Source organism: Acidobacteriota bacterium, from assembly GCA_012517875.1.
Lineage (GTDB): Bacteria > Acidobacteriota > JAAYUB01 > JAAYUB01 > JAAYUB01 > JAAYUB01.
Window position 1 is genome coordinate 1 of the sequence record JAAYUB010000101.1, and the last position, 46,504, is coordinate 46,504.

The window sequence follows — 46,504 nt, forward strand, 5'->3', positions numbered from 1 at the left end:
GAGCGACCGACGATCTGACGACTTTTGTGGACCGCATCCCGGCCGAGGCGCCGCCGCTGGCGCTGGTGGATCACCTGGAGTGGGCTGACGCACCGCTCCTGGGTGGCTCCGGATTCGAAATCGTAGCCAGCTCGAAAGAAGGCGCCGCGACCACTCTCGTCAGCCCGGATGTGGCGACCTGCGCCGACTGCCTGCGGGAACTGATGGACCCCGGCGATCGGCGACACCGCTTCCCCTTCATCAACTGTACGAACTGCGGTCCCCGCTACACGATCATCCACCGGCTGCCGTATGACCGGCCGGCCACCACCATGGACCGTTTCACCATGTGTCCGGCGTGCGAGGCCGAGTACCGGGACCCGACCAACCGGCGGTTTCACGCCCAGCCCAACGCCTGCTGGAGCTGCGGACCGCGCGTCGAGCTCTGGGACAACCAGGGGCTGTTCATCCCCTGCCACGACCCCATCGAGTTGGCCGGTCGGCAGCTCAGCGACGGCCGCATCGTCGCCGTCAAGGGAATCGGCGGCTTTCACCTGGCCGTGGATGCACGCAACGAAGAGGCGGTGCAGACGCTCCGGCGGCGCAAGCGGCGCGACGAAAAGCCGTTTGCCCTGATGGGTGCCTCGCTGGCGGCGCTGCGCGAGATCGTGGAGCTGACACCGGATGCGGAGGTGCTGCTCCGCTCCCCGCAGCGCCCCGTCCTGCTGTTGCCCAAGCGTCCCGGCGGCCCGCTGGCGACTGCGATCGCACCCGGCAACCGCGATCTCGGGGTGATGCTACCCTATACGCCCATCCACCACCTGTTGTTCGCCGATAGCGACGCGCCCTGGCTGGTCATGACCAGCGGGAACTTTTCCGAGGAACCGATCATCATCGAAAATCGTCACGCGGCTGAGATCCTGGCGCCGATCGCCGATTATTTCCTGGTGCACAACCGGGACATCCTCGTTCGCAACGACGACTCGGTCTGCCGCAGCTTTCGGAACCGGATCTATTTCATCCGACGCTCCCGTGGCTATGCGCCGGCACCGATCAAGCTGCTCACCAGTTATCCCAGCGTGCTGGCGGTGGGCGCCGAGCTCAAAAACACCATCGCCGTCAATCGCGGGGAACACGTGTTCCTGAGCCAGCACATCGGCGACCTGGAGAATGCGGAGGTCAGCGCCAGTTTCGAGCAGGCCATCCAGCGGATGCAGGAGCTGTTCGATATCACCCCCGCGCTCATGGCCTATGACCTGCATCCCGAGTACCTGTCCACCAAGTATGCCAAGAACCGGCGGGGTGAACTGCCGCTCTACGGCATCCAGCATCATCACGCCCACATCGCCGCCTGCCTGGCGGAGAACGGCGAGCGCGGACCGGTAATCGGCCTGGCACTCGACGGCACCGGCTACGGTCCCGACGGTCGAATCTGGGGCGGTGAGGTGCTGGTGGCCGACCTGCGCGATTACGAACGTGTCGGTCATTTCCGCGAAGTCGCCATGCCCGGCGGAAGCCGGGCCATCCGGGAACCGTGGCGGATGGCCGTCAGCTACTTGCATCATGCGCTGGGCCCCGGTTTCAGCGAGCTTCCGCTCCCCTTCCTTTCCGATATCGCGCCGGACAATCTGCGGCTGGTGGTCCAGATGCTCGAACGGCGGATGAATTCCCCGGAGACATCGAGCTGTGGACGTCTCTTCGACGGATTCGCCGCGCTGTCCGGTGCCCGACAGCGCGTGACTTTCGAAGGCCAGGCGGCCATGGAGTTCGAGATGCTCTGCGACGAAGCGGATGACGGGCCGCCGTACCCGTTCCCGTGCGCCGACGGCGTCATTGAAATCGCGCCGGCGGTGCGCGCCGCCACGGACGACGTGTGCGCCGGGGTCTCCGCCGGCAGAATCAGTGCGCGTTTCCACCACGGCCTCGTCCGGCTGTTCACCGACCTGTGCCGCCGGTTGTCCGCCGAACGCGGGATCGCCACGGTTGCTCTCTCCGGGGGTGTCTTCCAGAATCTGTGGCTCCTCAGCCGGCTCAGCACCGAATTGCAGGACGCCGGACTCCGTGTCCTCCTGCACCACCTCGTGCCCTGCAATGACGGCGGCATCGCCCTGGGGCAGCTGGCGGTTGCCGCGGAGCGCCATGTGACCGGGTGGGAGGAACCATGTGTGTAGCAGTCCCGATGCAGATCGTCTCGATCCCGGCAGCCGACCGCTGCATCGCCGAGATCGGCGGGATCAGCCGGGAAGTCAGCCTGATGCTGCTGCCCGACGCCGCCGTGGGCGATTACGTGATCGTCCATGCCGGCTTCGCCATCGAACGGCTGGACGAGGAGGAAGCCATGCGCACCCTCGAATTGTTCCGGCAACTGGGTGACATCCTCGCGGATGAGCCGACCGGCCATGAATGACCAGTCACCCACCGACATCGTGCTGCTGGCACACGGCAGCGGCGGCCAGATGTCGCACCGCCTGGTGACGGAGTATTTCCTGCCGGCTTTCGCCAATCCCGCCCTAAATCTGCTGGAGGACAGCGCACCCGTTGACGCGGACGGTGCCCGACTGGCGCTGACTACCGATTCGTACGTCGTGGACCCGCTGTTCTTTCCCGGCGGGGATATCGGCCGGCTCGCGGTGTGTGGCACCGTCAACGACCTCGCGGTGAGCGGCGCGCGGCCTCTGGCCCTGACCGCCGGCTTCATCCTCGAAGAAGGCCTGCCGCTCGCCGATCTGCGCCGCATTCTGGAATCCATGCGGGCGGCGGCGCTCGAGGCCGGCGTCCCCGTCGTGGCGGGGGACACCAAAGTGGTGCCACGGGGCAAGGGCGACAAAGTGTTCATCAACACCGCCGGTGTTGGTCTCCTGCCGCCGGGGCGAGAGGTCGGCGCCCGGCGCGCCCGCCCCGGCGACGCCGTGTTGATCAATGGGCCTGTGGGCGACCACGGCATCGCCGTCATGCTGGCTCGCGAAGGTTTCCAGGTATCGGAGGAAGTCCGGTCGGACTGCGCACCGTTGTTCACCCTGATCGATCCGCTGTTCCAGGCCGGTCTGCCCGTGCATGCGATGCGCGATCCCACCCGCGGCGGTCTGGCCACGGTCTTGAACGAAATCGCGTCGGCAGCGTCCGTCCGCATCGAGGTCGACGAAGAGTCGGTGCCCGTTCGACCGGCGGTGTTCGGAGCGGCGGAGATCTTCGGCTTCGATCCGCTCTATCTCGCCAACGAAGGCAAGGTGGTATTCTGCCTGCCCGAGGAATGTGCCGGACCGGCGCTTGCACTGCTCCGAAGCCACCCGCTGGGGACCGCCGCCGCCATGATCGGCCGCGTGCTCGACTGCCCGGACCGACCCACCGTCACTCTTCGGACAGCGATCGGCGGCGGGCGGGTGCTTGACATGCTCGTCGGTGAGCAGCTGCCCCGCATCTGCTGAATTGCGAAACGCGGTAGTTCTGGTAGAATATAGAAAACTCGGCCCGATGAGGTTCAAGGTGCGCAAACTGGAAGACAAGTTCTATCCCGTCGAGCCGTTCAAAGATTTCCGGGAAATGCTCCTCAACAGCCGCCAAAAGTGGGGCACGCATCCCGCTTTCATGGAGAAGGTGGACAACGAATGGCGGCCCACGACGTTCAACAAACTTTTCTATTCCGTGATGTCACTGGGCTGCGGCCTGCGAAGCCTGGGCATGAATCGGCAGATGAATGTGGCATTCGCTTCGGAGAACCGCATCAATTGGTGCATCACTTATCTTGCGGTCGCATGCGGCAACGCCGTCTGCGTCCCCATCGACAAGGAGTTGAAGAGTCAGGAATTTTTCCACATCCTCTACACCACCCAGACGGAGATTTTCGTCGGCTCCCAGAAGTACGTGGACATGGTGCTGGAGATGACCGGCTCTCTGCCCCACCTGCGCCATATCATCAACATGGACGACCGGGCGGAAAACTCCATGGTGCTGAAATTCACGGACATTCTTCATGACGGCAGTCGCCTGTTCGACAAGGATGCCTCCGATTATCCCTACACCGTGATCGAACCCGACCTGCCCACCTGCATCCTCTTCACATCCGGCACCACCGGCACGTCCAAGGGTGTGATGCTCAGCCAGAGCAACATCATCGCCGACCTCCGCGCCATGCTCCAGGTCATTCCCATCCGCCATCCCGAAGTCTTCCTCAGCGTCCTGCCCCTGCACCACACCTATGAATGCACTTGCGGATTTCTGGGCCCGGTTTCCCACGGCATGACCGTGGCGTTCGCTGAAAACCTCAAGCGCATTCCGGATAACCTGCAGGAGGTCCACGCCACCATCCTGCTGGGCGTGCCCCTGCTCTACGACGCCATCTACCGCAGGATCATGGAGCGGATCGCCGAGAAGGGCATGACCAAGTTCCGCATCGGCAAGGGCATCGCTTCATTCACCGAGCGGCTGTTCCACAAGAACATCCGCCGCCAGGTGTTCAAGGCGCTGCACGAGCGGTTCGGCGGCCGCCTGAAACTGCTCATCAGCGGCGGCGCCGCGATCTCCCCCGAGATCACCCGGGGGTTGCGGGAGCTCGGCCTCACCGTCATCCAGGGTTACGGCCTGACGGAGACGTCACCCGTCATCACCCTCAATCGTGTCCATAACTTCAAGGATGATTCCGCCGGCCTGCCTTTGCCGGGCGCAGAATTCAAGATCGACAACGGCGAGATCTGTGTTCGCGGCCCCATGGTGATGCTCGGTTACTACAACAATCCTGAAGCCACGGCCGAGGTGATCGTCGACGGGTGGTTCCATACCGGTGACCTCGGATTCATCGACGCGGACGGATTCCTGTTCATTCAAGGGCGCAAGAAGGCGGTCATCGTCACCGCCAACGGCAAGAATGTCTATCCGGAGGAGATCGAGTACCAGCTCAACCGCAGTCCGTTCATCCTGGAATCACTGGTCTGGGAGGGACCTGACGCTCATAAGTACTGTGAGGAGGTCCACGCCATCATCGTGCCGGACATCGCCTACTTCGACCAGTACCTGACGAAGCAGGGCAAGAAAATCAGCGAGCACGAGGTTGAGGAGATCCTCAAGCAGGAAGTCCAAAAACAGTGCAGCCGCCTGGCCAACTACAAGCGGGTTCAGCGCTTCACCGTCCAGTGGGAGGAGTTCGAGAAGACGACCACCCGCAAGATCAAGCGCTACCTGTACACCAGCAAGATCCGACCGGTCAGCGGCAAGCACGAATAGTCAGCGCCGCTTGTACCACTCCACGTAAACCACAACGCGGGACGGATGATCCGTCCCGCGTTGTGGTGTGGAAACCGCTCGAGGCGATGATGGTTCAGTAGTCGTCGCAGGTCTCGGCGTTGGCGGCCGTGTCGTAGGTCCAGCCGGTCAGGGACACGGTGTTCACGCAGAAACCGAAACCGCCGATTCCGGTTTTCGACGCGCTCGAGATGACGGCGACTCCGGAGGAGTTGGTCACGGCGCTGGCGCTGGTGGTGAACCAGTCGGAGAAGGCTCCGGCGACTGTGGCGCCGGCAACCGGGCTGCCGCTGGCGTCGACGATGGTCACCGTGGCCACGCCCGTGTACTTGGAGCCCTTCTTCTTGGTTGTCAGGACGATGGACTGGACATGCATCTTGGAACCGTTGCCCGATGATGCATTGAGCCACTGAGACACGCTGTTGAAATAGGAGGCGAAAGCACCGTCCACGGTGGCGTTGTTGATCTCGTCGCAGACATCGTTCAGGTTGGTGCCGCACGCGCCGGAGAGTTGCCCCACCACCTGGCCGCTGGCATTGAGCACCGGCGAGCCGCTGCTGCCGCCTTCGGTGGCGCCGATCACGTCGCGGCTGTAGATCCAGCTCCCACGGGGCCAGCTGCGGCAGGTGCCGGCGCTGGTGTTCACCGTGTGGGTGGAAAACGCCTGAGGCGCTCCCTGCGGATGAGAGATCCGGTACAGGGCCGCACCGTTGGTATTCGCTATCGGCGTGCTGTTCCAGCCGAGGAACACGCTGCCGGCCGGAGGATTCTGGCTCAACTGCATCAGGGTGTAATCGCCGGTTTTGTTTGTGCTGAGGATGGACGCACCCAGGGTGCGAGGCACTTCACCCACCGGATCGTAGCAGGCGCTCCGGCAGGTAGACGTCCGGAACTGCCAATAGCATTCCAGGCTGGCGGCTTCACTGGAACGGCTGATGCAGTGGTTGGCGGTGAGGAAATAGGGAATCTGGGTGGAGGGGTCGGTGTCAGCCAGCAAACCGCCGGAGCACATATACATGTATGCCCCGGACACAAACAGCATATGAGCCACGGCATCGCGGGCTTCCTCGATGTGCGCATAGTCGCTTGAGCTGTAGCACGTCGCATCCTGCACGCAGGCGGCATTGAACGAGCAGAAGCTCTTGTCCGGGAACGTGTCCAGCCGCTGCAGGAACGGGAGGAGGAATTTATGGCCCAGGTGGGCGACGTCGGCAACGGTGAAATTGACGGCCTGGATATCCTCCATCGAGATGCGGCCGTACAGGCGGAGTTGCAGGAAGGCGGCGGAGCCGCTCACCGAATTGGTCCAGAAATCGCCGGTGTCGGAGGGACCGCGTCCGGTGTACGGTCCGAAGGCTTCGCCATCCATATTATAGATGTACAGCTCGGCGCCCTCGGGCAGTGAGAAGTCGGACAGATGAATGCGCAGGGCGACCGCGCCATCTGACACGACCTGGGCGGTCCAGACGAATCCGCCGTCCGTCATCCAGCGGACGGCACCGTTGGCGCCGATGCCGCCGTTGCGGGAGACGGCCCGCGGGGAGAAGCGGGAAAAGTCCGCTCGAACGCCCGTCGGTTTCACGACGCCCACCCGCTCCTTGCGGGACGCGTTGGTGTCGTCGCCTGCGCATGTCTCACAGATGTAATTGTCAACGGCCTGAAGTTCCTCGTCGGTCACCAGCACCCGGATGATGGCGCCCAGGCGGATGGCGGCCTGTTCAGCCACCAGACGGTCGTAGCGCTCGGCCTGTTCGAGAAAGTACTTGTCCACATCCAGGTGTCCCGGAGACCGCTCGCTGAATGTTTCAACGTGGACCGGCTGCTCCGCCTGTCTCGTCATCGGCTCCCGGTGGATGACGGTCCCGGCGAAGACAGCCATCGTGAAGGCCACCAGTGCCACACAGAGGCAAACGGAACGAAGCGAATGGTTCATGGGCTAACCTCGACAAAATAGAATGTGACAAAGATCACAACGCATCTGTGCATGGAGTATGGTATTAATCCAGCCGTACGAAATTTTATTATTTCAATTCTGTTACATGTGTAGTGATTTCATCACGGAACCGAATGCGACGTGACTCTTCATTTCGGACCCGTCCGAATATTGTTGCAATTACAGATACTTGGACGTAGATTGGCTCCAACACTCCGGCGCAATGGGATGATCCGGCCGGCAGAATTTGGAAACTTAATTAATGCGCGTCATCACCGGGATCAAGCAGCCTTTCGTAGGCGAGGTGTTCGCACCACCCGACAAATCGGTCACGCACCGCGCGCTGCTGCTGGCCGCCGAAGCCGATGGGACGTCCCTCATCCGATCTCCTTCGCGAAGCGCCGATTGCCAGGCGACCATAGAGTGTCTGCGTGCGCTGGGAGTCGGGATCCAGCTGCGTCATGGTCACCTGAGGATTGATGGACTCGGCCTGGGGGCTCTCCGGGCGCCGGCCCGGAGCCTTTATGCCGCCAACTCCGGAACCACCATGCGCCTGTTGGCGGGTATCCTGGCCCGACAGCCGTTCGATTCGATTCTCGACGGCGACGCCTCACTGCGACGCCGTCCCATGGAGCGGGTGGCGGAACCGTTGAACGCCTTGGGGGCCTGCGTGAGCACCACGCGAGGTTTCCCGCCCGTCCACATCGCCGGGCGTTCGCTCCGCGGCGGCCGCGTGGTGCTTCAGACGCCCAGCGCCCAGGTCAAATCAGCGGTGCTCCTGGCCGGGCTGGGTGCGGCGGGGGTCACGCGCTGCCGCGTGCCCGTCCTCTCCCGTGACCATACCGAAAGGCTGTTCTTCCGGCTGGGCCTGCCGCTAAAGAGCAACAACCTAGAGCTGCACGTGCGTCCCGTTGACCGAATCCCAGCGTTCGAGATGCGGATCCCCGGCGACCCGTCCGGGGCGGCGTTCCTGGCGGGAGCCGCCGCTGTGATCCCCGGTGCGACGGTGCGGATCCACCGGGTGGGGCTCAACCCCACGCGTACCCTCTTCTTCCGCTACCTGGAACGAATGGGAGCCGAGATCGCCTGGTCGCCGGATGCACCGGACCCCTGGGAGCCCGGCGGCACGCTGACCGTACGCGGCGCGGATCTTCGGGCTGTCCGGGTCGACCCGGCGGACGTTCCTCTGCTCATCGACGAATTGCCGCTCCTGGCTGCGTTGGCCGCCGTGGCCCAGGGAGAGACATCGGTTCGCGGCGCCGCTGAGCTGCGGGTCAAGGAGTCCGACCGGATCGCCGCCATGGCAACCGGGTTGCGGCGCCTCGGAGCCGGTGTCGAGGAGCATCCGGACGGTTTTTCCATCGAGGGCGGCTCTCCGCTTCACGGCGCCGACGTGGACGCGGCCGGCGATCACCGCGTGGCCATGGCGTTCGCCGTGGCGGCGCTGGCCGCCGTCGGCATCACCCGCATCCGCGGCGCCGAGTCAGCCGCCGTGTCGTATCCAGGTTTTTTTGATGTCCTGGACCGGCTCACGGCCGGATTTTCCCCCCACCGAGGTGAGATCACATGAGCAGCTCGTTCGGCCGGATTTTCCGGGTCACCACGTTCGGCGAATCACACGGCCCGGCCATGGGCTGCGTCGTGGACGGCTGCCCGTCTCGTCTGCCCATCACGGCCGAGGAGATACAGGTGGAGCTTTCACGCCGCCGTCCCGGCCTGCCCCACACGTCTCCCCGCCCGGAACCAGACGCGGTGGAGATCCTGTCCGGCGTCCACGACGGCTTGACCCTGGGTACGCCGATCCTGCTGCTGGTGCGCAACCGGGCGGCCCGAAGCGAGGACTATGCTGAGCTCCAGCACATCCTGCGCCCGTCCCACGCGGATTACACCTACCTGGCCCGCTACGGTATCCGCGATCCGCGCGGAAGCGGCCGCGCCTCGGGCCGTGAAACGGTGGGTCGGGTCGCCGCCGGCGCCGTGGCCGGCAAGCTGCTGCGCCGGGCGGGCGGGATTGAAGTGGTGGCCAGTGTCCGGTCGGTGGAAACGATCGAAGCGGCGATTGATCCGAACACCGTCTCCGAGACCGACGTGTATGCGAGCCCCGTCTTCTGCGCCGATCCCCGGGCGTCGGCGGCCATCGCCGAGCGGATCGAGGCGGTGCGCGCCGAGGGGGACTCCGTGGGCGGCCGGATCGTCGTGGCGGTCCGCGGCGTCCCGGCCGGACTGGGCGACCCGGTATTCGACAAGCTGACCGCCGATCTGGCCAAGGCGATGCTCAGCATCCCCGCCTGCCGCGGGGTCGAGTTCGGGACAGGCTTCGCCGCATCCCGCATGCGCGGCTCGGAGCACAACGACCCATTCATCATGCGGGACGGCCGGGTGCGCACGACGACCAACCATTCGGGCGGCATCCAGGGCGGCATTTCCAACGGCGAGACGATCGTGTTCCAGGTGGCCTTCAAACCCACCAGCAGCATCGCCCGTCCGCAGGCGAGCATCACCGTCACCGGCGAGCCGGCCACCGTGACGGTGAAGGGCCGCCACGATCCCTGCATTGCGCTCCGGGTAGTCCCGGTTGTGGCGGCGATGACGCGGCTGGTCCTGGCCGACCACTGGCTGGAGCGGCGCGCCTTCCACGTTGATCTTTAAGTGGCGTCTTGATACACTTGACATTCATCTCAGGCGAAGCTGTCGAGGGTTGGCCATGAAACGGATGGCGGCAGGTTTGGTTCTGATGATCGCGCTGGCGGTGACGGTGGCCGCGGCGGATTCGTTCCGTATCACCGCAGTGGATCTGCTGGACACGCTGAAGCTGGACATCAACGGCGCCGGGCCGCTCCTGCTGTGCGCCGATCCGCCGCGTAACCGGATCGTGCTGGCCAATACGCTCACCGCGTCGGTGTCCGTCATCGACGGTGCGACCCACGCCGTCCGCAACCTGCCCATCGGCAACCGCGTGCCCCAGTGGCTGAAGAGCGAGGCGCTCGCCGTCAATCCCCGCGACGGAGCCATCTATGTGATCGGCGAGCGGTCGCTGCATGTGCTGCCGCCGGGACGGGCATCCGCTGTCACCCTGAACACCGGCGAGCAATATGAGTCGCTGGCCGTCGACGCGACCTCCGGTCGCGCCTTGCTGGCCAGCCGGGCCAGCGAGGACCTGGTGCTGGCCGATCCAGCCGACGGCAGCGTCCGCCGGATCCGCTGGGCTTCGGGCATCGAGCCGTTCGGCAACCTGAACATGACCCCGCCCCCGCCCGTCCGCAAGGTTGTGGCCGATCCGCAGCTCGGCCGCTTCGTCGCCGTGGACGGCGCCGCCGCGGCGATGTACCTGGTGGACCCGCAGAGCGGTCAGTTGGGTCCTCGGCGCGACCTGCCGCTGACCGCCGGCGGACGCTGGCACCTGGGCGGATACGATCCTGCGGCTCACACCCTCTACCTGGTGACGGAAACTGCCCAGCGCAAGGTCATGCAGGCCGCTCGGATCCGGACCGATGCCGCCGGCGAGCAGGTCGTGCCCCTCCCGGGTCTGGCCGAAGGAGTAGGCATCACCTGCAGTCCCGGCCGCGACGAATTGTACATCGCCTACGACAATGACCCGGTACTGCACGTGATCGACTTCAAGGCGGCCGGCACGGTCACGGAAGTGCCTCTGCCCGCTTTCGGCAACGACGCCGTCGCCCTGGACGCCGAGGGCGGCAAGCTGTACGTGGCCAGCTGGGCCTACGGCGAGGTGGACCGGATCGACCTTGTGGAACGCCGGTTGGAACGCCGGTACAAGGACATGGGCGTCATCCCCCACATGTTTGGCCTGGCTTGGAATCCGGTGAGCCGGCGCCTCTATATCCCCATCGGGGCGACCGCGGTGAACGGCTCATTCGGAGCGGCGCTCACCGTCCTGGATCCCGACACCGGCACCGTCGCCAAGGTGCGGACAGGCTGGGCACCGGTGGATCTGACCTGGTCCGAAGCGCGCGGCGCCATGCTGGTGGTGAACTCCGAGGATGAGCTTGCCGAGGTCTTCCCCGACGGCAGCTACTGCCTGCACGCTCTGCCCTGCACCTACCCCACCAGCGCCGGTCCGGCTCCCGGCGGCGACGTCTACGTGGCCTACGGTCCCCACCAGTCATACTGGCCGGTGGTGTACATCTGGGGCGCTAAAAACGGCCTGCTGCGCATCCGCACCGAAGACATGACGTTCGACGACCGCCGCCTGCCCCGTCAGGTCCATGAGATGGCGCTGGACCGGAACGGGGCCGTCCACCTGCTGCAGAACTGCTGGGGCAAGGAGAAGCAGTTCATCACCGTCCTGCCCGATACGGTACGCGAGTTTTCTCCCCAGTTCCGGGTGGAACTGGAGGGCGAATACGAACGAGAAAACACGCCCCGGTTCCTGCGCCACGACCCGGCGCGGGACTGGCTGTATGTGGCTCGCGATGCGGAAACCGACGACGGACACGGCTCGTTCTACATCGTGGAGGCCCGGTCCGGCAAGACGCTCCATCGCCTGCACACCGGTCCGACTCCCGCCGACTGCGCCTTCGACGACCGCCGCATCTACGTGGCCGATTTCGGCGACCGGGCGGTCCACGTCATCGACAAGGACGGATTCGCCGGCCGTCGCATCGCCGCCGGCGAACAGCCGCTCCGGCTGGCCATCACCGGCGACTGGCTCCTGGTCCTGAATCACGCCGGTCGGTCGTTGAGCCTCGTGAACCGGCACACCCTGGCCGCCACGGAGATCGCGGTGCCCGTCGACGGGCGACCCGACAACCTGGCCGGCTTCGGCGACACCGCCATCCTGACCGCGCACGGGCCGGACGCGCTGGATATCCTCGCGTTCGATCCGGCGACCCGTTCGTTCCAAACGATTTACCGTTTCCAGTACCCGTTCGGTGACGCCCGCATGGATTCACGCAACGTGGCGTTCTACCTGGACGGCCGTTTCGGCGACGCCATCTTCGATATCAGCCGGATCCGGACCGACCCCCGCGGTCGAGTCTGGGTCAGCGATTTCCTGTCCGGCCACGTGTTCATCCTGGAGCGGGCTCCCGTTGCCGGCGCCCGCTGACGGCATGCACAAGGCCTGGGCAGAGGATTTCACAAATCTTCACACAACGGGTTTGATCGTATGAAAGCACGCATTGTGGACTACCTGATCGCCGAGTTCGACCAGCTGAAGCCCTTCCAGATTGAAAACACCATCCAGCTCCTCAACGAAGGGTGCACTATTCCGTTCATCGCCCGGTATCGCAAGGAAAAAACCGGCGAGATGGACGAGGTTCAGATTCAGTCGGTGCGCGACCGCCACCAGTATCTGACCGAACTCGAAGAGCGGAAAAAAACGATTCTCGAAACCATTGACAAGGCCGGCAAACTCACCCCGGAGCTTCAGGACAAGATCCTCAAGTGCATGAAGAAGCAGGAGCTCGAGGACCTTTACCTCCCCTACCGGCCCAAGCGGCGCACCCGCGCCACTATCGCCCGGGAGAAAGGGCTGGAGCCCCTGGCGGCGTTCATCCGGGTCTACCGCGATCCGGAGGCCGACATCGCCACCATTTGCGCGCCCTACCTGTGCGAGGCGCGCGGCGTGACCAATATTCAGGACGCGTTGCAGGGCGCCCAGGACATCCTGGCTGAAGACATCTCGGAAAACGCCGACTACCGCAAGTTCATCCGCCGGATCTACGCCGCCGAGGGTCTGATCGCCTCCCGGCTCAAGAAGGACGCCCCCGAGGAGCGCACCAAGTTCGAGATGTATTACGACCACAGTGAACCGCTTCGCACGGTGCCATCGCATCGCTTTCTGGCCATGCGACGAGGCGAGAAGGAGGGCGTGCTCAGCATCGAACTGTCAGGTCCCGATGAACGCATCCTCGAAGTGCTGGGGAAATTTTGGATCACCGACCCGCAATCCTACTTCGCGCCCCTGCTGACCGAGGCGCTGGTGGACGCCTACAGCCGGCTGATGCTCCCGTCCATCGCCCTCGAACTGCTGCTCGAGATCAAGGGCAAGGCGGATGACGAGGCCATCCTCGTGTTCGAAAAGAACCTGCGCAACTTGCTGATGCTGCCGCCCGGCGGCGACAAGGTGGTGATGGGCATGGATCCAGGCTTCCGCACGGGCTGCAAGGTCGCGGTCGTGGACCGGACCGGCAAGTTCCTGGAGGAAACGACCGTCCACCCGGTGGAACCCCATCATCGGGTTCAGGAAGCGGAAGCGGCGCTTCTGCCCCTCATCAAGACCCACGCGGTCGAGGTCATCGCCATCGGTAACGGGACCGCGTCACGCGAGACGTTCCTGTTCGTGCGGGAGATGCTTAAAAAATACGAGTTGGAAGGGACTGTCAAGATCGTCGTGGTCAACGAATCCGGGGCATCCGTCTACTCGGCTTCCGAAGCGGCCCGAACGGAATTCCCCGACCTCGACGTGACGGTCCGCGGCGCGATCTCCATCGCCCGGCGCTTCCAGGACCCCTTGGCCGAGCTGGTCAAGGTGGATCCCAAGTCCATCGGTGTCGGCCAGTACCAACACGACGTGAACCAGCGCAAACTACGGAACAAGCTGGCCGAAGTGATCCAGTTCGTGGTCAACCAGGTGGGCGTGGAGCTCAACAGCGCCTCCACGTCGCTGCTGGCGTACGTCTCGGGCGTCACGCCGGCCCTGGCTAAGGCCATTGTGGAACGCCGCTTTCAGGAAGGCCCGTTCACGTCGCGGGACGAGCTGCGGCAGATCCCCCGCCTCGGCGAGAAGACGTTCCAGCAGGCGGCAGGTTTCCTGCGCATCCGCGGCGCCGCCAACCCTCTCGACGCCTCCGCGGTCCACCCCGAAAGCTACGCCATCGTGGAGCGGATGGCCGCGGATTTGGGCGTTTCCGTCAGCGCGCTCATTGGCAGCGACGAGCTCGTCCAGCGGATCGATTTGGAGCGCTACTGTTCCGACGAGGTCGGACTGCCCACCCTGCGGGACATCGTCGCCGAACTTCGCAAACCGGGGCGCGATCCCCGGTGCGAGGCCGCCAGCTTCGAGTTCGAGACCGACTACCGGGACATCACCGATCTCAAGGAAGGTCTCGTTCTGTCCGGCATCGTTACCAACGTCACCGATTTCGGGGCGTTCGTGGACATTGGCGTTCATCACGACGGTCTCGTCCATGTTTCGCGGATGGGCCGCAAGGTCAAGAACCCGTACGACGTGTGTGCAGTGGGTCAACGGATCACGGTGAAGGTGGTCGGAGTGGACACCGAGCGGAAGCGGATCAGCCTGAGCTTGGCACAGTAGCCGGCGCCGCCGCCACAACCGCCCATGCCTTGAGCCGACCGCGGCTCAGCACCTTGTCACCGGTGGGCACTGCGTGGTTCCCGCCGCCCACGAGGCAAAGGTAGAACACCAACTGGCTGTCCTGACGCAGGTGATCCAACAGGTCACGGCGTTTGAGATACCGGGGGATCCCCACGGCGGCATAGAACGAGTCCATCTTACTGGTGCGCTCCACCCCGGCCGGATCCGTGACGTACTGGGTCGGGGTGACGAAGAACACCGGATGGCCTGCGGATTGCTCCTCCAGCACGCTCCAGATCCGGAACCGGGTGCGCTGCAGGTGGTAGACACAGCGGGCCAAGGCCACCGCCTCGCCCACTTGGATGTCGAAGGGGTGGGTTTCGAGCGTCAGCTCCTCGGCGTCGTCAGGCAGGGGCTCCGCCGGATTTGGGTTGCCGACGTAACCTTTCTTATAGGCGTAGACGGCGCCGCCCACGGCCAGACCCCCGACACCGGACCAGATCGCCAGCGACTTCCAGTTTTTTTTCAGGAACTGCTTGATCATGGATCACCTCGTGGTCCGGTGGTTCACTGGACTTCGCCCGGCAGGTGGAACGATCCGGGCAGCAACTCGGCAACGGCATTACCCAGCCTGGCCATCAGGGCGTCGCGGATGGATGCGACACTACGGGTGCCTTCGTCCAGAGCGATTTTCTCCACCCGGTGCATCGGGAAGAAGGTGGTGGTCAGGAGCGGCAGGGGGTCATCCGCCGGCCCGCCCCGATCCAGCCAGTCCTGCACAGTGCTCAAGTCGGTTCCGGTCAGCCAGATTCCCACGGATGTGTTCCGGTAGAGAATGCCCCAGTATTTCTCCCGAGGACCGTTCAAATAGACGACGGCGAACACCAGGTTGGGATCATCGAACAGATTCATGGGGCGCATTGTACCACAAAAATGGCAGTGCGCCTTGTCTTCCCTACTTGCGCCGGAGGCCGGGTTTCGTTAAACTCTGGACGGTTTTCGGCATCCCAACCGGGTAGAAGGTGCGGCGATGACGGTCCAAGTTAGAATATTCGCGTTGCTGATGTTTGCCGCCGGACTTTGTCTCCCGCTGCCGGCCGATCCGCAGGCCGGCCAGGACGACAAGTCGCGCAAACCCGCACCCGTGCTTATTCGAGACGATCAGACGCAGCAGCCGGATATGGAAATCCCCGCGGATGAGACGGTCGAACCCGATCCCATCAAGGCGGAACGGGCGTTTGAGGTGGCCTGCTACTACGTCAAGCGGAAGCAGTACGACGCCGCGATCATGCGCTTTCGCGAAGCGGTCAAATACAAGCCTGATTTTGCCGAGGCCAAGTGGCGCTTCGTGGACACTCTGATCCGGAAGAAAGACTGGCGCAATGCCGTCGAGTTCGCCAAGGGTTACCTCGCGGATCCGAACATGAAAGACTTCGTCCAACGGCTGTCCGCCCTGAAGACCGAGGCGGAGAAACATCTGGCCGCCACCCCAGCCCCTAAGGAGAACGAATGATCGCCCGCTGTCTCATCACCGGTGCCATGCTCCTCGTCGCGTCCGGCCTGTACAGCCCGGCGCAAGCCGAAAACTATTTTCATTTCAAACTCATTCCGGAAATACTATCGCTGAGCCGGGGCGCCGACGCCCAGCTGGTTCTCGAGATCCGGACTGATGACGGTTATTATCTTTACAAAGACATGTTGGCGATCAAGGCCGCCGGGCCGGCCGGCGTGGAACTGGGCGCGGCGGTCTTTCCACCGCCCCACATCAAATTCGACCCGGCGAGCGACATGGAACGGGAGATTTACGAGGGCACCAATCGGTTCCCCATCTCCCTGACCGCCGGCGACAGATCGCCGGCGCGCGGCCTGATCACGGTCACCGTGGACTACCAGGGCTGTTCCAAGCTGATCTGCTATCTGCCCGCCACGACCAAGCTGGAAGCCGAAATCGTGGTTACAGTCGGCCCGGCGTCAAACCGGGCGCAAGCACCCCCGGCAACCCAGCCGGTGCCGTCCCGTGAACCCGACCCTTCGGTTGCGGTGGCGTCGCCGGCCAGCCCCGCCATTCAGGAGACGGATCTGCCGAAGCCGGCTCCCGCGCCGACCTCGCCATCCCCTGAGACCACCGCGCCGTCCGAGGCCGACACCATCCGGGACATGATCGGCCAGAGCCATCTGCTGGCGTTCCTGTTCATCTTCGTCTACGGGATCGGCCTGAGCTTCACCCCGTGCGTCTACCCCGTCATTCCAATCACGGTAAGCGTGTTCGGCGCCCGCGGCGCCGAGACCAAGTTGAAGGGCTTCCTGCTGTCGCTGGTGTACGTGCAGGGGATTGCCATGATCTACTCGGTGCTCGGCGTCGCCGCGGCCTTGTCAGGTGCCGTGTTCGGCCAGCACATGAGCAATCCGTGGATCGTGGGCGCCATCGTGGCCCTGTTCTTCGTCCTGGGCCTGTTCATGGCGGGCGTGTTCCAGTTCAACCTCCCCTCGTCGGTACAGACGAGGGCCGCGCAGGTGGGCGGCAAGGGTTTCGTGGGTGCCTTCACCATGGGGCTCGTGTCCGGCGTGATCGCGGCGCCCTGCACAGGACCGGCGCTGGCGGGCGTGCTGGCCTACGTGGCCACCACGCGCGACGCGCTGCTTGGCTTCCTGCTCTTGTACACGTACTCCATCGGATTCGGTTTGATCTTCATGGTGCTGGGCACCTTCTCCACCCTCATCCAGAAGATCCCCAAATCCGGCGCCTGGATGGAGATCGTCAAGGGTATCTTCGGGGCGGCGATGTTCACCGTGGGCCTCTATTTCCTCAAAGACATCGTGCCGTCTCTGCAGCTCAATTTCCTCAGCCGCGACGCCCTCCTGCTGGCCGGCCCGCTGCTCGTAGTCATCGGGTTCCTGTCACGCGGGCTGCGGCATGACCTGCACGGGGCCAGTTGGCGCCAGATTCTGCACAAGAGCTTCGCCATCGCCGCCCTGACGGTGGGCGCGTTCGCCTTCGTTATGGGCGCCATCCGCCCGGCTGAACCGCCCCGCACGGGCGGTGTCGGCAACGAAGCCGGCGTGGCCTGGCTGCACGACCTCGACACGGCCCTGGCGGCCGCCCAAGAGTCGGGGAAACCGGTGATGGTTGACTTTTACGCCGACTGGTGCGCCGCCTGCAAGGAACTGGATCTGTACACCTGGTCCGATCCGAAGGTTCAGGCCGAGCTCCGTCGGTTCGTCGTGGTAAAAGTGGACATGACCCGGCCCTCCCCCCACGATGCCCACTACAAATCCACCTATGGAATTGTCGGATTGCCGGTGGTGGCGTTCCATGATTCACAGGGCCGGCTCCTCGCCGCGCCCCGTGTCACCGGCTTCGTGGCGGCGGAACCTTTCCTGAAACTCATTCAGGATGTCCGCTGAGCGGAACCAATGCCTGCAGCGATCCCGGACAGCCGTTCGGAGGTCGGCAGCCGTTCCGAAATATTCGCCCGTGGAAGCGGAGTCGCGCCCGCCTCAAGCCTTGGACGCAGCAGGGCGCTCAGCCTTGCGGCGCCCCTGCTTCGCCTGCTTGGGTACCAGCTGGTAGCGCAGTTCCATTTCACTGGAGATCTTGTAGATGTGGGGGAAGCGTTCCCCTTTCTCCGCCCGCTGCAGGATTTCGGCCTTCTTGATCATGACCGGCTTGCCGGCCGTGTCGATCACCAGATACACGTCTTCTTTCACCACGCGTAACACCTCCAGATAGAATTGTCGCTCGTACCGCCCCGGATGCCGGATCAGGTAGGCGTCGAGCCGCGCCGTGAATGCGTCGGCGTTGGCGCGCAGAAAATCCTGGAACACGCGGCAGCGGCGAGCCGACGGACAGTTCAGCCGGCAGACCAGCGTGTCCTTGAAATGCTTGAACTTGGGACAGTAAACGGTCTTGTGGTCCATGTGCCGGTCAGGACTCGTCGGGGAATATTTTGCCGGGATTGAGGATGCCGGCGGGATCGAAGGCCTGCTTGATCCGCCGGGTCAGCGCCAGAACGTCCGGCGCCAGATTGTAGCGGATGTACCGTTTTTTTGCCAGTCCGATGCCGTGCTCGCCGCTGATGGCGCCGCCCAGCGCCACGCTGGCTTTGAAAATTTCCTCGACGGCTTCCAGCGCCCGTTTCACCTCGTCGCGGTCCTGCCGCTCGGCCAGCAGGTTCACGTGGAGATTGCCGTCGCCGGCGTGCCCGTAGCAAACGATGGTCACCTGGAACCGCGCGGCAATCTCCTCAATCCGGCGCAGGATGCGTGGCATCTCGCTTCGCGGGACGACGATGTCCTCGTTGATCTTGAGGCTCTTGAGGCGGGTGATAGCGGGCGAGATGGTGCGACGGAATTCCCAGATGCGCTCCCGCTGGGCGGCGTCGGTCGCCTCCAGCGCAATTTGCCCGCCGTGCGCCTTGACCTGGTCCAGCAGCCGGATGAAATCCGCCTCGACGTCACCAGGTTTGCCGTCGATCTCCACGAGGAGCAGCGCCTCGGCGTCGGTGGGTATGCCGTAGTGCAGGACGGCCTCCACCGCCCGGATGGATGGCCGGTCCATCAGCTCCAGCGCCGTGGGGATGATCCGCGCGCGGATGATGCCGGCCACGGCGGCGCCCGCGTCCTCCACCGATGCGAAGGCGATGAGAAGGGTCCGGCGCACCTCGGGGAGCGGCAGCAGTTTGAGGGTGAGCTGGGTGATGACCGCCAGCGTTCCCTCCGAACCCACCAACAGCCCCAGGAGGTCGTACCCCACCACGTTCTTGACCATCTTGCCGCCGGCGGAACAGACAGTCCCGTCCGGGAGGACGAAGCGCGCACCGAGCACGTAGTGTTTGGTGACACCGTATTTCACCGCGCTCAGACCGCCTGCGCATTCGGCCACATTGCCGCCCAGCGTCGAGGTGTTGGCGCTGGCCGGATCGGGTGGATAGAACAGACCGAAAGGCTTGACGGCGTCCTGAAGGTGCTGAGTGACGACGCCCGGTTCGACGACGGCCACCAGATTGTCGGTGTCGATTTCCAGGATCCGGTTCAGCCGGGTCATGGCCATCACGATGCCGCCGCAGGCGGGAACGCAGCCGCCGGTCATCCCGACACCGGCGCCGCGCGGCGTCACCGGTATCCGATGGTGCTGACACAGCGCCATGACGCCGGCCACTGCCGATTCGTCCGGCGGGAACACCACCAGCTCCGGTCCTTCGGGCGCCGGCTCGTTCATGGCGTCCAGCGAGTAACAGATCAGCGTCTCGGGGGCGTCGGCCACGTGCTCGGAACCCAGCAGGTGGCGCAACGCGTGAGTGAACGGTCTGGGCAGGGTCATGCGCGCGCTCCGGCGGCGAAAAACGTCAGGGCGCCTTCGGGCACCACCAGTCCACGATACCCCTCGGGCAGTCCGTGCAGCGCGGTTTTCAAGGCTGCCGCCAGCGAAGCCGCCGGTACGAGACCCGTCGCCGACACCTGCTCTGTCGGCAGCTCCGAGATCAGGTGGATGTGATACCGCCTGGCCTTTTCGAACAGGGCCAGAGCGGTCTGGCCGTTGATGACGTAGTTGCGGATGAGTTCCTCGCGGAATTCCCGCTCGCTCCGAAATCGGAACCAGGGGAAGAAGGTGGGGTGCCCCATCCCTTCCGGACAGGCGGCAAGGACCACCATGGTTCCGCCCGGTCGGAGCGCATGCCGTGCCATCTCAATGGCCTTGTGAGACTGGATGAGGTTGATATCGCGCGGGTGGCCGCCGGCGCTCACGATGACCACGTCCGCCGGTTCGTCCAGCGGGATAGTGTGCCGCGCCAGGTAGCGTCGGCACGCTTCTTCGTGCGAGGCGATGGCGTGGCCGCAAACGCACTGGGCCACGGCGCCGGCGGCGGTGGTCAGGGCGTTGATCGCAAACACGCGCTCCAAGCCCACCAGCCGCAGCGCCGCCACCATGTCCTCGTGGACCGGGTTGCCGTTCAGGACGGCGGTGCCGACGCCGGGGTGACGTCCGGAGCCGTCGGGTTTGAAAACCAGGTTGTGGTTGAATGTGATGGTGGTCTTGGCGGCCAGGCCGGGCAGCAGGCTTTTTCTTCCCCCGGTGAAACCGGCAAAGTAGTGAAAACCGATTCCGCCGATCACCACGATCGCGTCGGCCTCCGCCACCGCCCGGTTCAACCGGATGGTGTTGCCGGAGGGAGTGCGTCCGAAATCCGCCAGTTGTTCGTCGTCCTCGGCGTCGTGCACGAGGATATTCGCCCCTGGGAATGCCGTGGTCGGCACCAGCCGCCGGATCTCCCCCGGCGTCGGTGGACGATGGATGCCAGTCGCGATGATTATCCTTATTTCTTCGTATTTTATATTGTAGTATTTAAAGTATTTTGACAGAGCATCCAGGATGATTTCCGAGCCTGTCCTACGGGTAGCGTCGGAGACCACGAGCAGTGGGCGGCGGCGGCCGGCGAGAAACGCGGCGAGGGACGGACTATCCATCGGACGGTCGCAGGCCTCGACGAAGTGTCCCGCCAGATTGGGTGCCGTTTCCATGGGGGGAAGCGCCGCCACTTGGAAGCGCCGGTCCGGCAGCTTGCCGGTGACCGTGTGGCGGTGATATTTTAACGTGACGATCATCGGCTGAACACTCCCGGCAGGCGCGTCTGGCACGAGGGGCAGCGCCCGTCCTTCAATGCGTTCTGGACGATCTCGAAGCCCACCCGCTGGATGAGCATCCGGTTGCAGGAGGGGCAGCGCGTGCTCTCCTCGGGATGGCCGTAGACATTGCCCACGTAAACGAACTTCAGGCCGACCTGACGTGCTTCGGCACTGAGCTTTTCCAGCGTGGCCACCGGCGTGGGCGGCAGATTCTGGAGCTTGTACATGGGGTGAAAACGCGTCAAATGCAGCGGGACCTGGTCGCCGAGATTCTGGCGGATCCAGCGGAACATCTTGCGGTTTTCCTCCAAGTTGTCATTGAGCGTCGGGATCACCAGCGTCACCAGTTCCAGCCAGATGCCGGCTGCGGCGATCGCCGCCAGGGCGTCGAGGACCGGCTTGAGATGTCCGCGGCACACCTTGGCGTAGAAGTTCTCGGAGAAGCCCTTGAAATCCACCTTGATGGCCGAGAGCACCGGGATGAGCTTGCGCAGCGGCTCGATCTGGATGTATCCGTTGGAGATCATGACACTGCCGATCCCGAGCTTGCGGGCTTCCGCGGCCACGTCGTACATATACTCATAGAACACCACCGGTTCGGAGTACGTGTAGGCGACGGTGGGACTGGCGTACTGGCGCGCCAGCGCCGCCACGCGCGTCGGCGGCAGATCCACGCTAGGCACCTGCTCCGGCCGGAACTGGGAGATCTGCCAGTTCTGGCAGTACTGGCATTCCATATTGCAGCCGGAGGTGGCAATGGACAGCGCCGAGGTGCCCGGCAGGTAGTGGAACAGGGGCTTCTTCTCAATGGGATCGATGTGGGTGGAGCAGACCTGGCCATAAGCCAGCGTGTAGTACTTCCCGCCCCGGTTCTCACGCACGCCGCAGGTGCCGCGCTCCTGGTCGGCCACCACGCACTCGTGGGGACAGAGCTTGCAGCGCACTTTCCGGTCGCCCAGCGGCTCCCAGAAGCGGGCCTCCCGCACCTGCGGCACCGCCCCGCTCCTGAACTTCAATCCGTCCAGGTTCACGGCCGGATGCCCTTCACCGGCCCGGTCCTGGCCCATGGCGCAGCCGCAGGCGGCGAGCGTGAACAGCTTGGCCATGTCCCGTCGGCTCCAGCGCGTCATGACCATCTCCTCGATCCGGGCGACGCGGGCGGCGCCGCTCGATTCAGATCTCCAGCCAGCGGATGGCATCCAGGCATGCCTCTCCGAGGCCCAATCGCCCGGCCTCCGCAAGGTAAGCCGGCTCACGATGCTCGGCGGCCAGCGTGGACATCCCCGCCTCCCGGCGCCGGCGCTCGATGATCTCCTGTGCCACCCGGTCGGCGGCCACCCCGTCCGTGGCGACAATGAGCCCGTGAAAGGGCCAGGTGTACGCCGAATGGAAGGCCGGCCCACCGTGATACTGGGCCAGGTGGGCATCGGCGATGTGCAGGCGGACTTTGCGGCGGATGCTGTCGTGGGTCCAGAGGTGGGCGACGGACGGGGAGCAGTTGTCGTTGTGGTACTTGTTCGGGTTGTGGATGACACCGTAGAAATTCTTCAACATCACCGCCACGCCGGCCAGGTCGTGGTCCTTGAGCACGCCCAGGTTGATCGCCGCGGTGCAGTGCCGCGTGAGGATGCGGGCGAAGCAGGAACCCACCGTCATGGCATGGCTGAGCTGAGGCTCGTAACCGTCCACCAGCGCGTCGGTGCCGAAGATCTTCAGTCCACGACCTGTGGTATTCAGGGTGTAGCCGGCCCGTTGGAGTTCCCGGTCGGAGCGGTCCCAGACGATGATTCGCTCGTCCGGGATTCCGGCCCCGTTGAGCCGCATGGCGATCGCCCGGACCAGTTCGTACCGTGGGACCAGCGGCCGGCCGGCCATGGCGTTCACCTTGATGGCCACCACGTCATCGGGCCGGAACAGACGCTTCCAGGCGGCTGTGGCGGTCTCTTCCTCCATCAACCGGGCCATGGCGCGATCGAGCAGCGCGCCCGGCGTCGCCGGAGTGGTGCTCCCCTTGGCTGCTCGGGCAACAACCACCCGGCCCCGCCACCGGTCCGTCGGAACGATTTCGCCGAATGCATTGTGGAACCATTGGGTCGATGCGCCGATAAGCAGGGGGCCGGCTGCGACGGTCTTGAGGCTGTCGGTCAGAAACTCGCGCCTACTCCTTCTCATTAAAGACCACCGCCGTGAAGGTCATCAGGACGGCGTCCGGCTCGCGGTAGGCGCCGGCGGGCAAGCCGGCCTTGCGGCAGACCTGCTCCAGGAACTGCCGTCGGTCCCAGCCCCACTCCACGGGCACCTGGGGCAGGAGCAGCCCGGACCGGCCGCTCTTCTGGATGACAAGGCCGTGCTTCCCCACCTGCACGGTCTGCGGATCAGGACACGGCGCCAGGGGGGAGAGAACGGAGATTTCAATCCGGAGTTTCCGGAGCTCGTCCCGGGTCACCGGCGGGAATCGTGGGTCTCGCACCGCTGCGTTGACGGCCATGTCGGCGACCGCCTGGTACAGCGGCACCTGCGGAGTGACGTACCCGATGCAGCCCCGCAGCTCGCCGCCACGGGTGAGTGTGACGAACGCACCGCGGAGCTCCTTGAGCCGAGGGGTGAGCGTATACGCGCCGACGTCCACCGCCGGCTGCCTGCCATCGCGCATGTAGGCATCCAGCGTCCGTCTGGCAATGCTCAGCAGGGTGTTTTTTTCCGCCGGGCTCAGTGTGTATTCGGACGCAGCCGGGGTCTCCTGCGCGCCGCCGGCGACCTGCGGATCGGCAAACAGAATGGAAACATAGCTGACGGATTTCGTGAAGTCACGGGTGATCTCCCCGGAGGTGGTGTATTCCAGCACCCGGCCCTTGATCACTTTTTTCTTCGCCAGCTGCTGCAACGCGCGGATGGCGATGCTGATGCCGTTGCGGCCGCAAATCGTGTCGCGGGTGGTCCGAATGTGTTCCATGAATCCGTCGTAATCCAGGGCCGCGATCTGGCCCGCCGCCTTCAGGTTCCATTTTTTGAGATTGCCCGCCGGATCATCGCGGAACGGCACGAAGCCGTAGTTGGGGCCGTAATGCGTGAAGTCGGAGGAGACCACGAGCAACGTCTGCTCGTCGAGGAGCGGTTCGAGAAGTCCGGCCAGCGTCCGCACATCCTCCGATTTCAGGTCGCCCACCAGGATGGGGATGATCCGGACCTTGGGCAGGGTCACCTGGAGGAACGGCAACTGGCATTCCAAGGCGTGCTCCCGGACGTGTGCGTCGGGCGCGTCCACGAACAGGGCATGGGTTTGCAGCCGCCGGCAGGTTTCCAGATCGAGATACACCGGCCCCAGCGGCGTGTCGTAGGCGGCGGCAGGCGTGATGGATGCGCCCCGGAAGGCACCGTAATGGGCCGGGGCCAGCAGCACCACGCGCTCCCACTTGCCGCCGCGCAGGTGCACGTAGCCGGCGGCGGCGGTGGAGCCGGAATACACGTAGCCGGCGTGGGGCACCACCAGCGCCACCGGCGGCTCGTCCGGTTTGCGCACCGCGTTACGGGCCGCCCGGTCAAGGAGGGACTGCACCTGGGTGCGAAGGCCGTCGGCCGACGCCTCATACCACAAGCCGGCCACCGCCGCCTCGCGGTGGGGTAGATCGCCTGCCGCCGCCGGCATGACCATCACCGCCATCAACAGAACCGCCAGGAGACAATATTGGGCTCTCATTGCGTCCTCATTTATCGTGTGTGGCGGAACGCGCCGGGTCGCATGGCCCGGTCATTTCTCCACCGCTTTGTAGCTTTCCTTGTGGCTCACCTTCAGCTTGTCGGGCTTGCCGTCACGATTGATGTCCGCTTCCGCTTCGACACGAATCTTCCGATTCTTGTTGTCCAGCTTCTGGTTCGTGGGCGTGTAGGCCATGGTGTACTGGTAACGCAGGTACATATTCAGATTGCGAAAGACGCTGGGATATTCCGAACTGAACCGCGGGAAGAAGGCTGTGCCACCGGTCTTTTTGGTGATGGACTTGAGACGCAGATCGGCCATCAGCAGGTCGGATCGGGTAGCCGACGAGTAGAGCGGCTCGTTGATCGTCCGCTCGAGCTGGCCCATGCTGACGGCGTAGATCACCGTATCCGAGGTCGCCGCGGCCTTAAGGGCGTCGTCATAGGTCTTCTTGCTGAAGGTGTCCAGACCCGTGCTCAGCAAGATGACGGCTTTCTTTCCCTGGACATCCTTCATCCGGTCGATGGTGAAAATGACCACATCGGCCAGCGCGCTCTCATTGAATCCCTTGTAGTACAGGCTGATGTTCGCCTCGCGGATGATCTTCTGTTTGTCGAGGGTGAAATCCACGGCGATATGGGGCTTGATATCGTAAGTGATCAACGCGCAGTAATCGTCCGGGCGCAGGTTTTTGACGAAATCCAGAACGGCATACCAGAAGTCGTATTCCAGACCGGAGATGACCCCGCTGGATTCAAGAACCAGCACCACGTTGATGGGCGAGAGATCCGGAAAGAAATTGGTCAGCTCCTGCAACTGACCGTCCTCATATACCTTGAAGTAGCTCTTGTCCAGTCCCGTGATGAGGTTACCGTCCTTGTCGGTGACCACCACGTTGAGGGTGACCGCCGGGATGTTGACGCTGACGGACGTGTAGCCTTCGATCTTCTCGTCCTTGCCCTTCTGCCCCTTGCGGGTCTGGCCCGCGTCGTCCTGGGCGACACCGAACCCGACGACGGCACCGAGCAGCGCGACGGCCGCAAGCAACGTCAGAGATCGTCTCCGAATCATGAGATCTCACCTCCGGACCATTATACACAAACCATGGCCGCACGCAACGGGCATGTGCCGCTACATCAACAGATTCCCAAAGCAGCGGGTGGTTTCGGACGGCTCAGACGCGGGTCTGGATCTGTAGCCGCCGGTGGAAGAGTTGCTGCAGCTCCGTCTCGTACGCGGAGTCGGTTTTCAGAAGCAGGAAATCGGCCCCCGCCTTCTGGAAAATGGCCGCGACTTCCTCCAGGCGGCGCCTGACTCCGGCGGTGTAGCGCTCACGGGTCCGCCGGTTGACCGCGACCACGCGGTTGCGGGACGCGACGCCGTCGAAGACGAACACCCCACCGGGCGGCCCGTCCACCTCGGTGGGATCCAGAATCCCCAATGCGATCACGTCATGGCGGCGGCACGCCATCTCCAACTGCTCGGGGATCCATCGGGAGTAGATGAAATCCCCCACCAGGAAGACGACGCTCCTTTTTTTTAGCCCGTGGGTGAGGAACTTGAGGAGTTCGTCCAGGTCGCCGCGGTGGCCGACGAGGCGTGCGGCCAGAATCCGTTTCAGGAGCAGGAAGCCCTGCTGGTTGCCCTTCTGCGGGGGGACGAACTCCATGGGGGCGTCGCCGCCGTACACGATCAGACCAGGACGGTCACCGGTGTGCAGCGCCGAGAAGATCAGCAGCGCGGCGATCTCAGCCGCCGCGTGGAATTTCGTCCGGGTGGTGGTTCCGTAATCCATGGTGCGGGAGCCCTGCAGGGCGGTGATGATGTTGAGTTCCCGCTCCTCCATGAGCTGCTTGACGTATAGGTTGCGGTGGCGCGCCGACACGTTCCAGTCGATGAGCCGGATATCGTCTCCCTCCACGTACTCGCGCACCTCGGAAAATTCGAGCCCCTGCCCCCGGAAGACATTCCGGTAGGACGAGGCCAACCCGCCCTGCATCTTCTTGCGGGTGCGGATCTGGATCAGGTGCAGGTTGCGAAGCAGGTCCTTGAGTTCCAGCACGACTCTATCCCATGCCTCCCGGCGGGTCGGATCCCGCCGGTCCGGTTACGGAACGTTGACCGTGTTCAGGATCGTCTTGATGATTTCGTCCGCCGTGATGCCCTGGGCCTCGGCCTCGAACGACAGCAGGATGCGGTGGCGCAGCACGTCGGCGCAGACTTCCTTGATGTCCTCGGGCACGACGAAATTGCGGCCCATCAGGAACGCATGGGCCCGGGCGCCCACCTTCAGGGCGATGGTGCCGCGCGGCGACGAGCCGAATCGGATGAACCGCGCCACGTCGAGTCCGTAGTCCGCGGGGCAGCGCGTGGCGAACACGATGTCGAGGATGTAGTCCACCACCCGGTCGTCGATGTACACCTTATTGGCCATGATCCGCAGCTTCTGAATGCGTTCCGGCACGATCACCTTCTGGAGCTGGATCTGCCGGCCCCGCGCCAGGTCCATGGCCACGCCTTCCCCTTCGGTCATCCGCTGCAGGATCTTCTTCTCGGCATTCTTGTCCGGATATGAGATGAGGATTTTCATCAGGAAGCGGTCCACCTGCGCTTCGGGCAGCGGGTAGGTGCCCTCCTGCTCGATGGGGTTCTGCGTGGCCAGCACGAGGAACGGATCGGTGAGTGGAAACGTCTCCTTGCCGATGGTCACCTGCTTCTCCTGCATGGCTTCAAGTAAGGCCGACTGCACCTTGGCGGGCGCCCGGTTGATTTCATCGGCCAGGAGCACATTGGTGAAGATGGGCCCCTTGCGGGGCTCGAAGGCGGTGGTCTGGGAGTTGAAGATCATGGTCCCGATCAGGTCGGCGGGAAGCAGATCCGGCGTGAATTGGATCCGCTTGAAATCCAGGTTCAGCACCTCGGCCAGAGAGCTCACCGCCATGCTCTTGGCCAGGCCGGGCACGCCCTCGACGAGGATGTGCCCGCCGGTGAGCAGTCCGATGAGGAGACGATTGAGCAGCTTCTCCTGCCCGACGATCCGCTTCTTCAGCTCGCCCAGGATGCGCTGAACGTGAAACAGCTCGTTCTGGACATCTTCCCGGCTGATGGTGAACTTGGTGGAGGTCATGGTGGAACGCTCCCGCAAAAACTATGTCGGATGAAAGAGTCACATGGTACCATAGCTCGCGCATCTCAGCCAAGTCACGAAGTCGGAGCCGAATGTTTTTCGGTTGGTTTTCTGTATTCTTTTGTTAAGATATTTCAAACACTCAGGAGGGTTTCATGACGCGTCCCATGACCGCCATGATCTGTTTGTTGCTGGCGACCACCCTGTCGGCACAGACCCCACCCCCATCCTCCACCGGTGACGAGATCGGCGTGGAGGAGCATCTCGGCGAGACAATTCCCCTGGACCTTGTGTTCAAGGATGAGGACGGCCGCAATGTCCGCCTGGGCGACCTGGTGGACAAGCCCACCCTGCTGATCCTGGTCTACTACCGCTGCCCCAGCATCTGCAATCCGCTCATGAACGGCGTCGCCGAAGGTCTGGACCGGCTGGACCTCGTGGCCGGCCGGGATTACACCATGCTGACCATCTCGTTCGACGACCGGGAAGGCCCCGACCTGGCGAAGGAGAAGAAGGCCAACTATTTGAAAACCTTCCGTCGTCCGTTCCCCCCCGAGGGTTGGCGCTTCCTCACCGGCGACACGGCCGCGATTCAGGCGCTGACCCGGTCGGTGGGCTTCAAATACAAGCGCGACGGCGAGGATTACCTGCACCCGGTCACCATGATGGCAATCTCGCCGCAAGGGAAGATTGTCCGCTATCTGTACGGGATGACCTTTTTGCCGTTCGACCTGAAGATGGCCGTCTTCGAAGCCGCCGAGGGGCGCGTGGGGCCGACCATCAGCAAGGTGATGCTCTACTGCTTCAGTTACGACCCCGACGGCAAGACCTATGTGTTCAACATTCTCAAAGTGACCGGGACGCTGCTCCTGATCCTCATCGGCTGCTTTCTGCTGGTCCTGGTCATCACCTCGAAAAAACGCCAGAAGGAGAAGTCGCGCGATGTCGCACAGTAACGCGGACGCCGGCGCCCGACCCAGCTATCTCGAGGTCAGCGGCCGCCGCACGGGCATCCTGGGCTGGATTCTCTCCACCGACCACAAGCGGATCGGCATTCTGTACATGAGCCTGATCCTGGGCTTTTTCCTCGTGGCGCTCTGCATCGGCCTGCTCATGCGCCTCGAGCTGCTGCTGCCGGGCCCGACCATCGTCCAACCCAACACGTACAACGCCCTGTTCACCCTCCACGGGGTGATCATGATCTTCCTCTTCATCGTTCCTGGCATCCCGGCCATGTTCGGCAATTTTTTTCTGCCCATCCAGATCGGGGCCAAGGACGTGTCTTTCCCCCGCTTGAACCTGGCCTCCTGGTGGTTGTACGCGATCGGCGCCGTCATGGCGCTGCTGTCACTGTTCACGGGCGGCGGTGTGCCCGACACCGGCTGGACGTTCTACGTGCCGTTCAGCCTGCGCACCGGCACCAACGTGCCGCTGGCGGTGCTGGCCGTCTTCGTGATGGGCTTCTCGTCGATCCTCACCGGCCTCAACTTCATCACCACCATCCACCGGCTGCGCGCGCCCGGCATGAGCTGGTTCCGCATGCCGCTGTTCGTCTGGTCACTCTACGCCACGGCCTGGATACAGATCCTGGCCACGCCCATCCTGGGAATCACGGTGCTGCTGGTCTTCCTGGAGCGGCTGTTCGGCATCGGCCTGTTCGATCCGGCCAAGGGCGGCGACCCGCTCCTGTACCAACACCTGTTCTGGATCTACTCGCATCCGGCCGTCTACATCATGATCCTGCCGGCCATGGGCGTCATTTCGGAGATCTTCCCCACCTTCGCCAAGCAGAAGATCTTCGGCTACAAGGCCATCGCCTTCTCCAGTCTGGCCATCGCCTTTGTCGGCTACCTGGTCTGGGGACACCACATGTTCACCAGCGGCATCAGCGACACCTCCCGCTGGATCTTTTCCCTGCTCACCTTCATTGTCGCGGTCCCGAGCGGCATCAAGGTGTTCAACTGGGTGGCCACGCTCTACAAGGGCGCCATCGAGGTGCCCCCGCCCATGCTGTTCGCGCTGTCGTTCATCTTCCTCTTCTCGATCGGCGGCCTCACCGGCTTCGTCGTGGGCGCGCTGGCCACGGACATCCACATCCACGACACCTACTTCGTGGTGGCCCACTTCCACTACGTGATGTTCGGCGGCGTGGGCATCGCCATCTTCGCCGCCCTGCTCTACTGGTTCCCCAAAATGTTCGGCCGGATGTTCCGCTACCGACCCTTCTTCATCTCGTGGGTGTTCATCTTCGTCGGATTCAACACCCTGTACTTCCCCATGTTCATCATGGGCTGGCTGGGCATGCCCCGCCGGTACTACGACTACATGCCGGAATTCCAGATTTGGCACCAGATTTCCACGGTGGGCTCTTGGCTGCTGGCGACGGGGGTGTTCATTTTCTTCATCTACTTCGTCAAGTCGCTGCGCGCGCCCCGCGGTGCGCCGGACAACCCGTGGGGCGGCACCACGCTCGAGTGGCGCGTGCCGTCACCGCCCCCGGCGGAGAATTTCATCGAGATCCCCACGGTGACCGCCGGCCCCTACGACCATCACGGGGAGGGGGACGTATGAGCACCGCGACGCTTCACGAACCTCACGTCCACGTGGACGCCACCGGCGCTAAAATCGCCATGTGGCTGTTCCTGTTCACGGAGCTGCTCCTCTTCGGCGGGCTGTTCCTGGCCTATGCCGTCTTCCGGACGTACTACCCGGCCGACTTCCACTACGCCACCACGACGCTGTCGGTTTCCATCGGCGCCCTCAACACCGCGCTCCTGCTCACTTCCAGCCTGACTATGGTGCTGTCGGTGGCCGCCCTGGAGCGGCTCAACCGGCGGCTGAGCGTCATCCTGCTGGGGGTGACCGCGCTGCTGGGGATCCTGTTCCTGGTCAACAAGTACTTCGAGTGGTCGGCCAAGTTCCACCATGGGCTCTACCCCGGCTCCCAGGACCTGGCCCTCCACCCGGACGGCGAGAAGGTCTTCTACGGCCTCTACTTCACCATGACCGGCCTGCACGGCGTGCACGTGCTGGTGGGGGTGGGGGTGCTGGTGGTGATTCTGGCGATGATCGCCCGCCGTCCGCGCCGGACAGTGAGCGTGCCCATCGCGGCGCCCACCGCCCTCGCCCTCCAGGGGGACGGCGGACCGCTCTGGAACCAGGCGGCGGACGTCCAATTGGACGCGGTCGACGTCACTCTCGTGTACCGCGAGAACCAAGCGGTTGCTCACCGGCAGCTCATCAAGCTGGAGAACGCCGGCCTCTACTGGCATCTGGTGGACGTGATCTGGATCTTCCTTTTCCCCCTGCTCTACCTGATCTCATGAGGAGGCCGACCATGGAAAAGAAAGAACTCATGCCATACGGCACCTACATCATGATCTGGTTCGGCCTGCTGGTGCTCACCGGCGTGACCATCATCGCCGCCAGCCTGCATTTCGGCCAGTGGAGCATCATGACGGCCATCGCCATCGCCACGGTGAAAGGCGCGCTGGTCCTGTTCATCTTCATGAACCTGAAGCGGGAGGAGCGGTTGTTCAAGATCATGCTCTCCCTCGCCCTCGTCACCATGACCGTGATCATGGTGCTGACGTTCGCCGACATCTCCTTCCGCTGAGGTGACCGATGAACACCCCCACTTCCACATTCACCTCGGGTGTCGATCAGGTGTTCCTGCTCATCGTCGGCATCTCGGTGGTGATGCTCGCCCTGGTGACCGTGCTCATGATCTACTTCGTGATCCGCTATCACCGCCGCCGCCACCCCATGTCGGAAAAAGTCAGGCAGCGCACCTGGCTGGAGATCACCTGGACGGTCATTCCCACCATCCTGGTGCTGATCATGTTCTGGTTCAGCTTCTCCGAATTCCGCAAGATGCGCGACGTCCCGGCGGACGCTCTCACCGTCCAGGTCATCGGGCGGATGTGGGACTGGGCGTTCGAGTATCCCAACGGCAAGAAGACCGATAAGCTCTACGTCCCGCTGGACCGCGCCGTCCGGCTGGAACTCAAGTCGGTGGACGTCAATCACAGCTTCTACATCCCGGCCTTCCGGGTGAAAGAGGACGTGGTTCCCGGTCGGCAGAATTTCCTCTGGTTCCGCCCCCAGTCAATGGGTCCCGCAGACATCTACTGCGCCGAGTACTGCGGGCAGAACCACGCCTACATGATGTCCAAGGTGATCGTCATGAGTCAGTCGGAATTTGAGACCTGGTATCACGAAACCGCCGCCGAACCGAAGTCGGGGGCGCCGGCCGCGCTGGCGCTCATGGATGACCAAGGCTGCCTCACGTGCCACAGCGTCGACGGCTCGCCCGGCGCCGGCCCCACCTTCAAGGGAATCTTCAATCGGCGCACGGTGGTCCTTGTAAACGGCCGCGAGCGCGAAATTGACGCCGACGCGGCGTATCTGCGGCGGGCGATTCTGGAACCGAACGCCGAAATCGTCAAAGGTGCCGCCATGGAAATGCCGGCATCGCCGGATCCGCTGAGCGCCGAAGATGTGGACGCGATCATCGCGTATCTGAAGAATCTGAAATGATGGCGTTGCTCGAGTTGTTCAAACCGCGGATCGCCCTGTTGGCCGCCCTGACGGCGGCCGTGGGCGCAGTCTTGACGCCGCCGGGCCCGGCCGCGTCGATCCTGCCCCCGGCGGCGGCGGTGTTCGCGCTGGCTGCGGGGGCCTGCGCCTTGAACCAGTACCAGGAGCGCCGCGCCGACGCCGCCATGCCCCGCACCGCCCGCCGGCCCATCCCCTCGGGGCGTCTGCGGCCCGCGGTCGCACTCGGGGCCGCCGGTGTCGCCATCGCCGCCGGAACGGGCGCGCTGGCCGTGTTCGGCGGCATGCCGTCGGCCGCCTTGGGCCTGCTGGCGGTGCTCTGGTACAACGGTCTGTACACGCCGCTCAAGGGCCACAGTGCCTGGGCCGCCATTCCGGGCGCCCTGGTGGGCGCCGTGCCGCCGCTCATCGGCGGGTGGGCGGCCGCCGGCGGGCCGCCGCCGCCGGCGGTGTGGGCCCTGGCCGGATTCATGGTCCTGTGGCAGGTGCCCCACTTCTGGCTGCTCCTCCTGGCTCACGCGGACGAGTACCGGCGCGCCGGTTTTCCCGTGCTGACGGAGCGTTTCCAGCCCGGCCGGCTGGTCCGCGTGACGGCCGCCTGGACGCTGGCCGCGGCGGTGAGCAGCCTGGTGCTGCCGCTCTATCTGGATCCCGGGCGGAGCTGGATCGCCTGTTTGATCCTGCTGCCGGCCGCGGGATTGTCACTGGCCGCAGTTCGGTTGCTGCCGTCGTCGTTGGACCGTCCGGACGGGCTCTATCGGCGGGTGTTCGGAACCATCAACGGGTTTGCCGTGATGACGCTGGCCCTGCTGCTTCTGGATCGAGCTCTGGTCTTGCGCTGAGACGGAATCACATCAAAGGGGTTCATCGGGATGGACATCTTGAATAACATGCTGCTGCCGCCGGGTGTGGAACACCTCCAGATGCTGCCGGTGCTGGTCGTCTTCATGCTCTATGTGCACCTGCCCTTCGCCGGCATCGCCTGGATCAGCAACCTGCTGTCGCTGGTGTTCTGGCGGCGGGATCCCGCGGCCGCCAGGGACCTAGGCCGGGTGGCACCCCTCACGTGGAGCACCATCAGCATCTTCGTCGTGCTGCCTCTGGCCAGCCTGCTGTTCCTCTTCCAGCATTACCTGTACGGCGAACCAGTGCCCGTGGGCAGTTATATCCTGCGGTTGACGTCGCCCATCATTCTCGGTTTTTTGCTGCTGGCATTGGGCCAGCGCCGCCGGCAGGCGGCCCTCGTCGCCGCCGGTTCGGTGCTGCTGGCAGGCGGTTACTTTTTCTTCTCCAGCGTCATGAACCTGGCCTTCACCCCCGAAAAATGGCCGTTCATCCGGCGCCCCCTGCCGGACGTCTTCTCGGTGACCGTGGTGGTCCATTTCAAGGTGTTCTGCCTGGTTTCTGTTTTGCTGGCTGGCGCCGCCATCCTCTTCTTCCTGTTCCGCTGGCCGGAGAAGCGGCTGCCTGCCGACGCACCTCACGCCGAAACGTTCCGGCGCATGGCGCTGGCCATGGTGGCCGGCGGTAGTCTGCTCCTGCCCGTCTTCATGATCTGGGAGCTGTACGTGGCACCCGAACCCGCGCTGTCTCTGAACACCTTCTGGCTCAGCGCCGCGGTACTGGTCCTGCTGGCCGTTTTGGCGATCTGGTCGATCACCATGCTGGGGCGACCGGCGTCCCGGTGGATCGCCGCGGCGTTCGTGGGCGCCCTGGCCGCCAGCGGCTTGCTCATCCTCAAAGACTACTCGCTCCAGGCCGCCGCCAACCAAGAGCACTGGGTGCTCCTCAACGAGAGCAGCGCCCGGGCGCTGGCCGAGTGGCAGGGGAAGCGCGCCGCGGAGCTGGCCAAGAACATGGTGGCCGACGACAAGCTGGGTGAAAAGATTTACAACGACCGATGCACCGCCTGCCACCGCTTCGATCAGAAGGTGGTGGGCCCGCCGTACAACCAGGTCCTGCCCAAGTACGCCGGCGACGTGGAAAAGCTCAAGACATTCCTCCGCAATCCCGTTAAGGTGGATCCCGCTTATCCGGCGATGCCCAACCAGGGTCTGACGGAGCTTGAGGTTGCCTCGGTGGCCGCCTTCCTGCTGAAGCAGATGGAACAAGAGAAGTGAGGGAATGGCCATGAAAACCCGCAAGCTGATGCCGTTCCTAGTCGGTTATTTCCTCGTGTGCCTCTTGGCCGTAGGCGCGCTTGGCTGGTACTGGCTGAAGTACCAGCAGGCGCCGGTACAACCCATCAATTTCAGCCATCAGATCCACTCCAACAAGCTGGGTTTGGAGTGCACCTTCTGCCACACCACCGTAGCCGTGTCCGCCCGGGCGTCGGTCCCGCCCCTCCAGCGCTGCATGGAGTGCCACCAGAACGCAGCCACCGACCGGCCGGAGATCATTAAACTGGCCGGCTACTGGAAAGCCCGGCAACCCCTGGAATGGGTCAAGGTGCATGACTTGCCGTGGCACGTGCGCTTCACTCACAAGCGCCACGTCGCGGCCGGCGTCGATTGCACCGTCTGCCATGGCCAGGTCAAGGCCGAGAGCCGGGTCCGCCGGGTCCGCTCCCTGATGATGGGCTGGTGTGTGGACTGCCACCGCGCCAAGCAGGTCTCGGTGGACTGCTGGGTTTGCCACCACTGATTGGAACGACAGGAGTTCATGATGGAACGCAGAGACTTCCTCAAGGTGCTGGGCATCGCGTCGGGCGGCGTGGCCGCGTCCTGGTCGTCCGGCTTCGGCCAGGACAAGCTGGTTTCCCGCATCCTGCCCCCACCGGAGGGACACGTCCCCGGCGAGCCGGTCCAGGTCCACTCGGTCTGCACCGAATGCCCCGCCGCGTGCGGCCTGACGGTCACGGTGCGCGACGGGCTGCCGGTCAAGCTGGAAGGTAATCCGCATCATGCCGTCGGGGGCGGCACGCTCTGCGTCCGCGGCCAGGCGTCGCTGGTGCGCGTGTACCATCCGGAGCGGGTACGCCGTCCGCTCTATCGTGAGCCCGGCGGCGAGCTGAAACCCATCGGCTGGGACGAGGCGCTGGGACGCGTCCGCACCGAGCTTGCAGCCGCCGCCGGCGCGGGCCGGACGAACGCATTCTGGGGCGGCCGGAGCACCGCCTCACTGCACCGACTGATCGGCGAAACGTGCGCAGCGCTCGGCCTGGAGCGCCTGCCCGAGTTCGAGATTTACCACTATGGCGCCCTGCGCGGAGCGTACGGCCGGCTCTTCGGCCGCCGCACCGTACCGGCCTATCACATTGACCGGGCTGACGCCCTGCTCACCGTCGGCGCCGACATCGTGGACACGTTCCTCTCCCCCGTGGAATTCGCCCGGCGGGTCGCCCCGAAGCTCGAGACCGGCTGGCCCTGGTTCCACGCCGAGCCGGCGCTCAGTCTCACCGGCGCCAGGGCCGCGCATCGGCTGGTCATCGCCGCGGGGAGCGAGCGGTTTCTGCTGGCCTGGCTGCTGCGGACCGTGCCGGCGCGGCAGCCGCTTCCGGCCGACGTGTCGGCCGCAATCCCGAACGTGACCCGCGAAGAAGCGGCCAGCAAAACCGGTGTTCCGATCGCGGACCTGGACGCTCTCGCCCGCGCGCTGGCCGCCGCCCGGCACCCCCTGGTGGTCGCCGGCGGCGTGTCGACGGCCCACGCGGACGGACACGCCGTGGCCCTGCTCGCCGGCCTGCTGCAGTGGAGTCTCGGCGCCATCCCCGAGCTGGTGGATTTCTCTGCGGACCATACCTTCGACGCGGTGGGCACCCTGGCCGATGCCCAAAAGGTCGTCCGCCGGCTGAAGGAGCGTCGCGTGGGCGTGCTCATCCTGAGCCGTCTCCACGGCCTGGAACTCCTCGACGGCGCCCTCGAAGCGTTGCCGGATGCCGCGTTCAGCGTGGGCATCACCGATTTCCTCTCGCCCGCCTTCGCCGGGTGCCGTCTGATTCTCCCCGTGTCCCACGCCCTGGAGTCATGGGGCGACGCCGAACCGCGACGCGGTCGTCTCGGGCAGATCCGGCCGGTGTTCCGCCCCCTGCATGGCACCCGCTCCGAGGGCGACATGCTGCTGGGGCTGGCCGGGACATCCATCTCCTACAAAGACTACCTGTTCAAAGCGTGGAAGCCGTACCCCGCCGCCTGGTGGACACAAGGGTATGTGGAACGCCCGGTTCGGGCGGAGACGATCAAGTTGGCTGACGGAGCTGCCGCCGCGCTGGCCGCGATGGGCCGGGCGCCGGAACTGGCGACGCCGGTTCTGGTGGTGGCGCCGTCGCTCCGCACCTTCGACGGCCGCAGCCGGGTGATCCCGCTGCTCCACGAGATCCCCGATCCGCTGTCCACCGTCACGTACGGCCCGTGGGTGAACGTACCCCCCGGTCTGGCCCGCTCCATGGGGCTGGCCGACGGTGACGAGCTGCGGCTGGGCGGTGCCGCTCTGCCTGTCCGCGTGTTGCCTGGCCTGCCCGACGGCGTCCTGCTCGCCGCCGTGGACGCCGCCGCCGGACTCGGTCTGAAGGCGGATCCGGCCACCGGCGAGCTGCTGGTGTGCCAGAGCGGCGTAGCGGTGACCAAGACCGGCCACCGGGTGCCCCTCCCCTTCCTGTCCGGCGGCATGGACGCAACGAACCGCGGCATCGTCCCCGGCGATGTGGGGGTCCACCACCACCACGAGAAGCATACGCTCTACGAGCCCCACGAGCATGTGGACTACCGCTGGGCCATGGCCGTGGACCTGGACCGCTGCATCGGCTGCTCCGCCTGCGTGGCCGCCTGCTACATGGAAAACAACATCCCCGTCGCCGGCCCCGAGGAGCACCTCCGCGGCCGCGAGATGTCGTGGCTCCGGGTGCAGCCGTACGTTCGCGACGGTGAAGCGCCCGTCTTCATCCCGGTCATGTGCCAGCACTGCGACGCCGCCCCCTGCGAGACCGTCTGCCCTGTCTACGCCACCTACCACAACGAGGAGGGCCTCAACGTCCAGGTCTACAACCGCTGCGTGGGCACCCGCTACTGCAATAACAACTGCCCCTACAAGGCGCGCCGCTTCAACTGGTTCGAGTATGACGCGCCCGCGCCGCTGGACCGGCTGAAGAACCCCGACGTGTCGGTGCGGCCCAAGGGGATCATGGAGAAATGCACGTTCTGCATCCAGCGCATCACCCGCGCCAAGGACAAGGCCAAGGACGACGGCCGCCGCAAGGTGCGCGACGGCGAGATCGTGCCCGCCTGCGCCCAGACCTGCCCGGCGGGCGCCATCACGTTCGGCAACATCCTGGACGAGACATCCCGGGTCTACCAGTTGGCCCATTCCGGCCGGGCCTACCGCCTGCTGGAAATGCTGGGCACCGAACCGGCCGTCTACTACCTGAGTAAAAAGGTGAAGTGACATGAGCCTCGGCACCTACTTCGACCAGTTGGAACACGACGTCCTCGCCGCCATGCGGAAGCCATCGAAGCTCTACTGGACCGCCCTGGCCGTCTCGGCCGCCGCCTTCGCCCTGGGCCTGGGCTGCTGGGGATGGCAGATCTTCGAGGGACTGGGCGTGGCCGGCATCCGCTCGCCGGTGGGCTGGGGGGTGTACATCACCGACTTCGTCTTCTGGGTGGGCATCGCCCACTCCGGCACTCTCATCTCCGCCGTGCTGTTTCTGTTCCGGGCCAAGTTCCGCTGCAGCTTCAACCGCTCGGCCGAGGCCATGACCGTGATCGCGGTGATGACCGCCGGGCTGTTCCCGCTCATCCACCTCGGCCGGTGCTGGTTCTTCTACTGGCTCATGCCCTACCCCAACCAGCGCCACCTCTGGGTGAACTTCCGCTCGCCGCTCATCTGGGATGTGTTCGCCGTGAGCACCTACTTCACCATCAGCGCGGTGTTCTTCTTCGTCGGCCTGATCCCCGACCTGGCCATCGCCCGGCGGCGCTTCACCGGCTGGCGGCACTGGGTGTTCCGGATCCTGTCGCTGGGCTGGCAGGGGACGGCCGAACAGTGGAAGCATTACGCCTGGCTGTACATGTTCCTCGCCGCGTTCGCCACGCCGCTGGTGATCTCGGTCCACTCGGTGGTCTCGTGGGACTTCGCCATGAGCGTGATCCCCGGCTGGCACACCACCATCTTTGCCCCGTACTTCGTCGCCGGGGCCATCTTCTCGGGCACCGCCATGGTGATCACCCTGGTGGTGCCCATGCGCCGCATCCTCGGCCTGGACAACTACATCACCGTGGACCATTTCGAAGCCATCGCCAAGATCCTGCTCTTCACTTCGCTCATCGTGTCCTACTCCTACATCGTGGAGTTCGTCCTGGCCTGGTACAGCGGCAATCCCTTCGAGATCGCCCACTTCTCCTTCCGCGCCGTTGGCGACTACAAGTACCTGTACTGGCTGATGCTCTTCTGCAACGGGCTCCTGCCCCTCACTCTGTTCGTGAAGCGGCTGCGCCGGAACCTGAAATACCTGTTCGTGCTGTCGCTGTTCGTGAACGTCGGCATGTGGCTGGAGCGTTTCGTCATCATCGTCACCTCGCTGGCCCGCGATTTCGACCCGTACAACTGGGGCAACTACGCCCCCCGGTTCGTCGAGATCGGCGTCACCATCGGCAGCTTCGGCATGTTCTTCATGCTGTTCCTGATCTTCACCAAGATGCTGCCGGTGCTGGCCATCGCCGAAGTCAAGGAGCATGCGTCATGATCCGCGAATACAAGTTCGACGACAAGGCGGCGTTCCTCCACAAGCTCGAAGAGCTGGTCCGCTCCGGCGTGCACCCCCGTCGGCTGACCGTGACCACGCCGTTTCACGTCCACGAGGTGGAGCACATCCTCCACCTTCGGCCGAGCCGGCTCAAGCTGTTCACGCTGATCGGCGCGGCGGCCGGTCTCACCGCCGGATTCGCCTTCACCATCGGCACCGCGCTCGACTGGCCCCTGCGCACGGGCGGCAAGCCCATTGTGGCCCTGCCCACCTACATCATCGTGGCGTTCGAGCTCACCATCCTGTTCGGCGGCGTGATCTCGTTCCTCGGCTTCCTGTTCCTGAGCCGGTTCCCGGACATCCCCGCCATCGTCGCCGGCACCGAGTGCGGGCCGGAGTTCATCATCCGCGAGGACACCGGGGAGGCCGTATGAGCAAACGCGTCACTACCCTCGCGGCGGCCGCCGTGATCCTGATCCTGGTTGTAGAGTGGGCGTTCCATGGCGCGTCGGGCATGGCGCTCGTCGTGGCTGTGCTCTTCTGGGCCGCGATCTGTCAGGGGATGGTCGCTCTGGCCGCGGCGGCCGACCTGTCCGGCGCCAAGTGGTTCCTCCCCATGCGCGAGCACCTGATGGGCGTCTACCCGCTGCTGTTCGCTTTCCCGGCGCTGTTCCTCGTGTTTTCGGCCAACCTGTCCGTTTACCCGTGGCTGGAGCACCCCACCCGCTGGCTGGAACCGAACTTCTTCGTCATTCGCAACACTGCGATGCTGCTCCTGACCGCGGTGGCCGCCCACCTGTGGATCGGCGCCGACCGCCGCGGCGGCCGGTCGGCCAGGGTGTTCTGCATCCTGTACCTTCTCGGTTTCGTCGTCACCCAGTCGCTCATGGCGTTCGACTGGGTCATGTCGCTGGAGGCACCCTGGATCAACACCCTGTTCGGGGCGTATTTCTTCATCGAAGCGCTTTACCTCGGCATCGCCGCCACCGCCCTGGTCGCGCTGCGGCGCGCCCGTCGCGAGCCTGCCCGCTACCGGCCGGTGCTCGTGGACGCGGCCAAGCTCATCTTCGGCTTCGCCCTGCTCTGGGCCGGCCAGATCTTCGCCCAATACCTGACCATCTGGTATGGCAACATCCCCGAGGAGGTGGGCTACGTCTACCGGCGCGTGGCGGTCCAGCCGTACGGCGCCATGGCCGTGTTCGTGCTGCTGGCGATGTTCGTGCTGCCGTTCGGGATCCTTGTGGCCCGGGCGGCCAAGACTCACCCGGTCCCGGTGATCGCCGCCGCGGGCCTCGTGATGGCCGGCTACGTGGTGGAAAAGCTCGTCTTCATCCTGCCCGCCGCCCCGGTGCACCCGGTGGCGCTGGCGCTGGAATTCGTCATCCTCGGCGCCCCGGTGGCCGGCTACCTGTTCGCCCGACCGGACGTGCCGCCGTCCTGACCGCCATTTTTCCACAGGCGGCGAGGCTCATGATGGCTGAACGACCATGCATCCCGAATGCCGATCGGGACGGGTTGCCATCAACCTTTTCTTTAAGAACTTTTCGCTATGATACCTCATCTATATCGGACAGATAGGGCGTGAGACTTAATGTGCACATTTTCTGTGGAAATCTTGTGAAAAACGCCCGGAGCGAATGACAGAAAAACGTAGAAATCCCATGCTGTCAGCGAGGTGATCCGGTGAAGGGACGGCTTGTGCTCCTCCTCTGCGGTTGTGCCCTCCTCCTGGGTGTGGCGGCGGGGCCCGCCCGGCCGGCTCACGCCGAAAACGCCCTGGAACCCCTTCCTTTCCCCGTGGGGGAAACCATCACCTTTCGGTTCAGGTGGAAGGCGTCACCCCTGCTGCCCGCGATCGATGCCGGCGATTTCACCTTCCGCTTCGCCGGCGAGGGACGTTTCGAGGGCCGGCCGGTCTGGGTGGCCGAGGGGATGGCGGAATCGGTGCCCGGTTTCCGTTTCCCGGTGAAGGACTACTTCAAGAGCTACTTCCAGCCCGGCGACTTCCAGGGACTGCACGTCTGGGGCGTCCGGAGCGAGGGGCCGGATTACCTCCAGCAGATGATGTTCTTCTACCCCGACACGCGCCACATGTGGCTCAAGGAGTATTCCCGCGCGGACGATGGCGTCCGCGTCACCCGCAATGAGCTGCACTACGGCTTCCCCTCCCCCATGCCGGACGCCCTGGCCATGATGCCGGCCCTGCGGACGCTGGGCCGGGCGATGCGCTTCCCGGCCGACCTGAACGGCTCCTACCTCGGCCGGGTCAAGAAGATCACGGTCACCTACGAGGGGAAAGAGACGCTGGACACGGTGATCGGCCGCCTCCCCGCCTACCGGTACAACATCCTGAACCTGTTCGGCACCATGATGGATCCCGACGATTACTTTTACGTCTGGTCCTCCGCCGACGGCCGCTACATCCCGCTGAAGATCAAGGCCAAGGTCCGCTTCGGCAATGTGGACGGCAAGCTCACCCGGCACGGGATCCGGTCCGAACCGCTGATCCCGGCAAAATTGGACCTGCTGGCGCCGCTCCCCGACGCCCGGCCCGACGTGTCGGGCACCCTGAACCTGCCCGCCGGCGAACCGCCCGCCACGGACATGGTCCGCGTGCCCGGCGGCGCCTTCCGCCTCGGCGATCGGCGCGGCGCGGCCGGAATCCCGGTCAGGGTGAGCCCGTTCCTCATGGACCGCTTCGAGGTGACCAACGCCCAGTACCTGAAGTTCATCCAAGCCACCGGCCGGCCGGCCCCGGCTGTCCAGCCGCTCGAGTACTACGAGCGCAAGTTCAAGTGGAAACCCGACGGCTACGAGGAGTTCCTCCGCCTGGCTGAGCCGTACCGGTGGCGAAACGGCCGCTGCCCCGCCGGCCGCGATCACCACCCGGTGGTGCTGGTGACGTGGGATGACGCCGCGGCCTACGCCCGCTGGGCCGGCAAGCGCCTGCCCACCGATGCCGAATGGGAGTGCGCCGCCCGCGCCGGTCTGGCCGCCGGCGACGCGTATCCGTGGGGCGGCCCGGCCGACCCGTCGCGCGCCAACACGAGCGAGGGGGACCGCCTGGGCACCGTCCCCGTCACCGCCATGCCCGGTGGGCGGAATGCGCTGGGCCTGGCCCACCTGTCGGGTAACGTCGCCGAGTGGGTCCAGGACTACTACGACGAGAAACCTTTCGGGGACGGTGCGGTGAATCCGACGGGTCCGTCGGGCGGCCGTTTCCGCGTCATGCGCGGCGGCGACTGGCGCCACCCGCTGACCGCCGCTGCGGTCTGGTCCCGCGGCCGTGACTGGCCCGGCACCGCCTACATCAACGTGGGCTTTCGCTGCGCCCGCGACCTCAAGTAGCTCCGGCGCCTGGGAAAGCAAATGGTGAACGGTGAATGGTGAATAGTGAGGAGTCCATGCCTCCTCGTGAGTCGTAATCGTAATTCGTAATCGTGATCGTAATTCGTAATCGTGATTCGTGATCGAGGCTCGTTCCCGCAGGCGGACATCGGACTTCGGACATCGGCCGCGCCGTGCGCGCAGCGTTCTGGATAGCACGCAGTGCTCTGGAGTGCGGCGGCTTGACGCTGCTTTGGATTCCGGAACAAAAGTGCCTCGCGCTACTGCCGTGTGCGAGTTCGACCACGGCAAAATCATCCGGTATCATGTGATGCTGCCGGGCTGCAGCAAAATCCGATCGCTGCGGCACGCGTCCGGCCCGGAGGGACGGTGGTCAATAGCCAGGGCCGCAGGCCCAGGTGGGCGTTGTTTAGTGATATGGCACGCGCCCTGACGGGTCGCGGGGACCATGCGGGGCGGCCGATTGTTCGCAAACCATCCACACATGTTCGTCAGCGCGCGTTCATCGAACGCGCGGTACGACGGAAGTACGCCGCGTTCGCCGAACGCGGCCTGATGTACCTCGCGGCCTCCGACCAGCACCTCACGCTACTGCCGTGCGCGAGTTCGGGCACGGCACGATCGTGCAGTACTCGCGCCACTGCCCCAGGCCACATTCGCCGAACGCGGCCCGCGGCACAATCCCGCCGCGTCAGCGGCGGCGGCGTGTAGCCCGGACCGACAGGTCCGGGTGCGCCGCGGGTCCGTGCGGCCGAGCTCCGCAGGAGCGACGGGGAAGCAGCTGACGTTTGGGGGCCCCATGTTCGGCCCCAATTCAGGGTTGTGCCGAACGCCGACGGGGGACAGCCATTCTCCCTAGGGGCATTGGCTCTGTCGCGTGTCCTTGGCTCTGCCCCGTTTCCCCCGCCGCTGCGCGGCTCTGCCCAGCCCTTTGTTTCCCGCCACCCGGGCCTCGCGGCCCGGGCTACACGCCGCGGCCGCCGCCGCGGCCGGACTACGGGATCGAACGATCCGATCCTCCGATCCCATGGATCGTGCGGTTTCAGTGGGCCGCGTCCGGCGGACGCGGCCTACGGCCGAATCCAAAGCGGCGTCGAGCCGCCGCACTCCAGGGCGCGGGCCGCGCAGGGCGCCACCGCGGCGTGCGGTTAGTCGCGGAAAGCCAACTCCCGGCGCCTGCTCCGCAGGGAACCAGAGCGCAGACGTGTCTGCGCACTCCAAACCAGGTGTCCCGGCGCTTACGATCGTCCACCACCGCCCCGAGTCTGTTTCGCACGATTCTACCCACCGAATTCGCGCGCCACGACCCGCCTCCCGGAGGGAGGCGAAGATATTAGCCAGGGGCAAGGCCGCGCCCGGCAGGGCGGGCCGCAGCCCCTGGAAAGCCGATCATTCCTCGCGGATCCGCGCCCTGACGGGGCGCGAGGAGAAGGCGCGGAGGTCGGTCGCGCCGCGAATGGCAGAGGCGGTGCGTCATGGTGGAGTTGGCGGGAGGCGGTCCGGCACTACATTGAACATCAGGAAGAACACCATCGGAAGGAGACCTTTCAGGAAGAATATCGTCGCTTCCTGGATGCTGCCGGCACGCCGTATGATGACCGCTATCTGTGGTGACGGCTCCCCGCGCCCGCTCCGGGGCGCGGAGAGCCGGTTTGGGGTACGTCTTTCCGGTGGCCGCGCCGCCGGCGGTCTTCACCTTGATGCGGCGCTTCCCGTCCGCGTCGTAGTAGTATTTCCAGACCACGCCGGCCGCGTCGGTGAGCGTCCCGATGTGCCCCTGATCGAGGTAGGACATGAACAGCGAGTCCTGACTGTCGGGCGCCGGTATCTGCACCAGGTTCCCCAGCACGTCGTAGCCATACCCGGCGCCGCCCAGCCGGTTGGAGCCCCGGTCCACCACCAGCGCCAGCGAGCTCGGCAGGTCGCCGCCGCCTCCCGCGGTCCGCGTGCGCGCGGTGATGTTCCCGAACTCGTCCATGGCATAAGTATACACCGCATCCGCCACGGCGCAGCCCGTCAGGCGGTTCAGCCGGTCGTAGCTGTAGCCGAAATCCATGGTGTACGGGGTCCCGTTGGCGGCCAGGCGCAGGGTCCGCGTCACCGCGGCGATGTTGCCGTTGGCTTCGTAGCCGGCGTAGTCCAGCCCGAAAAGCACGGCGCTGCTGGTGGTGGCGGTGGTGGCGGTCACCGCGGTGGTCCCCGCCACGATCCGCACCGGCCAGAGCCGCGCCGCGTCGAACGCCTGCCCCCAGCCCGCCTGGCCCGTGGCCGCGTGGCCGTTTCAAATTATCAGAGTCTTTGCCCTTTTGTTAATCATGCTCGTCATGTTGGACATAGCGTCCTTGCGAGAACTCGAAATACTCAAAAATCCCCTCATCATTTATTCTGAGCAGTAATTGATCACTTTCTTTTACAGTTATTCCAATCTGTTCCAGAATTGGATGTACAAGATCCTGATTTATATAGCTTTCATTAAAATCTCGGGAGAAAACAACTTTATAGTCATTATCAATATATTTAAGAATTCTAATTGTAGACTTGTTTCTAAATATGAGATTGGCACTTTTAATCACAATCTCATCCAACCGTTCAGAACCAGTCGGCATATCAAGATCGATGTAATGAATTCGAGTCATAAACGTTTGACATGAAGGAGATGAAATTTTTCCCACTAATTTGCCCTCTATGCTCAAGATGAGAATGCCTTCATCTGTTTGGAGACACAATTCTTTGCCTGCAATTGGATGAATATTGTTAAAACTAAAAGAACTAGAAAAATTCGTTGAATATATACTACACTTCCCTTTAATCCCATAAATATAGCGCCGGAGCCACTCCTGACCATCTTTTTCGTATGAATTATGCAATTTCAGATATAACATTGATTTATTTTTGTGTAAAAACTTAGAAATATACTTCTCTGCCAAAACTTGGTCGGTCATAGTGAGCAATTTGCACATCGATGCTTCTTTGCAATACGTGCTTACAACACACCAAGAAAAAAAGATTGCTGTAACGACAAATGCTCTGCCGGTTTTTATGTTCATCATTTTGCCCTTATTTGTTATCTGGATTTTTTGAAATTTTCCTTATCTGACAGGCTCATCGCTTTCGGATCGGGTTGAGTTTTCCTAAAATATGTAACTTTACAAGCACCGAATGATTCATATTTCTTCAACTCTTCTTGAGGTGTTGTTTTGTATGCTTCAGGAATGGTACCACCAAGACCAATTATTGTAGATGCGGATCCATCACTTCCAACAGCACTTACTGTCATTGAATGTAAAATAGTACCATTATTATCAGAAAAAATTGCAACATCCCCTTCTTGTACACTTTGATTATTGTCACGATCAATCTTTGTGTACTCATCATCGAGTATTGTTTGAACATCATTCGGGTTGCCGATTGTGTACTGTCCATCAGCAAAAGTGAGTCCGTGACAATTTGTGTTATAGCCTGAAGCTTTCTGGCTGAATTGATTTTCATGCGCAAGGATTCTATTCCCTTTCTCGGTAAATAAATAAAATGGCCGTCCCCTTGTACTCGACTTAGCTGTAGGTATTTTGACCTCTTGAGAATGAATCATACTTCCATTATTATCGAGGACAACGTTACGTTTAAACTTCCCATTCTTTTCTCTTGCTAAAAATCCATCCTCATCAATGAAACGGATAGGATTGTTACGAACATGGGAGTAAAGATTCCAACTTTGAGGCAGATGAAGATGATTATCTTGCATTGGTTTGTCCGGACTAAGCCATCTGCACAGTGTATTGTTATAGTATCTCCCTCCAAAATAATCCGTCTCTGATTCACAATCTCTCTGTTTGCCGGTGAACATCACGCTCTCCTGCGTCGTCGGTGGGTCGATGACTTCGCCGTAGGGCATCAGGTCGTAGTATTCCTGGATGACCGGGGAGAAGACGCCGCCCGATTCGGTGAACACCAGCTCCGCGCGCGTCGAGCCCAGGTGGTCCAGCAGGAGGAATTTCGGCTCGTAGATGGATTCGTCGATGTCGTCGGTGCCCGGGATGCGGTGCACC

The 46,504-nt window shown here is 63.9% G+C and carries 37 protein-coding genes and 1 pseudogene; 23 read left to right on the top strand and 15 right to left on the bottom strand.

Features of this window, described 5'->3' with window-relative positions; genetic code table 11:
• The 4 genes from hypF to GX414_10790 form a co-directional block, all read left to right on the top strand.
• Positions 1 to 2,150: carbamoyltransferase HypF (gene hypF, locus GX414_10775; GenBank protein NLI47577.1), on the top strand; the 2,150-nt coding region annotated here is incomplete at its 5' end.
• Positions 2,141 to 2,386 carry a HypC/HybG/HupF family hydrogenase formation chaperone gene (locus GX414_10780; protein ID NLI47578.1) on the top strand — a complete coding sequence of 82 codons (246 nt, stop codon included), beginning with the start codon at positions 2,141 to 2,143 and terminating at the stop codon, positions 2,384 to 2,386. The genes hypF and GX414_10780, both read left to right, overlap by 10 nt.
• The gene (gene hypE / locus GX414_10785; protein NLI47579.1) at positions 2,364 to 3,404 is read left to right on the top strand and encodes a hydrogenase expression/formation protein HypE; all 1,041 of its coding nucleotides are present in this window, start codon (positions 2,364 to 2,366) and stop codon (positions 3,402 to 3,404) included. The genes GX414_10780 and hypE overlap by 23 nt, the downstream gene beginning before the upstream one ends.
• Positions 3,405 to 3,462: 58 nt before the next feature.
• Positions 3,463 to 5,196 (top strand): AMP-binding protein, encoded by a 1,734-nt coding sequence (locus tag GX414_10790; GenBank protein NLI47580.1) that lies wholly within the window; start codon positions 3,463 to 3,465, stop codon positions 5,194 to 5,196.
• 94 nt (positions 5,197 to 5,290) lie between these two features.
• Here GX414_10790 and GX414_10795 read toward each other — a convergent pair whose 3' ends face one another.
• Positions 5,291 to 7,147 (bottom strand): hypothetical protein, encoded by a 1,857-nt coding sequence (locus tag GX414_10795; protein ID NLI47581.1) that lies wholly within the window; start codon positions 7,145 to 7,147, stop codon positions 5,291 to 5,293.
• A gap of 262 nt (positions 7,148 to 7,409) precedes the next feature.
• On the opposite strand from GX414_10795, the gene aroA reads away from it, so the two are divergent.
• The 4 genes from aroA to GX414_10815 are packed head-to-tail and all read left to right on the top strand — an operon-like array spanning position 7,410 to position 14,426.
• Entirely contained in the window at positions 7,410 to 8,717 is a 1,308-nt protein-coding gene (gene aroA / locus GX414_10800; protein NLI47582.1) for a 3-phosphoshikimate 1-carboxyvinyltransferase, read from the top strand.
• Entirely contained in the window at positions 8,714 to 9,796 is a 1,083-nt protein-coding gene (aroC, locus tag GX414_10805; GenBank protein NLI47583.1) for a chorismate synthase, read from the top strand. The genes aroA and aroC overlap by 4 nt, the downstream gene beginning before the upstream one ends.
• A gap of 55 nt (positions 9,797 to 9,851) precedes the next feature.
• The gene (locus tag GX414_10810; protein NLI47584.1) at positions 9,852 to 12,215 is read left to right on the top strand and encodes a hypothetical protein; all 2,364 of its coding nucleotides are present in this window, start codon (positions 9,852 to 9,854) and stop codon (positions 12,213 to 12,215) included.
• Between the two features lie 60 nt (positions 12,216 to 12,275).
• Entirely contained in the window at positions 12,276 to 14,426 is a 2,151-nt protein-coding gene (locus GX414_10815) for an RNA-binding transcriptional accessory protein (GenBank protein ID NLI47585.1), read from the top strand.
• Here the strand turns inward: GX414_10815 and GX414_10820 are convergent.
• Positions 14,404 to 14,970, bottom strand: a complete 567-nt coding sequence (locus GX414_10820) for a hypothetical protein (GenBank protein NLI47586.1) — start codon at positions 14,968 to 14,970, stop codon at positions 14,404 to 14,406. The genes GX414_10815 and GX414_10820 overlap by 23 nt on opposite strands.
• 23 nt (positions 14,971 to 14,993) lie before the next feature.
• Positions 14,994 to 15,338: a hypothetical protein gene (locus GX414_10825; GenBank protein ID NLI47587.1), complete on the bottom strand. Its 345-nt coding sequence runs from the start codon at positions 15,336 to 15,338 to the stop codon at positions 14,994 to 14,996.
• 118 nt (positions 15,339 to 15,456) lie between these two features.
• On the opposite strand from GX414_10825, the gene GX414_10830 reads away from it, so the two are divergent.
• Entirely contained in the window at positions 15,457 to 15,939 is a 483-nt protein-coding gene (locus tag GX414_10830; GenBank protein ID NLI47588.1) for a hypothetical protein, read from the top strand.
• Complete coding sequence (dsbD, locus tag GX414_10835) at positions 15,936 to 17,831, top strand: protein-disulfide reductase DsbD (protein ID NLI47589.1); 1,896 nt, start codon at positions 15,936 to 15,938, stop codon at positions 17,829 to 17,831. The genes GX414_10830 and dsbD overlap by 4 nt, the downstream gene beginning before the upstream one ends.
• A 93-nt stretch (positions 17,832 to 17,924) precedes the next feature.
• On the opposite strand, the gene GX414_10840 is transcribed toward dsbD, so the two are convergent.
• The 9 genes from GX414_10840 to GX414_10880 form a co-directional block, all read right to left on the bottom strand.
• Positions 17,925 to 18,344, bottom strand: coding sequence for a hypothetical protein (locus GX414_10840; protein NLI47590.1), 420 nt, complete (start codon positions 18,342 to 18,344; stop codon positions 17,925 to 17,927).
• Positions 18,345 to 18,351: 7 nt separating this feature from the next.
• On the bottom strand, positions 18,352 to 19,746 hold the full coding sequence (locus GX414_10845; GenBank protein NLI47591.1) for an FAD-binding protein: 1,395 nt from the start codon (positions 19,744 to 19,746) through the stop codon (positions 18,352 to 18,354).
• Positions 19,743 to 21,029 (bottom strand): nickel-dependent lactate racemase, encoded by a 1,287-nt coding sequence (larA, locus tag GX414_10850; protein ID NLI47592.1) that lies wholly within the window; start codon positions 21,027 to 21,029, stop codon positions 19,743 to 19,745. Before larA ends, GX414_10845 begins: the two co-directional genes overlap by 4 nt.
• Positions 21,026 to 22,036: an AmmeMemoRadiSam system radical SAM enzyme gene (gene amrS, locus GX414_10855; protein NLI47593.1), complete on the bottom strand. Its 1,011-nt coding sequence runs from the start codon at positions 22,034 to 22,036 to the stop codon at positions 21,026 to 21,028. The genes larA and amrS overlap by 4 nt, the downstream gene beginning before the upstream one ends.
• Before the next feature lie 187 nt (positions 22,037 to 22,223).
• Positions 22,224 to 23,222 (bottom strand): DUF362 domain-containing protein, encoded by a 999-nt coding sequence (locus tag GX414_10860; protein NLI47594.1) that lies wholly within the window; start codon positions 23,220 to 23,222, stop codon positions 22,224 to 22,226.
• Positions 23,209 to 24,747: an AmmeMemoRadiSam system protein B gene (amrB, locus tag GX414_10865; GenBank protein ID NLI47595.1), complete on the bottom strand. Its 1,539-nt coding sequence runs from the start codon at positions 24,745 to 24,747 to the stop codon at positions 23,209 to 23,211. The genes GX414_10860 and amrB overlap by 14 nt, the downstream gene beginning before the upstream one ends.
• Positions 24,748 to 24,798: 51 nt before the next feature.
• The gene (locus tag GX414_10870; GenBank protein ID NLI47596.1) at positions 24,799 to 25,818 is read right to left on the bottom strand and encodes a VWA domain-containing protein; all 1,020 of its coding nucleotides are present in this window, start codon (positions 25,816 to 25,818) and stop codon (positions 24,799 to 24,801) included.
• A 103-nt stretch (positions 25,819 to 25,921) separates the two neighbouring features.
• Positions 25,922 to 26,809 carry a DUF58 domain-containing protein gene (locus tag GX414_10875; protein NLI47597.1) on the bottom strand — a complete coding sequence of 296 codons (888 nt, stop codon included), beginning with the start codon at positions 26,807 to 26,809 and terminating at the stop codon, positions 25,922 to 25,924.
• 45 nt (positions 26,810 to 26,854) lie between these two features.
• Positions 26,855 to 27,874, bottom strand: coding sequence for an AAA domain-containing protein (locus GX414_10880; protein ID NLI47598.1), 1,020 nt, complete (start codon positions 27,872 to 27,874; stop codon positions 26,855 to 26,857).
• A gap of 155 nt (positions 27,875 to 28,029) precedes the next feature.
• Here GX414_10880 and GX414_10885 point away from each other — a divergent pair, with 155 nt between their 5' ends.
• The 13 genes and pseudogenes from GX414_10885 (at position 28,030) to GX414_10945 (ending at position 42,458) form a co-directional block, all read left to right on the top strand.
• The gene (locus tag GX414_10885; GenBank protein ID NLI47599.1) at positions 28,030 to 28,830 is read left to right on the top strand and encodes an SCO family protein; all 801 of its coding nucleotides are present in this window, start codon (positions 28,030 to 28,032) and stop codon (positions 28,828 to 28,830) included.
• Complete coding sequence (locus tag GX414_10890; GenBank protein NLI47600.1) at positions 28,817 to 30,445, top strand: cytochrome c oxidase subunit I; 1,629 nt, start codon at positions 28,817 to 28,819, stop codon at positions 30,443 to 30,445. The genes GX414_10885 and GX414_10890 overlap by 14 nt, the downstream gene beginning before the upstream one ends.
• A gap of 671 nt (positions 30,446 to 31,116) precedes the next feature.
• Positions 31,117 to 31,200: pseudogene (locus GX414_10895) on the top strand (cytochrome c oxidase subunit 3 family protein).
• 11 nt (positions 31,201 to 31,211) lie between these two features.
• Positions 31,212 to 31,490, top strand: coding sequence for a cytochrome-c oxidase (locus GX414_10900; GenBank protein ID NLI47601.1), 279 nt, complete (start codon positions 31,212 to 31,214; stop codon positions 31,488 to 31,490).
• An 8-nt stretch (positions 31,491 to 31,498) separates the two neighbouring features.
• Entirely contained in the window at positions 31,499 to 32,413 is a 915-nt protein-coding gene (coxB, locus tag GX414_10905; protein ID NLI47602.1) for a cytochrome c oxidase subunit II, read from the top strand.
• Positions 32,410 to 33,273 carry a UbiA family prenyltransferase gene (locus GX414_10910; protein NLI47603.1) on the top strand — a complete coding sequence of 288 codons (864 nt, stop codon included), beginning with the start codon at positions 32,410 to 32,412 and terminating at the stop codon, positions 33,271 to 33,273. Before coxB ends, GX414_10910 begins: the two co-directional genes overlap by 4 nt.
• Before the next feature lie 30 nt (positions 33,274 to 33,303).
• Entirely contained in the window at positions 33,304 to 34,551 is a 1,248-nt protein-coding gene (locus tag GX414_10915; GenBank protein ID NLI47604.1) for a hypothetical protein, read from the top strand.
• A gap of 4 nt (positions 34,552 to 34,555) precedes the next feature.
• Positions 34,556 to 35,074, top strand: a complete 519-nt coding sequence (locus tag GX414_10920) for a cytochrome c3 family protein (GenBank protein ID NLI47605.1) — start codon at positions 34,556 to 34,558, stop codon at positions 35,072 to 35,074.
• Between the two features lie 21 nt (positions 35,075 to 35,095).
• On the top strand, positions 35,096 to 37,810 hold the full coding sequence (locus GX414_10925) for a 4Fe-4S dicluster domain-containing protein (protein NLI47606.1): 2,715 nt from the start codon (positions 35,096 to 35,098) through the stop codon (positions 37,808 to 37,810).
• A 1-nt stretch (position 37,811) separates the two neighbouring features.
• A complete protein-coding gene (gene nrfD / locus GX414_10930) occupies positions 37,812 to 39,110 on the top strand; it encodes a polysulfide reductase NrfD (GenBank protein NLI47607.1) in 1,299 nt (432 codons plus the stop codon).
• Positions 39,107 to 39,544, top strand: coding sequence for a DUF3341 domain-containing protein (locus GX414_10935; protein ID NLI47608.1), 438 nt, complete (start codon positions 39,107 to 39,109; stop codon positions 39,542 to 39,544). Before nrfD ends, GX414_10935 begins: the two co-directional genes overlap by 4 nt.
• Positions 39,541 to 40,551, top strand: a complete 1,011-nt coding sequence (locus GX414_10940; GenBank protein ID NLI47609.1) for a hypothetical protein — start codon at positions 39,541 to 39,543, stop codon at positions 40,549 to 40,551. Before GX414_10935 ends, GX414_10940 begins: the two co-directional genes overlap by 4 nt.
• A gap of 242 nt (positions 40,552 to 40,793) precedes the next feature.
• The gene (locus tag GX414_10945) at positions 40,794 to 42,458 is read left to right on the top strand and encodes an SUMF1/EgtB/PvdO family nonheme iron enzyme (GenBank protein NLI47610.1); all 1,665 of its coding nucleotides are present in this window, start codon (positions 40,794 to 40,796) and stop codon (positions 42,456 to 42,458) included.
• A gap of 1,333 nt (positions 42,459 to 43,791) precedes the next feature.
• On the opposite strand, the gene GX414_10950 is transcribed toward GX414_10945, so the two are convergent.
• The 3 genes from GX414_10950 to GX414_10960 all read right to left on the bottom strand — a co-directional run.
• Complete coding sequence (locus GX414_10950) at positions 43,792 to 44,664, bottom strand: hypothetical protein (GenBank protein ID NLI47611.1); 873 nt, start codon at positions 44,662 to 44,664, stop codon at positions 43,792 to 43,794.
• 103 nt (positions 44,665 to 44,767) lie between these two features.
• Positions 44,768 to 45,508, bottom strand: coding sequence for a hypothetical protein (locus GX414_10955; protein ID NLI47612.1), 741 nt, complete (start codon positions 45,506 to 45,508; stop codon positions 44,768 to 44,770).
• A gap of 14 nt (positions 45,509 to 45,522) precedes the next feature.
• Positions 45,523 to 46,504 (bottom strand): hypothetical protein (locus GX414_10960; GenBank protein NLI47613.1); only part of this gene is annotated, 982 nt, incomplete at its 5' end.

What these genes read in the sequence shown, in the direction of transcription:
- GX414_10780 (NLI47578.1), top strand. Translation starts at nt 2,141, where the DNA reads ATGTGTGTAGCAGTCCCGATGCAGATCGTCTCGATCCCGGCAGCCGAC.
- hypE (NLI47579.1), top strand. Translation starts at nt 2,364, where the DNA reads ATGAGCCGACCGGCCATGAATGACCAGTCACCCACCGACATCGTGCTG.
- GX414_10795 (NLI47581.1), bottom strand. Translation starts at nt 7,147, where the DNA reads ATGAACCATTCGCTTCGTTCCGTTTGCCTCTGTGTGGCACTGGTGGCC.
- aroA (NLI47582.1), top strand. Translation starts at nt 7,410, where the DNA reads ATGCGCGTCATCACCGGGATCAAGCAGCCTTTCGTAGGCGAGGTGTTC.
- aroC (NLI47583.1), top strand. Translation starts at nt 8,714, where the DNA reads ATGAGCAGCTCGTTCGGCCGGATTTTCCGGGTCACCACGTTCGGCGAA.
- GX414_10810 (NLI47584.1), top strand. Translation starts at nt 9,852, where the DNA reads ATGAAACGGATGGCGGCAGGTTTGGTTCTGATGATCGCGCTGGCGGTG.
- GX414_10815 (NLI47585.1), top strand. Translation starts at nt 12,276, where the DNA reads ATGAAAGCACGCATTGTGGACTACCTGATCGCCGAGTTCGACCAGCTG.
- GX414_10820 (NLI47586.1), bottom strand. Translation starts at nt 14,970, where the DNA reads ATGATCAAGCAGTTCCTGAAAAAAAACTGGAAGTCGCTGGCGATCTGG.
- GX414_10825 (NLI47587.1), bottom strand. Translation starts at nt 15,338, where the DNA reads ATGAATCTGTTCGATGATCCCAACCTGGTGTTCGCCGTCGTCTATTTG.
- GX414_10830 (NLI47588.1), top strand. Translation starts at nt 15,457, where the DNA reads ATGACGGTCCAAGTTAGAATATTCGCGTTGCTGATGTTTGCCGCCGGA.
- dsbD (NLI47589.1), top strand. Translation starts at nt 15,936, where the DNA reads ATGATCGCCCGCTGTCTCATCACCGGTGCCATGCTCCTCGTCGCGTCC.
- GX414_10840 (NLI47590.1), bottom strand. Translation starts at nt 18,344, where the DNA reads ATGGACCACAAGACCGTTTACTGTCCCAAGTTCAAGCATTTCAAGGAC.
- GX414_10845 (NLI47591.1), bottom strand. Translation starts at nt 19,746, where the DNA reads ATGACCCTGCCCAGACCGTTCACTCACGCGTTGCGCCACCTGCTGGGT.
- larA (NLI47592.1), bottom strand. Translation starts at nt 21,029, where the DNA reads ATGATCGTCACGTTAAAATATCACCGCCACACGGTCACCGGCAAGCTG.
- GX414_10860 (NLI47594.1), bottom strand. Translation starts at nt 23,222, where the DNA reads ATGAGAAGGAGTAGGCGCGAGTTTCTGACCGACAGCCTCAAGACCGTC.
- amrB (NLI47595.1), bottom strand. Translation starts at nt 24,747, where the DNA reads ATGAGAGCCCAATATTGTCTCCTGGCGGTTCTGTTGATGGCGGTGATG.
- GX414_10870 (NLI47596.1), bottom strand. Translation starts at nt 25,818, where the DNA reads ATGATTCGGAGACGATCTCTGACGTTGCTTGCGGCCGTCGCGCTGCTC.
- GX414_10880 (NLI47598.1), bottom strand. Translation starts at nt 27,874, where the DNA reads ATGACCTCCACCAAGTTCACCATCAGCCGGGAAGATGTCCAGAACGAG.
- GX414_10885 (NLI47599.1), top strand. Translation starts at nt 28,030, where the DNA reads ATGACGCGTCCCATGACCGCCATGATCTGTTTGTTGCTGGCGACCACC.
- GX414_10890 (NLI47600.1), top strand. Translation starts at nt 28,817, where the DNA reads ATGTCGCACAGTAACGCGGACGCCGGCGCCCGACCCAGCTATCTCGAG.
- GX414_10900 (NLI47601.1), top strand. Translation starts at nt 31,212, where the DNA reads ATGGAAAAGAAAGAACTCATGCCATACGGCACCTACATCATGATCTGG.
- coxB (NLI47602.1), top strand. Translation starts at nt 31,499, where the DNA reads ATGAACACCCCCACTTCCACATTCACCTCGGGTGTCGATCAGGTGTTC.
- GX414_10910 (NLI47603.1), top strand. Translation starts at nt 32,410, where the DNA reads ATGATGGCGTTGCTCGAGTTGTTCAAACCGCGGATCGCCCTGTTGGCC.
- GX414_10915 (NLI47604.1), top strand. Translation starts at nt 33,304, where the DNA reads ATGGACATCTTGAATAACATGCTGCTGCCGCCGGGTGTGGAACACCTC.
- GX414_10920 (NLI47605.1), top strand. Translation starts at nt 34,556, where the DNA reads ATGGCCATGAAAACCCGCAAGCTGATGCCGTTCCTAGTCGGTTATTTC.
- GX414_10925 (NLI47606.1), top strand. Translation starts at nt 35,096, where the DNA reads ATGGAACGCAGAGACTTCCTCAAGGTGCTGGGCATCGCGTCGGGCGGC.
- nrfD (NLI47607.1), top strand. Translation starts at nt 37,812, where the DNA reads ATGAGCCTCGGCACCTACTTCGACCAGTTGGAACACGACGTCCTCGCC.
- GX414_10935 (NLI47608.1), top strand. Translation starts at nt 39,107, where the DNA reads ATGATCCGCGAATACAAGTTCGACGACAAGGCGGCGTTCCTCCACAAG.
- GX414_10940 (NLI47609.1), top strand. Translation starts at nt 39,541, where the DNA reads ATGAGCAAACGCGTCACTACCCTCGCGGCGGCCGCCGTGATCCTGATC.
- GX414_10955 (NLI47612.1), bottom strand. Translation starts at nt 45,508, where the DNA reads ATGATGAACATAAAAACCGGCAGAGCATTTGTCGTTACAGCAATCTTT.